Origin of the sequence: Mesorhizobium argentiipisi (SeqCode), assembly GCF_037179585.1 — a bacterium.
GTDB lineage: Bacteria > Pseudomonadota > Alphaproteobacteria > Rhizobiales > Rhizobiaceae > Mesorhizobium > Mesorhizobium argentiipisi.
In genome coordinates, this window is sequence record NZ_JAPYKO010000004.1 from 114,099 (window position 1) to 170,429 (window position 56,331).

Genomic DNA, 56,331 nt, shown 5'->3' on the forward strand with positions numbered 1-56,331 from the left:
CGCCGGCTGACCGTGGTCACCAATTCCTCCGACATCGCCCGCACGCTGGCCACGGTGAACGGCAACAAGGTCTATATGGCCGGCGGCGAGTTGCGCAGCGATTCAGGCGCGGCTTTCGGCATTTCGGCGATCGAGTTCGTCAGCCGCTTTTCGGTCGATCACGCAGTGATCTCGATCGGCGCCGTCGATGCCGCCGCCGGCTTGACCGACTACGAGCTGGAGGAGGCGGAGTTCGCCCGCATGGTGCTGTCGCGCGGCCAGCGCTCGCTGGTCGTCACCGACCATACCAAGTTCGGCCGCCAGGGTCTGGTCCGGGTCTGCGGCTTCGACGGCTTTTCCGAGCTCGTCACCGACCAGCCGCCGCCGCCCGACATAGCCGCCGCGCTGAGCCATGCCGGCGCGCGCTTGACCATTGCGACGGCCTGACCCTGCCGGGGACGGGAAGCAACTACCCGAAGACCAGCGATTGATGCGCCGCAACCCCGGCCATCGCGCCGCCGGATACCGCGAAGGCGATATTGTGCATCAGGCGCGCGGCGTCTCCGGCCGCGAAGATGCCGGGCACCGACGTCTGCTGCTTGTCGTCGACTACGATCGCCCGGCCGAGCGGACCTTCGTTGAAGGCGCAGCCAAGTTCGGCAAGCGGGCTTGCCATCACATTGCGCGGCGCGGTGAACAGCGCCCGCACGCTCGCGCTGGAATTGCCGTCGAGCCTGACGACCAGACCGCCGGACCCGTTGTCCTGCACTTCGCTCACCTTGGCGGGCTCGAACTGGATGTTGCGCTTCTCCAATATCAGCGCCTGGTCAGCGTCCGGTTCGAACAGCCCGTCGGCGAACAGCGTGACGTCGCCCCAGTCGGAGATCAGCTCTGCCTGGTGCAGCGACATCGGTCCGGTCGCCAGCACGCCGAGCGGCCCGCCGGCCACCTCGTAGCCGTGGCAATAGGGGCAATGCAGCACCGTCTTGCCCCACTGCGCGGCAAGTCCTGGAACGTCCGGCAGGATGTCCCGGACGCCGGTGGCGAGCACCAGCCGTGTCCCGCCGAAACCCTCGCCATCGTCCATGCGGACCTCGAAACCATTGCCGGCAATTGCGGCCCGCGCGGCGCGGCCCTCGATCATCCTGACGGAGGGATAGGCGAGCAGCTGTGCCCTGGCCTGGCCGAGAATGTCCGACGGCGCCCGCCCGTCCTGGCCGAAGAAGCCGTGCGAATGTTCGGCGAAGCGGTTCCGCGGCTGCCCGGCATCGATCACCAACACCTTGCGACGGCCCCGCGCCGCATACATGGCGGCGGAAAGGCCGGCAAAGCTGCCGCCGACGACGATGACATCATACTGCATGGCTGGATACTCCAATCAGGTCATAACGGCGGCGGAAATCGGCCGTCAGGTCGGCCAGCGTGATATGGCTGAGCCTTTCCGCGAGCAGCCTTTCCGCCTCCAGGCGAAAATCATCAAGCACGGCGATCACCGCCTGCTCGACCAGGCATCCGGGGCTTTCCGGCTCGGTGCTGAACGGCAACAGCGTCTTGCCGAGCGCGGCGCTGATCTCGGCCAGCGAAATCCTGTCCGGCGCGCGGCCGAGCTGCCAGCCGCCGCCATGGCCGCGCGACGAGGTGACGATGCCGGCCTCGCGCAGCCCGGCGATGGTGCGGCGCACAACCACCGGATTGGTGTGGATGAAGCCGGCAAGCTCTTCGGAGGTCAGCGCCCGGTCGGGCGCGTCGGCCATGTGGACGAGAATATGCAGGGTCGAGGACAATCGGCTGTTGCGTTTCATGTAACTTAGTTAGTTACGAATCAAAGGTCGTCAAGTTTGCACTTGCCCACTTCACAGCACCGCATTGGCCGGTGTTTAGTCCGGCCATGGCCTTCACCATCCGCCAATTGCAGTTTTTCGTCGCCGTCGCCGAGCAGGGCACCGTCTCGGGGGCCGCGCAGAACCTTTCGATTTCGCAATCCTCGGTCACCGAGGCGATCAAGGAATTGGAGAGTGACCTCGGCGTCGAGCTGTTCGAGCGCCATCCGCGCGGCCTCAACATCACCCACAAGGGCCACCAGTTCCTGCGCCACGCGACCAAGATCCTGGCCGATGTGTCGGATGCGCGCCGTTCTTTCTCGAGCGAGCAGGCCGCCGCCGGCGGGCGGCTGCAGCTCGGCGTCACATCGCTGGTCGCCGGCTATGTTCTGTCGGATCTGCTCGCCCGCTACCGCCGCGCCTATCCGGGCGTAGAGGTCTCCGCCATCGAGGACAATGGCGACTATCTCGAGCACCTTCTGGTCGGCGGCAAGCTGGACATCGCCGTCATGGTCACGTCCAACCTGCGCGACCGCACCGCGCTGCAGTCGGAAATTCTGGAAGTCTCGGCCTACAGGCTGTGGATTCCGCTCAGCCACCGGCTCGTCAGCGCCGACATCATCTCGATCGGCGATATCGCCTCCGAACCGCTGATCATGCTCACCGTCGACGAGATCGAGGAGAACACCGGCAAGCTGCTGTCGGCGATCGGCGCCCGGCCGCATGTCGCCTTCCGCACCCGCTCCGTCGAAGCGGTGCGCAGCCTGGTCGCCACCGGCGCCGGCGTGGCGCTGCTGCCCGACCTTGTCTACCGGCCCTGGTCGCTGGAAGGCGACCGCATCGAATCGCGAGACATTTCCGGTTCGCTGCCGGTCGTCCAGGTCGGCACCGTCTGGCGCCGCGGCTCCGGCCTGCCGCAGGCCGCGCGCGACTTCATCGGCCTTGCGCAGTCGCAGCGTATGGTCCGCCGCTAATATGGCCTACTCCAGGCTGACGCGGCCAGTCTTGCGCTTGCGCCTTGTTGCGGGGACCGCCTCCGCCTTGAAGGGGCCGATCGCAGTAACTTCTAAGCGGCCGGCGCCGGCCAGCCTGACGGCGCGCCGAAACGTGGGACACTCCATCGGCCGGGCGGCCGGACATCGGGCGGCGTGACGCAAAGCCTCTCGTATCGCGGTCAGGCGCTGGATGGACCGGTCCAGTTCGTCCGCTTTGGCATCCAGGCGCCGTCGATCCATTTTCGCTAGACCGTCGGGCGTCAGCATCGAGGAAATCTCGTCCAGCGCGAATCCAGCTGCGCGTCCAAGCGCGATCAGGGCGAGCCGTTCCAGGACGGCCGGGTCGAACAAGCGTCGCAGGCCGCGACGACCGATAGAGGCGATGAGGCCCTTCTCCTCGTAGTAACGAAGCGTCGAGGCGGGCATGCCGGTGCGGCGCGATGCTTCGGCAACGTCGATATCTTTCATACTTGACCTCAAGTCGGCTTGAACTCGTAGAGTGCTCGCGACGATCGGCGCGAGCAACAGAAAGCGAGGTCCGTTATGCCGCAATCCGCGCAGCCAAACACACAGCAAGCCGCTCTGTGGAACGATGCCAGCGGAAAAGCCTGGGTCGAGATGCAGCCGATCCTCGATGGGGTATTGGCGCCGTTCGAGCGCCTCGTCGTGGATGCCGGCTATCCGGGAGAAGGGCGCAATGTCCTGGACGTCGGCTGTGGCGCCGGCGCCACGACTCTGGCGATGGCGCGCCGCGTCGGCAACGACGGGTGTTGTCTTGGGCTAGACATCTCGCGGCCGCTTGTTGCTCTGGCGAGGGAGCGCGCGCGGCTGGAAGAGGTGGCAAATGCAAGTTTTGAAGTGGGCGATGCGCAGGCATATGCATTCGAATCCGGGTACTTCGACACTGTTGTCTCGCGCTTTGGTGTCATGTTCTTCGATGATCCGGTGGCCGCGTTCACGAACATAAGACAGGCTGCAAGGCGCGGGGGTAAACTCGCCTTCGTCGCTTGGCGCAGCCCGGCCGAGAACTATTTTATGACGACTGCTGCGCGAGCGGCCGCGCCTTTCCTGCTGCCCGCACCCGTGCCAGACCCTGAGGCGCCGGGGCAGTTTGCCTTTGCCGACGGCGCCAAGGTGAAACGGATACTCGAAGCGAGCCGCTGGTCGTCAATCAAAATCGAACAGGCGGACGTCCTGTGCCAGATCGCCGAAGGCGACCTGATGACATACGCCACCCGGCTAGGGCCGGTCGGTGCTGCGCTGCGCCAGGTGGACCAGGCAACGGCCGAAAAAATCACCGCGGTGCTGCCCGCTGCATTCGCGCCTTTCGTGGAGGATGGTAAGGCTCGCTTCGATGCCGCCTGCTGGCTGGTGACGGCGGTGGCTTGAAGGCGTGTGGATATCGGAAAATCCGATATCGCCTTTCTGATAAATGAATTTGCGAAACCGGAATTTTCACAGCACCTTTCGCCGGGGAACAAAGCTGCTCAGGAGCGCGGCTATCGGGGCGCTGAGAGCTCCGCCGTTCAGGTTTGCGCACGATCCTTTCCGAAAACCGGACCGGTTTTGGGGTCATGCGCCAAAATGGGAGATCGATGATGAATGCATTCCTGAAGTCGTGCACGGCGTTGACGGTTGCGCTGACCTTCTCGGGTCAGGCCATCGCCCAGGTCAAGGAGCTCGGCAAGGGCGAGGGCGAGGTCAACATCGTAGCCTGGCCGGGCTATATCGAGCGCGGCGAGACCGACAAGAACTACGACTGGGTGACGGCTTTTGAGAAGGAAAGCGGCTGCAAGGTCAACGTCAAGACCGCCAACACCTCGGACGAGATGGTCTCGCTGATGAACGAGGGCGGCTTCGACCTGGTGACGGCTTCGGGCGATGCTTCGCTGCGCCTCGTCGCCGGCAAGCGCGTGCAGCCGATCAACACCGATCTCATCCCGAGCTGGAAGACCGTCGACGACCGCCTGAAGGACGCGCCCTGGTTCACCGTCGACAAGGTGCATTACGGCGTTCCCTATCAGTGGGGCCCGAACATCCTGATGTACAACACCGACGTCTTCAAGGAAGCGCCCAAGAGCTGGAATGTCGTCTTCGAGGAGATGAAGCTGCCCGACGGCAAGTCGAACAAGGGCCGCGTCCAGGCCTATGACGGCCCAATCCACATCGCAGACGCCGCCAATTATCTGATGTTCCACAAGCCGGAGCTCGGCATCAAGGATCCTTACGAGCTCAATGAGGACCAGTACAAGGCGGCGCTCGATCTCTTGCGCACGCAGCGCACGCTGGTCGGCCGCTATTGGCACGATGCCGCGATCCAGGTCGACGACTTCCAGAACGAGGGCGTGGTCGCTTCCGGCTCATGGCCTTATCAGGTGAACACGTTGGTCGCCGCCAAGAAACCGGTCGCCTCGACCGTGCCGCAAGAGGGCGTCACCGGCTGGGCCGACACCACCATGATGGAAGCCGACGCCGCCCATCCGAACTGCGCCTATATGTGGCTCGAGCATTCGCTGTCGCCGAAGGTCCAGGGCGACGTCTCGGCCTGGTTCGGCTCGCTGCCGGTCGTGCCCGCCGCCTGCAAGGGCAACGAGCTGCTCGGCGACGAAGGCTGCAAGACCAACGGCTACGAGAATTTCGACAAGATCAAGTTCTGGAAGACGCCGGTGTCGAAATGCGCCAGCCAGAACGACCAGTGCGTGCCCTATTACCGCTGGGTGTCGGATTATATCGGCGTCATCGGCGGACGGTGAGCTCCCTTACCCTGCTCCTTGTGGGGAGGGTCGACGCGTAGCGTCGGGGTGGGGGTCAGCATGAACGTTGGCGCCAACCATCCCACCCGCGGCTTCGCCGCGACCTCCCCTATCGAGGGGGAGGTAGGGCGCCGTGCGAACTCGCCTTCGTTTAACCGGCAACTGAACTGACTGGGCCCATGACCTCCGCCGTTTCGTTCAAACAAGTCTCGCGCCATTTCGGCAGCGTGCGCGCGGTCGACGCGGTCGATCTCGACATCGCGCCTGGCGAATTCTTCGCCATGCTGGGACCATCCGGGTCCGGCAAAACGACGTGCCTCAGGCTGATCGCCGGCTTCGAGCAGCCGACGGCAGGCTCGATCTCGATCTTCGGCGAGCGCGCCGAGGGCGTTCCGCCCTATCGCCGTAACGTCAACACCGTCTTCCAGGATTATGCGCTGTTCCCGCATCTCAACGTGCTCGACAACGTCGCTTACGGCCTGATGGTCAGGGGCGTCGGCAGGACCGAGCGGCTGAAAGCTGCGGAGGAGGCGCTGTCGCTGGTGCGCCTGCCGGGCTATGGCGCGCGCCGTCCCGGCCAGCTCTCCGGCGGCCAGCGCCAGCGCGTCGCGCTCGCCCGCGCGCTGGTCAACCAGCCCAAGGTGCTTTTGCTCGACGAGCCGCTCGGCGCGCTCGACCTCAAGCTGCGCGAGAACATGCAGGAGGAATTGAAGTCGCTGCAGAAGGTGCTCGGCATCACCTTCGTCTTCGTCACCCACGACCAGGGCGAGGCGCTGTCCATGGCCGACCGCGTCGCCGTCTTCAACGACGGCAGGATCATGCAGGTCGGCACGCCGGAGGATATCTACCAGCGCCCGAACACGCGCTTCGTCGCCGATTTCGTCGGCTCGTCCAACGTGCTGCCGCCGGATTTCGTCCAGCGCTATTCCGGCCAGCACCGTTGGGGGAGCCTGCGTCCGGAGTCGATCCGCGTTTCAAGCGCGGCAAGCGGCGACGGCGTTGCCGCCCGCCTTGTCGGCACGAATTATCTCGGCGCCACGACCAGACTCGCGCTGGACGCTGATGGGGTGCGGCTGCACGCCATGGTGCCGGCGGGCACGGCGCTGCCGGCGGAAGGCGAGGCGGTGATGCTGACCTTCAATCGCGACAGCCTGCATCTGATGGACGAGCCGGCATGAGAACGGTCTGCGCGAAGGATCTCGGCCTCGCCAGTGATCCAACCGGCATGGCGGCGGCGCCATGACCATTGCCGCTGTTCAATCCAACCCCACACCCGCCATACTGCCCGGCAGCGGCGGCATGCGCGGCACGTTCTCCGACCTCTTCTGGCGCCGGCCTAAACTGCTTCTCTTCCTGATGCTGCTGCCGCCGCTTCTGTGGTTGGGCATTGTCTATATCGGATCGCTGTTTGCGCTGCTCCTGCAGAGCTTCTTCTCGATCGACGAGTTCTCCGGCCTCATCAATCGCCAGTTCACGCTGAAGACCTATGGCGACCTGTTTCAGGCCGCCAATCTCGACATCATCCTGCGCACGGTGACGATGGCGGCGCTGGTCACGCTTGCTTCGGCGATCATCGCTTTCCCCATCGCCTATTATGCTGCGCGCTATGCGCGCGGCCGCTGGAAGGCGCTGTTCTATCTCGGCGTCATGCTGCCGCTGTGGTCGAGCTACCTGGTCAAGATCTACGCCTGGAAGCTGATCCTGGCCAAGGAAGGCATCCTCACCTGGCTGCTCGCCAAGCTGAACCTTCTGTGGCTGCTCGAGGCCTGGCTGTCGCTGCCCATCGTCGGCGGCAACTCGCTGTCGGTCTCCTTCACCGGCACCTTTATCGTCTTCGTCTATGTCTGGCTGCCTTTCATGATCCTCCCCGTTCAGGCCGCGCTCGAGCGCGTGCCCGGCAATCTGGTTGAGGCTTCATCCGATCTCGGCGCCTCGCCGGGACAGACCTTCCGCAACGTGCTGTTCCCGCTGGCGCTGCCAGGCATCGTCGCCGGGTCGATCTTCACCTTCTCGCTGACGCTCGGCGACTACATCATCCCGCAGATCATCGGCACCTCGCGGCTCTTCATCGGCCAGGCCGTCTATTCGCAGCAGGGCACCGCCGGCAACATTCCTTTGGCCGCCGCCTTCACCGTGGTGCCCATCGTCATTATGGGCTTCTACCTCTGGGGCGCCAAGCGCATGGGGGCTTTCGATGCGCTCTGACCGTGGTCAATCCGCTCCGCTCGGCCTGAAGATCGCCGCCGCCTGTGGCCTGCTCTTCCTGCACCTGCCGATCCTGCTGATCTTTGTCTATGCCTTCACGACGGAAGAGAAGAGTTTCGTCTGGCCGCCGCCGGGACTGACCACGCAATGGTTCGCCGTCACCTGGAACCGGCCGGACGTATGGGATGCGCTGTCGCTGTCGGTCCGCGTCGCCGCGATCTCGACGGCGATCGCGCTGGTGCTCGGCACGCTCTGCGCCGCGGCCGTCTCGCAGACGCGCTTCTTCGGCCGCGAGGTCATCTCTTTGCTTGTCATCCTGCCGATCGCGCTGCCTGGCATCATCACCGGCATCGCCCTGCGCTCGGCCTTCGCGCTGGCCGACATCCCGTTCTCGTTCTGGACGATCGTGCTCGGTCACGCCACCTTTTGCGTGGTCGTCGTCTACAACAATGCCGTCGCCCGCTTCCGCCGAACCTCGGGCTCGATGATCGAGGCCTCGATGGACCTCGGCGCCGACGGTTTCCAGACGTTCCGGCATGTCGTGCTGCCGAACATTGCCACCGCATTGCTTGCCGGCGGCATGCTCGCCTTCGCGCTGTCCTTCGATGAGGTCATCGTCACCACCTTCACCGCCGGCCAGCAGCAGACCGTGCCGATCTGGATGCTGGAGGAGCTCATCCGCCCGCGCCAGCGCCCGGTCACCAATGTCGTGGCGATGGTCGTCGTGCTGGTGACGCTGCTGCCGATCCTTTTTGCCTATTACCTGACCCGCGACGGCGACCAGATCGCCGGGAGTGGAAAATGAAAAACAGCGAATAGGGAAGTAGCGAATGGCGAATAGCGAATAGGGAAATCGATGATCGAACCTACTTGCTATTCGCTACTCCCTATTCGCTCCTGTTAAGGGAGAACCCCGATGGACACCCAAATGCTGATCGGCTCGAAATTCGAGAAGGGCACCGAAACCGAGGAGCCGATCCTCAATCCGAAGACCGGGGCGACCATCCTCAATCTGCCGGAAGCGAGCCCGGCGCAGATCGAAGCCGCCGTCAGTGCCGCCGAACAAGCGTTCGTCAGTTGGTCGCGCACGACGCCGGCGCAGCGCTCCGGCTATCTCTTGAAGATCGCCGACCGTATCGAGGCCGAGGCGAAGGAATTCGCCGCGCTCGAGGCGCTGAATTGCGGCAAGCCGATCAATGCCGTGCTCAATGACGAGATTCCGGCGATTGTCGACTGCTACCGCTTTTTCGCCGGCGCGGTGCGCTCGATGCCCGGCCAGGTCGCGGGCGAATACCTGCCTGGCCACACCTCGATGGTGCGGCGCGACCCGATCGGCATCGTCGCCTCCATCGCGCCCTGGAATTATCCGCTGATGATGATGGCCTGGAAGCTGGCGCCGGCGATCGGCGGCGGCAACACGGTGGTCTTCAAGCCGTCGGAGCAGACGCCGCTGACGACGCTGAAACTGGCGAGGATCCTTTCCGAGATCCTGCCGGAAGGTGTCGTCAATGTCGTGCTCGGCCGCGGCGACAGCGTCGGCAACACGCTGATCAACCATGCCAAGGTCAACATGATCTCGATCACTGGCGACGTCGCTACCGGCAAGAAGGTGCTGCAGGCGGCCGCCAAGTCGGTCAAGCGCACGCATCTGGAGCTGGGCGGCAAGGCGCCGGTCATCGTCTTCGACGACGCCGACCTCGGCGCCGTGGTCAACGGCCTGCGCGCATTCGGCTACTACAATGCCGGCCAGGATTGCACCGCCGCTTGCCGCATCTATGCCGGCAAGAAGATCTACGACAGGCTGGTCGCCGACCTCTCCTCCGCCGCCTCGACCATCAAATACAACCAACCGGACGACACCGAAAACGAGATCGGGCCGCTGATCTCGCGCCGCCAGCGCGACCGCGTGTCGAGCTTCGTCGAGCGCGCATCCGAACTGAAGCACATCGAGATCACCACTGGCGGCAAGCCGGGCGAAGGCTCCGGCTTCTATTACCAGCCGACCGTCGTCGCCGGCGCGCTGCAGGAAGACGAGATCGTGCGCCGCGAGGTGTTTGGTCCGGTCGTTTCGGTCACCCGCTTCGCGGACGTTGGCGAAGCGGTGAACTGGGCGAACGACAGCGATTACGGGCTCGCCTCGTCGGTGTGGACCAAGGACGTCTCGCGCGCCATGGCGACGGCCGCACGCCTGCAATATGGCTGCACCTGGATCAACACGCACTTCATGCTGACCAACGAGATGCCGCATGGCGGATTGAAGCAGTCCGGCTACGGCAAGGACATGTCGCTCTACGCGCTGGAAGACTACACCGCCGTTCGCCACGTGATGGTGGCGCACGGCTAGGCTCTTTTACCTTCCCCTTGTGGGAGAGGTCCGACCTCCTCCTACACAGAAGAAGGAGACGGAGACAGGCATTCAACCAAGAGGGAGGAAGACAATGCAACGCCGCCAGTTTCTTGCATCAGCAGCCATCGCCGCCACGTTTTTTGCCGTGGCTCCATCCTTCGCCGCCGATACCGTGCAATCGGTGGTTGAGGCCTATGTCGCGGCCTGGAATGCGCATGACTCGGCCAAGGCCGCCGGCTACTTCGCCGATGACGTCACCTATTACGACGCCTCCGTCGGCAAGCCCGTCACGGGCAAGGAGGCCGCCAAGACCGGCGTCATCGACAATTTCCTGAAGGCCGTTCCCGATGCGGTCTGGACGATGAAGGGCAAGCCGCTCGTCGATGGCGACCGGTCTCCTTCGAATGGGAGTTCTCCGGCACCAACACCGGCGCCTGGGGCGACGGCACCGCGGCGACCGGCAAGAAATTCTCCTTCACCGGCGCCTCGATGTTTTCCATCACGCACGGAAAGATCGCGACCCAGAGCGACTATTACGACGCACTCGGCTTCTACAAACAGCTTGGCCTGATGTAGGGTGACGCTGCGCCAGCTTCTTCCGCTTGGAGAAGCTGGCTTCGGAGGCAATCCGACCTCGGCGCGACGGTCCCTGTGTCGGCAGAGGCAGCGTAAGAACTAAGCAGCCGTCCTGCCCATCTCCGATGTCGCGGGCTTGATGTTCTGGTTGACCCGGAAGACGTTGAGGGGGTCATAGGTGCGCTTCACCTGGCTCAGCCGCTCGTAATTTGCGCCATAGCTCGCTCGCACGCGTGCTTCTCCTTCGTCGTCCATCATGAAATTCACGTAGCCGCCTTCGCCGTTATGGGGATGGATGCTCGCCCAGTAATTCTTGGCCCATTTGGTGAGGTCGGCGGCTTTTCCCGGATCGGGATCGATGGCGGCGATGACCATCGACCAGGTTGCGTCGCGCGCGTTCCATGCGGTCTCGTTCTTGCCGACGCGGCGAACGGCACCGTCGATCGGGTAAAGATGCATGAGCGACAATTCGCTCGGCGCCGCGGCGGCCTGCGCGATATGGGTCGCTATGGCTTCGTCGGGAAGCGACCTGACGAAATCGCCCTTCCAATACCATTGCAGGCCTTTCGGAAACAGCGGGTCGAACAACGCCTGCAAGGCCGGGAACGGCATCACGCCCATCCAGTTGAAGATCGGCGGCGGCAGATTGTCCAGCAGTGGTGCCATGGCCTTGCGGCCATCCTCCTCGGTGCCGTTGTAGCAGGAAATGATGGCGCAGGCGCGCTTGCCCCAATATTCGCGCGGGAAGGGATCGGTCGACGGGACGGTTTTCAGGCCGACAAAGGCGCCAAGATCTTCCGGCGCCTCCGGCAGGTAGTCGCGATAGGTCCGCATGACGGCCAGGGCATCCTTGGCCTCCCAGAACACCGGGCCGCCGAAGATCATGTTCACAGGATGGGCCTGGAACAGGAAGCTGGTCACGACGCCGAAATTCCCGCCGCCACCCCGCAGCGCCCAGAACAGGTCGGGGTTCTCAGCTTTGCTGGCTGTCACTACGCTGCCGTCGGCCAGCACCAGATCGGCTTCGACCAGATTGTCGATGGTGAGACCGTATCTGCGCGTGAGATAGCCCGTCCCTCCGCCGAGTGTTAGGCCGGCAACGCCCGTGGTCGAGACGATGCCGGCCGGAACAGCTAGCCCAAAAGGATGGGTGGCATGGTCCACGTCACCCGAAGTGCAGCCGGGCGCGACCCTCACGGTACGCGTTTTCGGATCGACATGGACCCCCTTCGTCATCGACAGGTCGATGACGAGCCCGTTATCGCAAATCCCCAACCCGGCGCCGTTGTGCCCCCCGCCGCGCACGGCGATCAGCAGGTCGTTGTCGCGCGCATATTTTACGGCGGTGATCACGTCGGCGATATCGGCGCAGCGCGCAATCAGCAGCGGGCGCTTTTCGATCATGCCGTTATAGACCTTGCGGGCCTCGTCATACCCGGCATCGTCACGCAGGATCACCTCCCCGCGCAGGCTTTCACGCAGTTTTGCATGGGCTTCGTCGGTCATCGATATGCTCCCTTGATTGCGCCCACCGCCATGCGGCGTCGGCGCGACGCATCTGTTGCTTCGTTATGCCGCCTCGACGGGCGGGTGCGTTGGATGGTGCAGGAACAGCACATTGCACCAATCCGGCGCGCGCCGCTTCGCCCGAAAGGACCAGCGGGGCATGGCCCGGGTGAGCCATGAACAAGGCAGCCAGGGCCGCCGGATTGGCCGTGCCGGGATGCTCGGTCCCTGGCCTTGTCGATCTGATGATGATGACGAGCGGCCGCCCGCGTCGCGGCCACTCGCGCCTTCGTGCTCGCCGGCGGCCTCTCAGCCCCGGCTCTTCGACGGTGCAGCTATTCCACGATCCGGAAGATCTGCCACTGGCTGGTGCCCGACACCACATAGGGCTCCAATTCCTTGCCCCATTTGGCATGCGCGTCGAGTTTGGCGATCTTGGCGAAGAACGCTTCCAACTGGGCCAGGCTTTCGACCTCGTGATGGGCCTCGATCGTCGCCTCTCGCGCGCCGATTGAACCGGTCATAAGCCGGAATTTCATGTCGGCAAGCCCGACCTGAGAGCCGATCTCGCGCTCCCATTTGCGCATCAGCTCGAGCGCGGTCTGCTTGTGACCGAACTTGGCGTCGATCTGCCATCTGGCACTAAACATTTTGGTTCTCCTCCCTGATTTGCGGTTGAGCCCGCTGTTAACTATTCGTCCCAGGCCTGCACGACGGTCTGCCGCGCGATGCGGCCGTTCTTCAATTCCATCATCGCCGCGCAGAACACCTTCGTGCCGTCCGGATAGGCGCAGGCCTGGGTGAAGGCGAGGCTATCGCCCTCGGCGATGGTGGTGTCGACCTTGTGGGTCATCGCCCGGCTGCAGATGTCGTCCCAGAAGGTGCTGATCGCCGCCCGGCCGCGGATCTCGCGCGGCTTGCTCGGCGGATTGTTGCGATCGATCACGCGCACCAGCGCATCGTCGGTGTAGAAGCTCGACAGCAGCTTGCCGTCACGGCCCTCGATCGCCTTCTTGATCGCGGCGCCGTCCACGTTTCCTGTCTTGGTCAGCATGTTATCCTCCATTGTGCCCATCGTCTTGGGCGGTTGATGTGCGAAAGTGCCGCCCGGCGCTTGGTGCCGGGCAGGAATTTTCTCATTGCGACTTGGTTTTGACTGCCGCGAACAGGTCGTCGGTCTGCTTTTTGAAGGTCGCCAGATCGACCTGGCTGCCATTGAGCATCGTCGACCAGTGGCGCACGATCGCCGCCATCGCGATGGCCTCCTTGATCTCCTCGTCGCTCGCGCCGTTGGCTTTGGCCGCCAGCGTGTGGAAATAGATGCAGTACTGGCAGAGGATCTGCGAAGCGACCGCGAGCCCCATCAGCTCCTTGGTCTTGCCGTTAAGAGCGGTGTTCGGATTGAGCTGCACGCCCTTGATTTCGGCCCAGGCTCCGGCAACGGCGACGTCAGGCAATGTCTTGAACATGTCGGGCACAGAGCCGAGCGTGGCCTGAATATCCTTGTAGGCGGCGGTGGCCGAAGCGTCTTCGGCATGCGCCGGGGTGATGGCCAGCAAAGCGCCAGCGGCAAATGCCAGCAATCCGATCTTGCGACTGAGTGTCAGCATTTCATCCTCCATTTCGCAGGGCCTTTCGGCTGTATCGCCCGGCCGCATGGGGAGAATTGGTATCGCTTACAGTGCACCCGGCGCTTCCCCCGAAAGCGCCATGGCTCTCATGGCCCGTCCGGGCCAGCATGTCTGGCCGAGAATGCCGCTGCCGCCGCACGCGACGGCAGGTCGAGCTTGAGCAGTATGTTGGCGACATGGCGCTTGACCGTGTGCTCGCTGAGGCTGAGTTCGGCGGCGATCGCGGCATTGCTCTTGCCGTCGGCGATCAGGCTCACGACCTCGCTTTCGCGAGCCGTCAGCGCCGTCGGCTCGGCCGGCTTGGGCTTGGGACGGCAGGCCGGCTCCAGATGCTGTTCGGCCGTCACCTGCACCAGCGCGAGCGGCTCGTCCAACTCGTCGAGGCTGATGTGCCCGGCATCGGTGAAATGCAGCCCGGAACCCGCAGCCAGGTCTGCGACCAGTCGTGAGCAGAGGATATGGCCGCGTTCGGCGTGGGCTGCAAGCTGCATTGTCACACGCGCCGTCAGCCCCGTGGGTGGTCCGCGTACTTCGATCTCGCCGACATGCGCCCCTTGCGCGCTCGCCACGCCGATCTCCTGGGCCGCCTCGCGCAGCAGCGCCGCGCAGCGTATGGCGCGGGCCGGGCCGTCGAAGCGCGAGATCATTAGTTCGCCTTGCGTTCCGGCGACGCGCCCGCCATGGCGGCCGACCAGCAATCGCCAGTTCTCCTGGAAGCGCAGGCTGCGTTCGCTCCACAAGCGATCGCCGAGCCGCGCGGTGTCGTAGATGCGCGTGACCAGCAGCGCGGCAAGCACGCGTTCCACATCGGCCACAGCCGGTTCCCCGGTCAGGAATTCTTCGATCAGGTCGGCCACGCGGTCGACGTCGCCGGTCCAGATCGGGTGGTCGCGCCCCGAGATCTCGACCAGGCGGGCACCGGGGATCTTCCTGGCCAGGAAGCGGCTGGCGTCAGGGTTGACGCGGGCATCGTTGCGGCGATGGACCAGGAATGTCGGCACCCTGATCGTCCCGAGCATGTCGCGCACGTCGATATCGGCGTTCATGCGGGCAAGGGCTGCCGCGGAGGTCGGGCTGGCCGACAGCCGCTCGAACCGGGCCCACCACTGGGTGAAGTGGCTGTCGTCCACCCGGCCGGGCGCGAAATTCGGCAAGGTCGCACCGGTTCCCCAGGACGTTTTCGCCGTCTCGATGAAAGCTTCCAGCCGCTCCGGCGACATCACCCATCTGTGGAAATGCGCATAGCCGCCATAAAGCACCAGCGCCCGCGTCCGCTGCGGATAGGTGGCGGCAAACAGCATCGCCATCGGCGCGCCTTCCGAGGCACCGAGGATCGCCGCGCGGCCGCTGCCGGCGGCATCCATCACCGCGCGCACGTCGTCCATGCGGGTCTCGAGGCTGGGCAGGTGGCGAGTGTCGACACGGTCGGAGAGCCCGGTGCCGCGTTTGTCGAACAGGATCAGCCGCGAGAAGGCCGAGAGCCGCTTCAGCAGCCGTCTGTAGCCTTCGTCTTCCCAGTGCAGGTCGAGATTGGAGATGAAACCCGGTACGAAGACCAGATCGAACGATCCCTGGCCGACCACCTGATAGGCGATCCGCACATCCCCGCTACGGGCGTATCGCGTTTCGATCGGCCTCACGAGTTCTTCCGCCCGGCCCGACGATTTCCAATCGTCAAACATAGCAGAGCCGCGCCGATGCGGTAGCTCAAATTTTAGCAGAAAGAAATATAAGGCCGCCCGGTCGCCACGCTATTTTTGCGAAGCGGCGATATCAGCCGGGAAGGCGGTGAGCCCAAGCTTCATGTCGGCCTCCGCAGGGCTGATCGGCCGCTTGATCTTGGCCGAGGCGGCGATCACGAGTTCATCGAAATTCTCGGTGCCGGCGTCGAGCATCTCGAAGAGCTGGCGCCGCATCCGGGGCTCCCAGAATTTGTTGATATGCTCGGTAACGCCGGCAATGCCTTCCTCGCGCGGCTTCGAATGGAAGAAGGCGGCGATCTGGTTGGCCATGCGCACCAGCTTTTCCGCGGTGCTGGTGACGTGTTCTTCGTCATGCGACATGCTTGGCAACTCCAGAAGTCACCCGTTCGGGGTGGGTGAAAATATCGAATTCGTCCCCGCGCACCAGCGCCACCAGCGTCATGCCGGCAGCGTCGGCCGTGCGGATGGCGAGCGCGGTCGGCGCCGAAACCGCCATGATGATCGAGGCGCCGATGGCGGCGGTCTTCTGCACCATCTCGACCGAAACGCGCGAGGTCACCACGACCGCGCCGCTCGCGCCGTCGATGCCGGCCCTGGCCAGCGCGCCGGCGAGCTTGTCCAGCGCATTGTGGCGGCCGACATCCTCGCGCGCCATCACGATGCCCTTGCCGGGAACATAGAAACCGGCAGCGTGCACCGCGCCAGTTTCAGTGTGCAGCGGCTGCTGCTTCGACAGCAGACGGGCGGCGCTTGCTATATCTTCCGATTGAAGTGTAACTCGCGACGCACCTACGGCGTCGACCGAGCGCATCGCTTCCTCGATGGATTCGATGCCGCACAAGCCGCAGCCGACCGGCCCGGCCAGCCTGCGCCGTCGCGCCTGGAAACGCGTATTGGCCTTGTCTTTCAGCCTGATCTGGATATCGATGCCGGCGCCGAGATCCTCGACCTCGATCGCCTCTATCTCTTTTGGATCGGCGATGATGCCCTCGGTCAGCGAGAATCCGAGCGCGAAATCCTCGAAATCGGCGGGGCTTGCCATCATCACCGCATGCGTGGTGCCGGCAAAGGAGAACGCCACCGGCGTCTCTTCAGGCACCATGCGGTTCGCGGCCGCGGTGCCAGCGGCGCGATGCGCGAGGCGAGAGATCTGAGAGACAGGAGGGCGGGTCACGAGGCGTCAACCTCTGGCCTGCCGGCCATTGCGCTCAAGATATGGCGAAGGCCTCTTGCTTCAACCGCCAATTGCTCTCCAAGGCCTTCCCCCACTCCGTCGCTGCTTCGCAGCGCCACCTCTCCCCCCTCCGGAGGGAGAGGAAAGGAGCCAACTGGAATCGCCGCGCGCCTTTCCTTTCCCCCGTGGATCGGGGGAGAGATGTCGAGCGAAGCTCGACGGAGGGGGGGTCGATCAGCCGTCAAGATTGAAGCTCTTGCCTCGACATAGCTACTCCGCCGCCTGCAGCGGGGCGATGCGCCGGCTCTGCTTGGCCTGCTCGTTATAGTCCTTCTGCCAGTCGGTCGGGCCGTTGGACGGCGCCACCTGCACGGCGGTGACCTTGTATTCCGGACAATTGGTCGCCCAGTCCGAGAAGTCGGTGGTGATGACGTTGGCCTGCGTGTCGGGGTGGTGGAAGGTCGTGTAGACGACACCGGGCGAGACGCGGTCGGTGATCAGCGCGCGCAGCGTGGTTTCGCCCGAGCGGCTTGCCAGTCGCACCCAATCGCCCTCGCGCACGCCGCGGACTTCGGCGTCGTGCGGATGGATCTCCAGTCGGTCCTCGGCATGCCATGCGACGTTTTCGGTGCGCCTTGTCTGCGCGCCGACATTGTATTGCGAAAGGATACGGCCGGTGGTGAGCAGCAGCGGATAGCGCGGACCGGTCCGCTCGTCCGTCGCCACATATTCGGTGCGGATGAACTTGCCCTTGCCGCGCACGAAGCCGTCGACATGCATGATCGGCGTGCCGAGCGGCGCCTTCTCGTTGCACGGCCACTGCACCGAGCCGACGCGGTCGAGCAGCTCGAAGGAAACACCGGCGAAGCTCGGCGTCGTCTGGGCGATCTCGTCCATGATCTGCGAGGGATGGGTATAGTTCCAGTCGAGCCCGATGGCGCGGGCAAGCTCCTGCGTCGCCTCCCAGTCGGCATAGCGCGCCTTCGGCTCAATGACTTTGCGCACCATGTTGATGCGACGCTCGGCATTGGTGAAGGTGCCGTCCTTCTCGAGGAAGGTCGAGCCCGGCAGGAAGACATGCGCGTAGTTCGCCGTCTCGTTGAGGAAGAGGTCGTGCACGACCACGCATTCCATCGCGGCGAGGCCGCCGGCGACATGCTTGGTGTCGGGATCGGACTGCAGGATGTCCTCGCCCTGGATGTAGATGCCCTTGAACGAACCGTCGACGGCGGCGTCCAGCATGTTGGGGATGCGCAGGCCCGGCTCATCGTCCAGCTTCACGCCCCACAGGCTCTCATAGATGTCGCGCACCGCTTCGCCCGAGATGTGGCGGTAGCCCGGCAATTCATGCGGGAACGAGCCCATGTCGCAGGAGCCCTGCACGTTGTTCTGGCCGCGCAGCGGGTTCACACCGACGCCCGGACGGCCGATATTGCCCGTGGCCATGGCGAGGTTGGCGATGGCGATCACCGTGGTGGAGCCCTGGCTATGCTCCGTCACGCCGAGGCCGTAATAGATCGCGCCATTGCCGCCCTTGGCATACATCTGCGCGGCACCCCGAATCAGTTCCGGATCGACGCCCGAGAGCTTGCCGACTGTTTCGGGGCTGTTTTCCGGCAAGGCGACGAAGGACGCCCAGTCCTGGAACTCGGCCCAGTCGCAGCGTTCGCGGATGAAAGCCTCGTCGAACAGCCCTTCGGTGACGATGACATGCGCCAGCGCCGTCAGCACCGCCACGTTGGTGCCGGGCTTCAAGGGCAGGTGGTAGTCGGCTTCGATATGCGCCGACTTGACCATCTCGGTGCGGCGCGGATCGAGCACGATCAGCTTGGCGCCCTGGCGCAGCCGCTTCTTCAGCCGCGAGGCGAACACCGGGTGGGCGGAAGCCGGATTGGCGCCGATGATGACCGCGACATCGGTGAGGTCGACCGAATCGAAATCCTGCGTGCCGGCCGAGGTGCCGTAGGTCTGGCCGAGCCCGTAGCCGGTCGGCGAATGGCAGACGCGCGCGCAGGTGTCGACATTGTTGTTGCGGAAGCCCTGCCGCACCAGCTTCTGGACGAGATAGGTCTCCTCATTCGTGCAGCGCGAGGAGGTGATGCCGCCGATCGCCGTGCGTCCATACTGATACTGGATGCGGCGGAATTCCTTCGCCGTATGGGCGATCGCCTCTTCCCAGGTCACTTCGCGCCACGGATCGGAAATCTTGTCGCGGATCATCGGCGACAGGATGCGGTCCTTGTGCGTGGCATAGCCATAGGCGAAACGGCCCTTGACGCAGCTATGGCCGTGGTTCGCCTTGCCGTCCTTGTAGGGCATCATGCGAATGACTTCGTCGCCCTTGACCTCGGCCTTGAACGAGCAGCCGACGCCGCAATAAGCGCAAGTGGTGACGGCCGAGCGCTCCGGCATGCCCTTCTCGAGCACGGTCTTCTCGCGCAACGCGTCCGTCGGGCAGGCCTGCACGCAGGCGCCGCAGGAGACGCATTCGGAAGCGATGAAATCCTCGTGCATGCCGGCGACCATGCGCGACTCGAAGCCGCGGCCCTCGATGGTAAGCGCGAAGGTGCCCTGCACCTCTTCGCAGGCGCGCACGCAGCGCGAGCAGACGATGCACTGCGCCGGATCGTAGGTGAAATAGGGATTGGATTCGTCGCGGGCGATATAGTCGACCGCCAATGAGCCGTGGCCGGGCGCGACGCCGCCCTCTTGCTTGACATGGTTGCGGCCTTCGACGCCGTAACGGTTCTCGGTCAGGCCGACCGACTTTGCCACCGCATCGAACTCGCTGGCGCCGGTTCCGGCCTTCTCGTTCCAGCCCATCGGATGGTCGGAGACATAGAGTTCCATGACGCCGCGGCGGATGGCGTCGAGCCGATCGGACTGCGTGCGCACCACCATGCCCTCGCCGACCGGGGTCGTGCAGGAGGCCGGCGTGCCGCCGCGTCCTTCGATCTCGACCAGGCAGACGCGGCAGGAGCCGAAGGAGTCCAGCACGTCGGTGGCGCAGAGCTTCGGGATTTCGACGCCGCCTTCCATCGCCGCGCGCATGATCGAGGTGCCTTCCGGCACGGTGACGCTTTGCCCGTCGACGGTCAGGGTCACCTGCTTCGTCGCTTTCGACTCCGGCGTGCCGTAGTCGATCTCTTCGATGAGTGTCGGGAAGTCGGCCTTGATGTTCATCTGCCAGCTCCTATTCAGCAGCAACGCGCGCCGGCGCGGGCTTGAAATCCTCGGGGAAGTGCGTGATCGAGCTCATCACCGGGTAGGGCGTGAAGCCGCCCAGCGCGCAGAGCGATCCGAACTTCATCGTGTTGCAGAGGTCGGTGACCAGAGCGAGGTTCTTCTCCGCCTCGATACCCGCGGCGACCTTGTCCAGAACCTCCACGCCGCGCGTCGAGCCGATGCGGCAGGGCGTGCACTTGCCGCAGCTTTCGATGGCGCAGAACTCCATGGCGAAGCGCGCCTGCTTCAGCATGTCGGCGCTGTCGTCGAACACGGTGATGCCGGCATGGCCGATCAGCCCGTCGCGCTTGGCGAATTCCTCGTAGTCGAACGGCGTGTCGAATAGCGCGCGCGGGAAATAGGCGCCGAGCGGACCGCCGACCTGCACCGCCTTCACCGGACGCCCCGAAGCCGTGCCGCCGCCGATGTCGTCGACGATCTCGCCGAGCGTCAGGCCGAAGGCCGTCTCGAACAAGCCGCCATGCTTGACGTTGCCTGCGATCTGGATCGGGATCGTGCCGCGCGAGCGGCCCATGCCGAAATCCTTGTAGTAGGCGGCGCCCTTGTCCATGATGATAGGCACTGAGGCCAGGCTGATCACATTGTTGATCACCGTCGGCTTGCCGAACAACCCTTGGATTGCCGGTAGCGGCGGCTTGGCGCGCACCACGCCGCGCTTGCCTTCCAGGCTGTTGAGCAGCGAGGTTTCCTCGCCGCAGACATAGGCGCCGGCGCCGACGCGAATTTCCATGTCGAAGGCGTTGGGCGAGCCCAGCACGTTGACGCCGAGCACGCCCGCCTTGCGGGCGATCGCCACGGCCTTGTTCATCGTCGCCACCGCATGCGGATATTCCGAGCGGATATAGACGAAACCCTTGGTCGCGCCTGTGGCGATGCCGGCGATCGCCATGCCCTCGATCAGCACGAAGGGATCGCCTTCCATGATCATGCGGTCGGCGAAAGTGGCGCTGTCGCCCTCGTCGGCGTTGCAGACGATGTATTTCTGCGCGCCTGCCGTATCCAGCACCGTTTTCCACTTGATGCCGGTCGGGAAGCCGGCGCCGCCGCGGCCGCGCAAACCGGATTCGGTCACCTGTTTCACGATGTCCGCGGGCGCCATCGCCACTGCATTCTGCAGGCCGTTGAGGCCGCCATGCGATTTGTAGCTGTCGAGCGACAGCGGATCGATGATGCCGCAGCGCGCGAAGGTCAGCCGCGTCTGCTTGGCGAAGAAGGGGATCTTGTCGGGCGCGCCCAGCCAACGCTTGTGGTGGCCGCCCTTGAGAAAGCCGCTGTCGAACAGGCTCTTGACGTCGGATGGCTTGACCGGCCCGTAGGCGACGCGGCCCTCTGCCGTGGCCACCTCGACCATCGGCTCCAGGAAATAGGCGCCGCGCGAGCCGTTGCGCACGATCTTGGCTTCGACGCCGCGCTCCTTGAGTTCCTTCTCGATCGCCTTGGCGACCTTTTCGGCGCCGAGCGCCAGCGCGCCGGAATCTGCCGGGATATAGATGCGCGGGATCATGAACGTACCTCCGCGACGATCTCTTCGATCTTTTCGTCATCGAGCCGGCCGATGACTTCGCCGTCGAGCATCGCCGACGGCGAGCAGGCGCACAGCCCGAGGCAATAGACCGGCTCCAGTGTAACCGATCCGTCGCGCGTGGTCTCGTGGAAATCGATGCCGAGCAACTGCTTGATCTTGGCTGCGACCGCGTCCGAGCCCATCGACTGGCAGGCCTCGGCCTGGCAGAGTTTCAGCACGTGCCGGCCGGCAGGCTTGGCGCGGAAATCGTGATAGAAGCTGACCACGCCGTGCACCTCGGCCCGCGACAGGTTCAGCCCATCGGCGATCACTGGCAGCGCGTCCTTCGGAACGTGGCCGAACTCTTCCTGTATGCTGTGCAGGATCGGCAGCAACGGGCCTTCGAGGCCCTTCATCTCATCAATGATCGCCGCCGTGCGCGACGCGATCTCGGTACTTGCGGCCTGCATGCTCACGCAGCGCCCTCCCTGGTCGTGGCGGCCAATGTATGTCACCCCAGCATATAGAGCGATTTCGGGGCAACGACATGCATAGGGCGCAATATCGCTAAGTCCTTACGAAATCAGAGGAAACCTCCGAAATCAATAAAGCGCTCTCGTCGCTTGATAGAAATTTTCTATCAAGGTCCGGGGGCTCGCATTGTCTAACCTAGCGGTGGGCGCGGAAATCGTCCGCCAGCGCCATCGCCTCCCCCAGAAGCGCCTGCACCAGCGGCGTGTGCGGCTCGCGCGGCGCCGCCACCAGCCCGACCGTATGGCTGGCATCCGGCTCGACGATCGGGATCGCCCGGATGGGTTCGGAAAAGCCGAATGTTTCCGCAAGGTTGAGCGGCATGATCGACGACCATTTGCCGGTGCGGATATGCGAGAACAGCACGATCATCGAATTCGATTCCAGCGTCGGCCGCACCTGCACGCCGGCTTCCGCCAGATGCTGGTCGATGATGCGGCGGTTCTGCATATCCGGCGTCAGCAGGCAGAGCGGCAACTGGCTGATCTCCGACCATGTCACTTTGTCGCGGTCGGAATAGGGGTTTCCGACCGCGGTGATCAACTGGTAGCGCTCGTCATAGAGCGGCACGCTGGTCACGCGACCGAGCGGCTCGTTGTCGAGATAGGTGATGCCGGCATCGACGTCGAAATTACCGAGCAGCGACAGCACTTCGATCGATGTGCGCGACAGCACCGAGAAGGTGACGCCCGGATGCTTTTCACGGAATGGCGTCGTCAGCCGGGCCACCATGGCGAGCGCCGTCGGGATCGCGGCGATGCGGATGCGCCCGGACAGGCCGTGGCGCGCCGCCCGCATCTCCTCGCGCATCGTGCGTGAGTCGCCGACGATGCGGCGCGCCCAGCCCAGCACCTGCTTGCCCTCCGGCGTCAGGCCCTGGAAGCGCGAGCCGCGCAGCACCAGCATGACGCCGAGCTGCTCCTCGAGCTGCTTGATGCCGGCCGACAAGGTCGGCTGGGTGACGCCGCACACCTCCGCAGCCCGGCCGAAATGCTCCTCCTTGGCGAGAGCGATGAAAAATTCCAGCTTGTCGATCATGCCATCCGATCCGGAGCGTTCGGCCCAAGGTCGGGGAAATCGCCTCGCTTCGCAAGACACACGTGCAATCGGGTCTCGTCCACATTTTTGAGCCGGCTATCTGTTTTCCCGCGCCGCGCATGGCGCTATGTGGGGTAGGGCGGAGGCAAGGAGGGACAAGATGCTGAGCTGGTTTCGCAAGCTGTTGCCGCGAGAGGATCGCTTCTTCGATCTGTTCGAGCGGCATTCGCGCACCGTGGTCGGCGGCGCCGAGGCCCTCGAGCAGCTTTTGCAGGGCAAGGACATCGACCGCTGGTGCCAGAAGATCATCGATCTCGAAAACGAGGCCGACGGCATCACCGCCGAGGTCCTGCTTGCCGTCAGGCGCTCCTTCATCACCCCCTTCGACCGCGGTGACATCAAGGACCTGATCCAGTCGATGGATGATGCCATCGACATGATGCACAAGACCGTCAAGACGGTGAAATTGTTCGAGCTGAGGGAGTTCGATCCGTTGATGCGGGAAATGGGCGAGGTCATCGTCCAGGCCGCCCGATTGGTCGCGGAAGCGATTCCGCTGCTCAGCAAAGTGGGCGCCAACGCAGCGCGCCTCAACGCCATCGCCGAGGAGGTCATGCGCGTCGAGGGCCGCGCCGACGATCTGCACGAGCAGGGCCTTAAGGATCTGTTCAGGCATCACGGCCGCGGCGACGCCATGGCTTATCTGATCGGCTCGGAGATTTATGGTCAGCTGGAAAAGGTGGTCGACCGTTTCGAGGATGTCGCCAATGAGATCAGCGGCATCGTCATCGAGAACGTTTAGGCGATGGAAGCCACGATCGCTTTTCCCCTGCTGATCGGCCTCGTTGCCGTGGCGCTGTTCTTCGATTTCCTCAACGGCCTGCACGATGCCGCCAACTCGATCGCGACCATCGTCTCCACCCGGGTGCTCAGACCGCATTACGCGGTGTTCTGGGCCGCCTTCTTCAATTTCATCGCCTTTCTGTTCTTCGGCCTGCATGTCGCCGAGACGGTGGGAAAAGGCATCATCGACGCCAGCATCGTCACGCCGGCGGTGATTTTCTCGGCACTTGTCGGCGCCATCGTCTGGAACATCGTCACCTGGGTTGCCGGCATTCCGTCGAGCAGCTCGCATGCGCTGATCGGCGGGCTGGTCGGCGCCGGCGTCGCCAAGGCCGGAACCGGCGCCATCGTCTGGTCCGGGCTCGGCAAGACGGTCGCGGCCATCGTGCTCTCGCCGGCGACGGGATTCGTGCTGGCGCTTGTCCTCGTCCTCATCGTCTCCTGGCTGTTCGTGCGCCAGACGCCGTTCGCGGTCGACAACAGCTTTCGTGTGCTGCAGTTCTTTTCCGCCTCGCTCTATTCGCTGGGACATGGCGGCAACGACGCACAGAAGACCATGGGCATCATCGCCGTGCTGCTCTTTTCGCAAGGCGCGCTCGGCCCAACTTTCTATGTGCCGCTGTGGGTGGTGCTGACCTGCCAGTCGGCGCTGGCGCTGGGCACGCTGTTCGGCGGCTGGCGCATCGTCCACACAATGGGATCGAAGATCACGCGGCTCAATCCCATGCAGGGTTTTTGCGCCGAGACCGGCGGCGCCCTAACGCTTTTCGCCGCCACCTGGCTCGGTGTCCCGGTCTCGACGACGCACACCATCACCGGCGCCATCATCGGCGTGGGCGCCGCCCGCCGCGTCTCCGCCGTGCGCTGGGGCGTCGCCGGCAATATCGTCGTCGCCTGGGTGATCACCTTGCCGGCGACGGCGGCGATCTCGGCATTGACCTATTTCGCGACGCGATTGGCCGCATGAGACGGCGTGGATCGCGGCCGCGTCACCGTTCGCCCGCGAGGTTGAGGATATTGCCGTCGGGATCCTTGAACCAGGCGACCTTCATGCCTTGGCCGACATGGATGTCGCCCTTGAGCGACAGCCCCGGCATGTCGTAATGCTCGAAAGTGACGCCCTTCGACTTCAACGATTTGACGATTGCATCGATCCGGTCGCCGACCGCCCAGGTTACCGCCGTGGCCTTGTTGGTGCCGGCGAATTGCGAATGGTAGACGTTGATAAACGTGTCGCCGCTCTTGTAGACGACCAACTCGCCGCCCATGTCGTCTACTTGTTTGAGGCCGAGCGTTCCTTCGTAGAACGCCTTGGCCTTGTCCAGGTCCTTGACCGCGAGATTGGCTATCGCATTGCTGTTTTGGAGCATGACGGTCTCCTTCACAGATTGTCGTGATGGCAATGCAGATAGCGCGGCACGGTCGTTTGGCCACGGCTCAGGCTCGAAGCTCGATACCGGTTGGCTAACCCGACACCATCCGTCGCTTTCCGGGGCACGCCGGACGAGCCGTTGCGCCACGGCTTGGTTCTGCCGGGAAACTGCACTATCTGGAACGCCAAACGCCGAGGAAAGATCATGACCGTTACCAAGGAATCCGTCATCGAGCGCCTGAAGACGGTGAACGGGCCGGACTTCACCGGCAACATCGTCGACCTCGGAATGGTGTCGGAGATATTCATTGCCGATTCCAAGGTGTTCTTCTCGATCACCGTTCCCGCCGCGCGCGCCCAGGAACTGGAGCCGCTGCGCGCCGCCGCCGAGCGCGCGGTGAAGGCCATACCCGGCGTCGCCAGCGCCGTCGTCGCGCTGACGGCGGAGAAGAAGGGCGGCGGCATGGAAGCGCCGGTTCCGCCGCGCCCGGCTCCTCCGCGGCCCGCCGCTCCGCAGCCGGCGCCGCAGCGCCCCGCGCCGCACGCGCCTGCCTCGCAGAGCCATGGCAAGCGGGGCGTGCCCGGCATCGATGCCATCATCGCCGTCGCCTCCGGCAAGGGCGGCGTCGGCAAGTCGACCACTGCGGTCAACCTGGCGCTCGGTCTTGCCGCCAACGGGCTGAAAGTGGGCGTGCTCGATGCCGATATCTACGGCCCGTCTATGCCCAGGCTGCTCAACATCCACGGCCGGCCGCAGACCGTCGACGGCAAGGTGCTGAAGCCGATGCAGAATTACGGCCTCAAGGTGATGTCGATGGGCTTCCTCGTCGATGAGGAGACGCCGATGATCTGGCGCGGCCCGATGGTCATGTCGGCATTGACGCAGATGCTGCGCGAGGTCGAATGGGGCCCGCTCGACGTGCTGGTGGTCGACATGCCGCCCGGTACCGGGGATGCCCAGCTCACCATGGCCCAGCAGGTGCCGCTCGCCGGCGCCGTCATCGTCTCGACGCCGCAGGACCTTGCGCTGATCGACGCCCGCAAGGGCCTCAATATGTTCAAGAAGGTCGACGTGCCGCTGCTCGGCATCGTCGAGAATATGAGCTACTTCCTCGCTCCCGACACCGGCAAGCGCTACGACATTTTCGGCCATGGCGGCGCGCGGCGCGAGGCCGAGCGCCTCGGCGTCACCTTCCTCGGCGAGGTGCCGCTGGAAATGGGCATCCGCGAAAGCTCGGATGCCGGCGCCCCGGTCGTCGCCTCCAAGCCGGAGGGCGCCGAGGCGAAGATCTACCGCGACATCGCAAGCAAGGTCTGGGATCGGGTCCAGGAAGAGCGCGGCGCCGCCGAAGCCGCCGTGCCGAGCATCGTGTTCGAATAATTCTCGGTCAGGCGCCGACCTTCTCGCCGAACGCCGAGAAGAACTGCCCTGCCAATTTCTTCGATGTCGACTCGATCAGCCGGCTGCCGAGTTGCGCGATCTTGCCCCCGACCTCCGCCTTGGCGGCGTATTTGAGCACCGTCGAGTCCGCCCCGTCGGCGGTCAGCGTGACGTCGGCGCCGCCCTTGGCGAAACCGGCAACGCCGCCCTTGCCTTCGCCCTGGATGGTGTAGGAATGCGGTGGCTTGAGGTTTTTCAGCGTGACTTCGCCGTTGAAGGTCGCCTTGATCGGGCCGATTCTGAGCACCACGGTCGCCGCCATCCCGGTGTCCGAATTCTTTTCAAGGCTCTGGCAGCCGGGAATGGCTTCTTTCAGGATCTCCGGGTCGTTGAGGGCTTCCCACACTTTTCCGATAGGTGCGGCGATCCGCTCCTCGCCTTCGATCACCAAAGCCATCAAGACCTCCCGGATTGCTGATGCCGGTTGGTCGTAGCGCGCGGCCCGAAACAAGTCTATCGCACCAAAGTCCGGGTTCCGGCTGCGCCTGCCTCTTGCCTGCATGGACGCATTGTCCTATCGATTTGTCATACAAATACGGAGACCACCATGGCAGGCGCCCCCACCAAGAAGAAGAAATTTCGCTCGCAGGAGTGGTTCGACAATCCCGACAATCCGGGCATGACGGCGCTCTATCTCGAGCGCTACCTCAATTACGGCCTGACGCGCGCCGAGCTGATGTCGGGCAAGCCGCTGATCGGCATCGCGCAGACCGGTTCCGACCTTTCGCCCTGCAACCGGCATCACCTCGAGCTCGCCAAGCGTGTGCGCGAAGGCATCGTTTCCATGGGCGGCATCCCCTTCGAGTTCCCGTGCCATCCGATCCAGGAGACCGGCAAGCGCCCCACCGCCGCGCTGGACCGCAACCTTGCCTATCTCAGCCTGGTCGAGGTGCTCTACGGCTATCCGCTCGACGGCGTCGTGCTGACCATCGGTTGCGACAAGACCACGCCGGCGCTGCTGATGGCGGCGGCCACCGTCAACATTCCGGCGATCGCGCTGTCGGTCGGCCCGATGCTCAATGGCTGGCACAAGGGCAAGCGCACCGGCTCCGGCACCATCGTCTGGGAATCGCGCCAGCGCCTGTCTGCCGGCGAGATCAACTATGACGAGTTCATGGACATCGTCGCCTCCTCGGCGCCGTCGACCGGCTATTGCAACACCATGGGCACCGCCACCACGATGAACTCGCTGGCCGAGGCGCTCGGCATGCAACTGCCGGGCTCTGCCGCCATTCCCGCGCCGTACCGCGAGCGCGGCCAGATCGCCTACGAGACCGGCAAGCGCATCGTCGAGATGGTGCATGAGGACCTGAAGCCCTCCGACATCATGACGCGCGAGGCCTTCGAGAACGCCGTCGTCGTCAATTCGGCCATCGGCGGCTCCACCAACGCGCCGATCCACCTCAACGCCATCGCCCGCCATCTCGGCGTGCCGCTCGACAACGACGACTGGCAGAAGATCGGCCTCGACATCCCGCTGCTGGTCAACCTGCAGCCGACGGGCGAATATCTCGGCGAGGACTATCACCATGCCGGCGGCGTGCCGGCAGTCGTCGCCGAATTGATGAAGGCCGGGCTGCTGCCGCATCCCGGTGCGATCACCGCCAACGGCAGGACGATGGGCGACAATTGCAGGGATGCCGTCAACGAGAACTACGACGTCATCCGCAGCGCCGACAAGCCGCTCAAGGCCAATGCCGGCTTCATCAATCTCAAGGGCAATCTGTTCGATTCCGCCATCATGAAGACCAGCGGCATCTCCCCTGAATTCCGTGAGCGCTACCTCTCAAACCCGAACGATCCCGAGGCCTTCGAGGGCAACGCCATGGTCTTCGACGGGCCGGAGGACTACCACGCCCGGATCGACGATCCGGCGCAGGGCATCGACGAGCACACGATCCTGTTCATGCGCGGCGCCGGTCCGGTCGGCTATCCGGGCGGCGCCGAGGTGGTCAACATGCAGCCGCCGGCCTACCTCATCAAGAAGGGCATCCACGCCCTTGCCTGTATCGGTGACGGCCGCCAGTCCGGCACGTCGGGCTCGCCGTCCATCCTCAACGCCTCGCCGGAAGCCGCGATCGGCGGCGGCCTGGCGCTGCTCAAGAGCGGCGACCGCGTCCGCATCGACCTGAGGAAGGGCACAGCCAATATCCTCGTCAGCGACGAGGAGATCGCCAAACGGCGGGCGGCGCTGCAGGCCAATGGCGGCTATCACTATCCCCAGCACCAGACGCCGTGGCAGGAGATCCAGCGCGGCATGGTCGACCAGTTCTCGGCCGGCATGGTGCTGAAGCCGGCGGTAAAGTATCAAGACGTCGCCCATACCAGCGGCGTGCCGCGCGACAATCACTGAGTCCCTATATTCGACCAATCAAAAGGGCGGCTTGCCGACGGCGGGCCGCCCTTTTCTGTTACCCTTGTTTAATCTCCAAGGAACGCACAGATAAGCTCGACCTCGGCAGCTTCGCGAAGGGACAGATTATTGTGGCCAAGCGGCGCTCTTCCCTCGGCTTCCTCGGCATGTTCGGCCGCTCCGGCGATCTGCGCCAGCTCGACGACGCGTTGCGTGCGGCCGACCTGCATCCGGCCCTGGTAGCCGAGGGGGTGAAACTCACCATTGTCAATCTGATGAACGACCGCTGGCCCGATGAGCCGCCGGCGAGTGCCTATCAATCCGTGGCGCAGCTCTGCGGCTATTGCGTCGCCGGGCCGCAGGTGTTCGAGCAGGCCAACGGCCGCGAGCCGACATTGGAGGTGGAGCGCCGCATCGAGGCGGCGCTTGACGCCGGCGACAGCTTCGACGCGCAGATCGTGCTGATAACGCTGCACGCCAAGCTGATCAACCCAGAAGTGGTTGAGCGATACGGACTGAGCGCGGAGTGACTTGGGCAGGACGCGTTGATATTCGGCAGACCTCACCGAGATATCGACGTGTCCTAGCCGCCCATCTTGTTGCGCGGTAACTTGATCATCTCGCCGAAGCGGGCGCGCAATTTGTCGTCGAGCAGGCGCGAGACGTGGCGTGGGAAGCGCTCGGCAAGCACGCGCTTCTTCTCCGCGATCGCCCGCGACAGGATGTCGGGCCGCCCCTTCTCGTTCCATTCCTTGGGCGAGAAACGGTCGCCGACGGCGGGATAGAAATACTCGGTCTGCATCAGCTTCAATGTCTGATCGTTGCCGAGATAGTGCCCGGGACCCTTGAGGCAGACATCGGCGATCGTGTCGATGGACAGCGCGTCGTCGGTCACCTCGATGCCGCGCACGCAGCGCAGGCAGTGGCCGAGCATGTCGTTGTCGATGATCAGGCTTTCGAGGCAGAAGCCGAGCAGCGAGGCATGCATGCCCGCCGATTCATAGACCAGGTTCAGGCCGGAGAGACCCGCCATCACATTGGTGATGCCCTTCTCGTAGCCGGCCTGGATGTCGGGCAGCTTCGAGTCCGACATGCCGGCAGCCGAGCCGCCGGGCAGGTCGTAATATTGCGCCATCTGCGCGCAGGCCGCGGTCAGCACCGCTTGCTCGGCCGAGCCGCCGGACATGGCGCCGGTCCTGAGGTCGGAAACGAATGGCCAGGTGCCGAAGATCGCCGGATGTCCAGGCTTGATCGCATTGACATAGACCAGGCCCATCAGCACTTCGGCCACTGCCTGGACGACGGCGCCGGCAATCGCGGCAGGTGCCGTGGCACCCGCCTGGCCGGCCGACAGAAGCAGGATCGGAATGCCGCCTTCGACGCAGGCCTCCAGCACGCCGCAGGCGTCCTCGGCGAACTTCATCGGCGGCACCACGAAGCAGTTCGAGTTCGACACGAACGGCCGCGCCCGGAAATTCTCCTCCCCGCCGGCAATCGCATAGAGCATTTCCAGCGCCGGCTTGACGTTCTCGCGCACGGTGAACGAGGTGCCGACATGCTTGGACGTCCCCATCACGCAGGCATAGAGCGTGTTGAAGTCCATATCGAGCGGGTCGGGAATATCACGCGGCACCATGGTGCGCTGGAAGAAATGGATGTTGTCCAGTCCATCGACGAGACGGGCGGCGTCGTAGAGGTCCTGCAGCAGCGATTCGCGATATTCGCGCTTCTCGACATCCACCAGATGCACCGCCGCGCCCGCCGTGCCGTAGTGCACGCGTTTGCCCTGGATCAGCATGTCGTGCTTCGGATCCTGGCCGTAGAGGGTAAAGTTGCGCGCTGCTTGTCTGACGGTGTCCAGCACCAAGGCGCGCGGCAGCCGAACGCGGCCGTCGTCGCCATAGGTGGCGCCGACCCGGGTCAGCGCTTCGATGCAGGATGGGATGGCGTTGGCGAAGCCGACCGTCTCCAGGAGCGTCAGCACCGCTTCGTGGATGCGTTCCTTGTCGTTCTGGCTCAATGGGCCATAGGTGCCGCCTTCAAGCCCCGGCCGCACGGGACGGATGTCGTCGGCCAAGGGCGCCGCCCGCATCGCGCGGCGCGCTTCGCGCCCGCCGGACCGCCGCGAACGCTGGTCCGACGACGATTCCTGCTTCTCAAGAGCCACTGACATGGAAGCACTCCACCTTTTGTCTTTATCTGCGAGGCGAGCGCGGCGGTTGGTCCACCATCGGCCTGCCTCGTCCCCTTCTGGCTCCGACTATGCCGCCGGGATTGGCACAGCCTATGGGCCAAGCAATGCCGTCGAGTATGCCAGAATGCTAAAGCGGCAAACATGCGCCCAAACAAAAAGAGCCGGCGCAGTGCCGGCTCTTTTTCAGAAGGTCTGTGGCGATCAGGCGGCCGCGGGCCTGCGTCCGGCGGCGGTGGCAAGTTCGCGGATGCCCGGCTCGATATGCTGCAGCGAGATCGAGGAAATGCCCAAACGCATGAAACGAGAGGGCTTTTCGCTGCGATCGAAGAACCGGTCGCCGGGTTCGATGATGACGCTGCGCGACGCGGCGGCTTCCGCCAGGCCGCGTGAATCGGTACCCCGCGGCCCTTCCAGCCAGAGCGATGTGCCGCCCGCCGAGTCGGTCGAGCGCCACTCTGGCAGGAAAGCGGAAATCGCATGGACCAGACGCTTGCGCCGCTCATCGAATGCGGCGGAGAGCCTGCGCACCAGTGCCTCGTGGTGACCGAGCGACAGGAACAGCGCAACGGCGCGCTGGTTGTTCGCCGGCGGGTGCCTCAGCATGAAGCGGCGCAACGCGCGAAGCTCGGCGATCAGCCCGGCCGACGCGACGATGTAGCCAAGCCTGAGACCCGGCGCCAGCGTCTTCGACATCGAGCCGACATAGATGACACGGCCGGAACGATCGAGGCTCTTCAGCGCCTGCTGCGGCGCCTCGTCGAGCAGCTGGCTGTCATAGCCGTCCTCGATGATGATCTGGTTGTTGCGGTTGGCGCGGGCCAGAAGATCCTGCCGCCGCTCCGCCGACAAGGGCACCATGGTCGGGCAGTGGTGGCTCGGCGTGACGAAGACGAAGCCGGAATCGCTGGGGATCGACGAGGTCACGATGCCCGACTGGTCGACCGGGACCGGCTGGATATCCGCGCCGGCCAGCCGGAAGATTGAACGGGCATCGGGATAGCCCGGATCTTCCATCGCCACTTTCGAGCCCTTGGTCATCAGCAGCGTGGCGAGCATATAAAGCGCGTTCTGCGCGCCCAGCGTCACGATGATCTCGTCCGGGTTGGCGAAGATGCCGCGCCGCGGCAGAAGCCTGGCCTGGATCTGCTCGATCAGCAGCGGATCGTCGCGGTCCACCATGTCAGATGCCCAGTTGCGGATCTCCAGCACTGCCAGCGCCATGCGGTTGCACTCGCGCCATTCGGCGGTCGGAAACAGCGCCGGATCGAATTGGCCGTAGACGAACGGATAGGAGGACTTGATCCAGTTGTCGTGCTTGGCCGGCGGCGGCATGTCGCTTGCGGCGATCTGCCGGCGCGCCTTCCAGTCGATCTCGTTCTGCTGGTCGGGTGCCTTCTGGTGCGGCTTGGCGGGGGTGGCCAGCACGTCCGGATTGACGAAATGACCACGCCGCTCGCGCGCCACCAGGAAGCCCTGGTCGACCAGCTGCTGAAAGGCAAGCACCACCGTGCCGCGGGCAACCCCAAGTTTTTCCGCGAGAATTCGGCACGACGGCAGCGGCATCGAGGCGGCGATCTGTCGGTCGAGAATGGCCGCGACGATCGCCTGGCGGATCTGCGCCTGGAGGGTTTGGCCGGATTCAGCCGAGATCCGGAACAGGCCGGACCATATGGCCGTGTCATTGCGCTGTGGCATGGGAAATCTTCCTCGGACGGCCAGCTGTTTTCACTTGGCTGGACCAGCGGAGTGTATGGGTGGCATAAGGGGTTGCGCCAATCAATTTTTCTGATCGCTGGGATTTATGCCAGTGATCTATCAAGCGCGACGCGAAGCGTCGTCGCGGCGCGTTTAAGGCGCGATGCGCAGCATCGTCGCCCCTACGATGCGAAGCGTTGTCGCCCGCACCGAACAGCACCCTCGCGGCGAAATCCTCCATCCTCACCGTCCAACACTCCCTTCATTAAAGCGTGATGCAGTGCGGCAAAGCCGCGCTTGAACGAAACGGAAATCGGCTCAATAGAATGACGCGCCGACACGCGCCGGAAACATCCGGCCTGTTAAAGTGGTCTAAAAACCCGCCAGGAGCCTGCCAGTGGACCAGTCATCCTTCGACAAGCAACTTGCCGCCTTGCGCGATCAGCGCGCGGCGGCCAAGGGCTCGATGCGCGAGGCTTTCGCCGCCGATCCCAAGCGCTTCGAGACATTCTCAGCCACCGATGGCGACCTTCTGCTCGACTGGTCGAAATGCGCCGTCGATGCAGAGACGATGACGATGCTGGAAAAGCTCGCGGGTGCGGCCGACCTCGCGGGACGCCGCGCCGCCATGTTCGAAGGCAAGAAGATCAACAACACCGAGAACCGCGCCGTGCTGCACACCGCGCTGCGCAACCTGACCGGCAAGAGCGTGATCGTCGACGGCCAGGACACCAAGGCCGACGTGATCGCCGTGCTCGACGCCATGGGCGCCTTCGCCGACGCCATCCGCTCCGGCAAGGCGGTCGGCGCCACCGGCAAGAAGATAACCGACATCGTCAACATCGGCATCGGCGGCTCGGATCTCGGCCCGGCGATGGTGACGCTGGCGCTCGCGCCCTACCATGACGGACCGCGCGCGCATTACGTCTCCAATGTCGACGGCGCCCATATCCATGACACGCTGAAGGGTCTGTCTGCCGAGACGACCCTGTTCATCGTTGCCTCCAAGACCTTCACAACCGTCGAGACGATGACCAATGCCGAGACGGCGCGCGATTGGGTTCAGAAGGCATTGGGCAAGGAAGCGGTCGGCAAGCATTTCGCCGCCGTCTCGTCAGCCCTCGACCTTGTGGCGAAGTTCGGCATCGAGCAGGACCGTGTCTTCGGCTTCTGGGACTGGGTCGGCGGCCGCTATTCGGTCTGGAGCGCTATCGGTCTGCCGGTGATGATTTCCGTCGGCGCGCGCAACTTCCGCGCCTTCCTCGAGGGCGCGCATGAGATGGACGAGCATTTCCGCTCGGCGCCGATGCAAAAGAACCTTCCGGTGCTTCTCGGGCTGATCGGCTGGTGGCATCGCGTCGTCTGCAAATATCCGGCCCGCGCCGTCATCCCTTACGACCAGCGCCTGTCGCGCCTGCCGGCCTATCTGCAGCAGCTCGATATGGAATCGAACGGCAAGAGCGTCACGCTGGACGGCACCGCGGCCGCCACGCCCACCGGCCCGCTGGTCTGGGGCGAGCCCGGCACCAACGGCCAGCATGCCTTCTTCCAGCTCTTGCATCAGGGCACCGACTTCATTCCCGTCGAGTTCCTTGCTGCCGCCGTCGGTCATGAGCCCGAGCTGAAACACCAGCATGATCTCTTGCTCGCCAACTGCCTGGCGCAGTCGGAGGCCTTCATGAAGGGCCGCACGCTGGAAGAGGCGCGCGCGCAGATGCTGGCCAAGGGCATGAAGCCGGCCGATGTCGACCGCATCGCGCCGCATCGGGTCTTCTCCGGCAACCGTCCGTCGCTCACCATCCTCTACCGCAAGCTCGATCCGCGCACATTGGGCCGAATCATCGCGCTCTACGAGCATCGCGTCTTCGTCGAAGGCACGCTGTTCAACATCAATTCCTTCGATCAATGGGGCGTCGAACTCGGCAAGGAACTGGCGACGGGTCTGCTGCCTGTCGTTGAAGGCAAGGAGACTGCCGCAAAACGCGACGCCTCGACTGCCGGACTGGTGGCTCATATTCACCAATTGCGTGGCGTGGAGTAAAAGGATTGGCGGATATCAAGGGAATATTGTTCGACAAGGACGGCACGCTTGTCGACTTCAACGCAACCTGGCTCGGCATAGCCGACTTCATGGCGATGGACGCCGCCGAAGGCGACCGCTGGAAAGCCGATCGGCTGCTCGCCGCCGCCGGCTTCGACTTCGTCACGAAACGCTTCAAGCCGGATTCGATCTTCGCCTCCGGTTCGAACATGGACGTCGTCGAGCTCTGGTTCCCGCGCCTGTCCGACGAGGACCAACTGCACGCCGTTTCCCGCTTCAACGAGATCACTTCGGCGCAAGGGTCGGCCATGGCCGTGGCGCTGCCTGGCATCGTCGATTCGTTACGGACCTTGCACAACCGGTCCTATCGGATGGGCGTCGCCACCAACGATTCCACCAGCGGCGCCGAAAAGACGCTCGCCACGCTCGGTATCGCGCAGCTCTTCGATGCCGCCTTCGGATACGACGCGGTGGCCAACTCCAAGCCGGCGCCCGACACGGTCGTCGCTTTCTGCGACCTGACCGGATTGAAGGCGAGTGAGATAGCCATGGTCGGCGACAACCGCCATGACCTGGAGATGGCGCGCGCCGGCGGCTGTGGCCTGGCGGTGGGCGTGCTCTCCGGAACCGGCACGCGCGACTCACTGGCGCCGATGGCGGACGTCGTTCTGGACTCGGTCGCCGACCTGCCGGATTTCCTCGCCGCGCGGGTGAACGTGCCGGCTGGTTAGACCGGTCGCGGTCTCAGGAAAACGCCTCAATCCGGCATTCTCCGATGCGACTGCTTCTTGGCCCGATTGCCGCAGCTGTTCATCTCGCACCATCGTCGCGAACCGTTTTTCGTGCGATCTATGAAAAGCCAGCGGCAGTCGTGCGGCGGGCATTGTTTGAGACGCGATAGTTCGTCGCCGCGAAGCAAATCGAGGGCCGACCACGCGATTGCCCCGGTGATGCGGTTGGCACCTCGAAAATGCAACGACACCGGCAATCCAGCGAGCGCGGCGGTTCTGAGTGCCTCGGCTCCGTATTTTCGAATGGTGTCGAGCGCGGCAGCGGGAGGTTCGCCGCCGTGAGCGATTGCCGAGCCGGCGTCGCTTACAGCGCGGCGAAGGGCGAGAACGTCCTTGACCAAAGCCTTGTAGTCGGCCGAAGGAAGGGCGAAATCATTGTCGATCAGGCCGCTTTGCCTCGACCATGCCAGAATGTCCGCCGCCGTCGCGAGATGGTCGACCTCCCGGTCGGTGCCCCGCCGACTGATCGTGTTGGCGAGGTCAAGAGCCAGGTTGCCGGCGATGCGATGGGGAAATGACATCGGCGACGGCCTTCATTTCCTCGCCGGGTTGGCGCTGTCGCGTCCAAACAACGCCAATCCTGCCGCTACCAACAACAGCGCGGCGCCGCCAATCTCGGCCGCTCCGATCTTTTCGCCGAAGAGCCAAACGCCCACGGCCAGGGCAACGATCGGCGAGATGAAGGCATAGAGCCCGGCGCGGGCGGTGCCCCATTGTTCAAGCAGGCTCAGATAAATCGTGTAGGCTACGATGGTTCCGAGGAGGGAAAGGAACAACAGGCTGGCCACAGCCGAAGCGACGTCGATCTTTCCTGGCAGCGTCGCCGAAACCTCGCCCAAAAGAAACGCGACGACGATCAGCGCCGCGGCGCCGAGAACGGCGTGGATCGCGGTGAGCGTCAGGGGCTTGATCGGGCCGATCAGCGGCCGCGCAATAACGCTCCCCGCGCAATAGCAAGCCGTGCCGGCCACGATAGCGGCAAGCCCCAATCCGTTTCCGGATTCCTGCTCGACAAGGCGCGTCCAGAAGAGGCCAAGGAGACCTGTGCAGCCGAGCGCCAGCGCCAGGCCATGCCGCCAGGTGGGTCGCTCTTCTCCGAGCAGGACCGCCAAGCCAAACAGAAGCACCGGAACCAGCGCGAGATTGACCAAGCCGGACAGGCCGGACGTGACCGTTTGCATGCCCCAGAACAGCAGTCCGTAGGTTCCGGCATTCGTCAACAAGGCCGATATGATGACTCGCGTCGACTGGCCTTCCGCGAAGGCCGATAAGGCTCCCTGTGTCCAAAATGCCAGGATTCCCGCAGTCAGCAGATAGCGCAGCCCCGCCAGAAGGATCGGGGGAACGCCCGCATCCAGGCCGATCTTGACGGCTGCCCAGGTCAGCCCCCAAATCAGCGCCATAAGGCCGAACAGGGCGAGGTTGCTCATGACGGCGACCTCAACGCAGATCCTGATCGTCGACGAGGATGCGGTGAATCTCGATGCGCTCCGGCAGTTCGATTAGAAATTCGGCGTCGCGGTCGAGATGGTGGACTTTGGTCGGGTCGCCCTTGGTGAAAGCGGTCATCGCCTCGATGTCGGGCCAATAGGAGATGGTCGTGAACCAGGTCTCCTCTTCCAGGTCTTCCCGAAAGAGCTGGACGCCGAGCGCAACCTGCTGAAGCGGAGGAATGCCCTCTGCCTTCAAATAGGGTTCGTAGCTGTTCGCGACGTCGCGACGGGTGCGGCCGCGCCAGATGCGCGCGATGGTTGGTTTCGTCGCCATGTTTGCCTCCTTAGGTTCTGGGTTTCGCAGAGCACCGTGCTTACGGCAGCATTCGCGAGAGGAAGTCGCGCACCGGCCGCAGGGCTTCCTCGAAATGCGTTTCCAACAGCCAATGCCCGGCATCATCGAGGATGTGGAGTTCCGCATCCGGGAGGTCGCGCCGATAGGCGAGCGCCGACTGCTCGGGCATGTAGCCGTCCTGCGGCCCCCAGACGATCAGCGTCGGCGGTCGGTGCTCGCGCAGATAGGATTGGTATCGCCGGAACCATTCGATGTTCTGCTCGAGCTTTTCCATCAGCAGGACCGACACCGCCTTCCGGATCGGTGTGTTCATCAGCGGCCAATGCAGCTTCCACAGGTCCGGAGGGACGCGGCTGGCGACTTCCTCAGAGACCTCGCCGATGAACTCCTTGCGGAATCCCTCCTCGCTGACCGCCTCCTCAAGCGGACGGTGCCTCTTGAACGATTTGTCTGCCCACCAGGCTTTGATCGTGTCGTATTTCGGCCCGAGCACATCCTCGTAGATGTCGCCGTTCTGGATGATCAGGCCCGCGATCCTGTCCGGATGCGCTATCGCATGACGGAGGCCGATCTGAGAACCGTAATCGTGGAGCCAGAGCGCATAACGCTCCAAATGCAGCGCATCGGCAACATCAGCGAGAACGCCGGCATAGGCATTGAAATCATAGTCGAACTCGGCGGGATCCGGTGTGTCGCTGTAACCGAATCCAGGCCAGTCGAATGCTATTGTTCGCCAGCGATCGGCCAAGCCCGGCATCAGGCGTCTGAACTGGTAAGACGAGCACGGGTAGCCATGCGGCAAAAGAAGGACGGGAGCGTCGGGCGGTCCTGCTTCCCGCAGAAATATCGTGTGGCCGCCGATTTTCGATCGACGGTGACGTGTGTCGTGGACTTGCATGACTTCTCCGTTTTCGTTCTATCCGCTAGAACTGGTAAAACGGGTTTAGCTGGTTCCTGTTCCGAGCTTTGCTCTCGGAACCATGAATAAGAAAGTGTGAATGACCCGCGGCGCCCGATGTGAGGCGAAGGGCGATTGCTGGACTCCTTAGCCGCCCTTTATCGGGACAAAGGCGAACACCGCGCTGGACCTGGGTTCGCTGCCGCCGTTTCCGCCGACATCCGGCACGTGATATTCGCCGAGCAGGCAAAGCCGAGGTCTGGGCAGCCAGGCGCGGCCGGGATCGCCGATCAGCACATCGATGCCGGCAGCGAGGCAGCGATCGAGGAACGGCATGATCCGCTGACCGACATCCTGCGCGTAAAAGACGTCGCCAGCGAGCACCAGGTCGACTGCCGGCGGCGGGCCGTCGGCGAGGTCCTCGTCGCGTATTTCGATGGCGACGCCATTGGCTTGCGCATTGAGGCGGAGCGCCACCACGCCGTTGCGGTCGATCTCCGCCGCGATCACTGCGCACGCTCCCGCTTTTGCCGCGGCGATGCCGACCAATCCCGACCCGGCGCCGAGGTCGAGCACGCGTTTGCCGGCAACGATCGATGGCCTGTCGAGGACATAGCGCGCCAGCACGGCGCCGCCGGCCCAGGCATAGGCCCAGTAAGGCGGCTGCGGCTCGGCCGCGACCCCGCCACTGTCGTCGTCCGGTTCGAGCAGCCGGCGCAGGCCGCTGCCGGGATGCGACTGATAGAGCCGGACCTCCGGCACTGACGGAACCGGCGCCAGCCGCATGTTCGCCTTGATGAAGTCCGCCAGATCGAGCCGCTTGCCTCGCTCCCGTGCCTTGCCGGCGGAATAATCGCTCAAGCCTGCTCCCGCAGCGCGCGCCGCAGGATCTTGCCGACCGGCGTCTTCGGCAGCTCGGTGCGGAATTCGATATATCGCGGCCGCTTGTAGCCGGTCAGGTTCTCGCGGCAGTAGACCATCAGCGTCTCGACGGTGAGCGCCGGGTCCTTTTTGACCACGAACAATTTAGGCACCTCGCCGGAATGCTCGTCCGGCACGCCGATCGCCGCGACTTCCAGCACGCCGGGATGATGCGCCACCACCTCTTCCAATTCGTTCGGGTAGACGTTGAAACCGGAGACGAGGATCATGTCCTTCTTGCGGTCGACGATCTTGGTGTAGCCGCGCTCGTCCATGAGGCCCATGTCGCCGGATTTGAAGAAGCCGTCCTTGGTCATCACCTTGGCGGTCTCTTCGGGCCGGTTCCAGTAGCCGGCCATCACCTGCGGGCCGCGGATGCAGATTTCGCCGACTTCGCCGAGCGGCACGTTGTTGCCGTCATCGTCGCGGATGGCGATTTCTGTCGAAGGCAGCGGCAGGCCGATCGTGCCGGTGAAATCGGCCGAACTGAATTTGTTAGCGGTCGCCACCGGCGAGGTTTCAGACAGTCCGTAGCCTTCGCTCACCGGGCAGCCGGTCAGCGCCTTCCAGCGTTCGGCGACGCCCTTCTGCACCGCCATGCCGCCGCCCAGCGTCAGGATCAGCGGCTTGAAATCCAGCTTGCGGAAATCCTCATTGTTGAGCAGCGCGTTGAACAGCGTGTTGAGGCCGGGAAAGATATGCATCGGGTATTTCGCCAATTCCTTGACGAAGCCCGGAATGTCGCGCGGGTTGGGGATCAGCACGTTCTGCGCGCCCTGCTGCATGCCCATCAGCGCGTTCACCGTCAGCGCGAAGATGTGATAGAGCGGCAGCGCGCAGATGAAGTTGAGATGCGCCGGCTTGGGCTTCACCGTATAGGCGTCCTCCACCCACAGCGAATTCTGCGCGACGTTCGAAAGCACGTTGCGATGCAGCAGCACAGCACCCTTCGAGACGCCGGTGGTGCCGCCCGTATATTGCAGGAACGCGATGTCGTCGCCGGAGACCGTGGGCGGCTTGAAGGCGATGCTCGATCCGGTCTTGAGCACGGCGTTGAATTTGACATGGCCGGGCAGCGACCATGCCGGCACCATCTTCTTCACGCGCCGCACCACGAAGTTGACAATGGCGCCCTTGAGGCCGCCCAGCATGTCGCCCATGGCGGCGACGATGACGTGCTTCACCGGCGTCCTGGCGATCACCGTCTGCAGCGTGCCGGCGAAGTTTTCGAGGATGACGATCGCCTGCGCGCCGGAATCCTTCAACTGATGCTCCAGTTCGCGCGGCGTGTAGAGCGGATTGACGTTCACCACCGTATAGCCGGCGCGCAGTATACCCATCATCGCCACCGGATATTGCAGCACGTTCGGCATCATCAGCGCCACGCGCGCGCCCTTCTCCAGCCCTCTCGCCTGCAGATAGGCGCCGAACGCCGCCGACAGCCGTTCGACCTCGGCATAGGTGATCGACTTGCCCATGCACACGAAGGCCGGCCGCCCGGCGAATTGCTTGCAGGCGCCGACGAGGAACTCGCCGATGGACTTGTAGGGCAGGGCGCCGATCTCGACCGGCATGTTCTTCGGATAGCTTTTCAACCACGGCTTTTCCGGCAGGCCGACGGTGAGCTCGGTAATCGCTTTCGGCAAGCCCTTCGAGCCCGGCGTGGCGGTGGCCGGCCTGTCCACTTTCGCGGCTGCGGCCTTGGTCTTTGCCGCTGCGGGTTTGGCACTCGCCGGCTTTGCGGCTGCCTTCGCAGGCGCTGCCTTAGCAGCCGTCTTCCTTTTCGGCGCGGTGGCCGCTTTCACAGTTTTGGGCGCATCGCTTTCGGCGGCGGCCTTGGCCTTTGCTTTCGCCGGGGCTGTCGTCTTGGCTGCTTTTGCCACCTGTCTCTCCCTGTCGCCTTCGATCTCGGCGCCCGCTTCCAGGGAAGCGTCCTCCTCGCCGTCGCGGATTTTCCGGGAAATCCCACCCATCATCTATGTATTGCCTCTATCGGCGACCGTGCAAGCCTTGCCCCTGCGGCAATGCGGGGAAAGATTTGCCGTCGAATCCTGCGCTTTGCTCGCCTCCGCATCGTGCCTGGGCGGCGGGGCGATCCCGGGCAGGCATGCCTCGCGCCGCCATTTCGAAAGGCGGTCGATCAATAAAAAATTGCCATCGTTAACAATGTCGTGAGCAGAAAAAACTACTCGGTTTTTCTCCGATCTGAGCAAAGAATAGATTCTTTTCCTGCTTCCCATGGGGTACGCAAACGAGGTGTTCCAAAGGCGAAGAAACGGTGCTTATATGCGCCCTTCGCGAGCCTGATAGAGGGGCTTGAGAGAACATCAGGGAGTGCTCAATGAAAAAGACAATGACTTTTGCAGCCGCGTTGCTGGCTGCAAGCGTCCTCAGCGGCATGGCCAGTGCCAAGACGCTCGTTTATTGCTCGGAAGCGTCGCCGGCCAATTTCGATCCCGGTACGACGACCGGCGGTAACGACTTCGACGCGTCTTCGCGCACCGTCTATTCGCGACTGGTCGAATTCAAGCACGGTGGCACCGAGATCGAGCCCGGTCTTGCCGACAAGTGGGAAATTTCTGACGATGGCCTGGTCTATACTTTCCATCTGCATCCGGGCGTGAAGTTCCAGACCACCGACTATTTCAAGCCGACGCGCGACCTCAACGCCGATGACGTCGTCTTCTCCTTCGATCGCCAGTTCAACAAGCAGAATCCGTGGAACGGCGACAAGTATCTGCCGAACCTCACCTGGGACTATTACACCGGCATGGACATGCCGAAATATGTCGCCAAGTGGGAGAAGGTCGACGATCTCACCGTCAAGCTGACGCTGACCGAGCCGAACGCGCCGATGCTGGCCAATCTCGGCATGGACTTCGCTTCGATCGTGTCGAAGGAATATGCCGACCAACTCCAGAAGGACGGCAAGATGGCCGACTTCTCGACCAAGCCGGTCGGCACCGGTCCGTTCCAGTTCGTCGATTACCAGCTGGATTCGGTCATCCGCTATGCGGCCAACCCCGACTACTTCAAGGGCAAGGAAAAGATCGACGATCTGGTCTTCGCCATCACGCCCGACGCGACCGCCCGCATCCAGAAGGTGCTGGCCGGCGAATGCGATGTGGCTCCCTATCCGAATCCGGCCGACATCGCCACCATCAAGGCCAACAAGGACGTTACCCTGATGGATCAGGCCGGCCTGAACATCGGCTATATGAGCTACAACACCACCATCCCGCCGCTCGACAAGCCGGAAGTGCGCCATGCGCTCAACCAGGCCATTGACCGGGAGGCCTTGATCAAGTCGCTGTTCCAGGACGCCGGCGCGACGCCCGCCGAGAACCTCATCCCGCCGACCATGTGGTCGTGGGACAAGGACGTGAAGACCGACACCTACAATCCGGAAGCGGCCAAGAAGGTGCTGGCCGATGCCGGGCTGAAGGAGATCCAGCTTTGGGCTTCCGATCGCGTCCGTCCTTACAACCCGAACTTCCAGCGCGCCGCCGAGCTTATCCAGGCCGACTGGGCCAAGGTCGGCGTCAAGGCCAACATCGTCAACTATGAGTGGACGAAGTACCGCGAGGAAGGCAAGAAGAAGGACCGGCCAGGCGCCTTCCAGATCGGCTGGACCGGCGACAATGGCGATCCGGACAATTTCTTCGCCACCCTTTTCGCCTGCTCGGCCATCGGCGTCTCGAACTACTCCAGCTGGTGCGACAAGGATTTCGAGGACCTGATCCAGAAGGCCAAGAAGACCAGCGACCAGGCCGAGCGCACCAAGCTCTATGAGCAGGCGCAGGTGATCTTCGCCAAGCAAGCGCCCGCTTTCCTCCTGGCTCACAGCCAGGTCTACGCGGTCGTTCGCAACAATGTCACCGGTTTCAAGATGGACCCGCTCGGCATTCACCGTTTCGACGGCGTTGACAAGTCCGAGTAATATTGCGAACGGGGCGGCGCAACTTCCAGCGCCGCCCCATTCCATTTGATATGCTCCGATACCTTCTCAACAAAATCGCCCTCCTGATCCCGACCCTGGTCGGCATCACCATCTGCGCCTTCGCCTTTGTCCGGCTGCTGCCGGGCGATCCGATCCTCGCCATGGCCGGCGAACATGGCGTCGCCCCCGCCCGCTACGAAGAGCTCAAGGAACAGTTCGGCTACAATCTGCCGATCTGGGAGCAGTACGCGCGCTATGTCGGTGAGGTCGCCACCGGCGATTTCGGCGTTTCCATCTCGTCCAAGCGGCCGGTCCTCGAGGAGTTCAAGACGCTCTTCCCGGCGACGCTGGAACTATCCTTCTTCGCCATGGTCTTCGCCATGGTGATCGGCATTCCCGCCGGCATCTTCGCCGCCGTCAAGCGCGGCTCATGGTTCGACCAGTCGCTGATGGGCACCGCGCTTGTCGGCTATTCGATGCCGATCTTCTGGTGGGGCCTGCTGCTCATCATCTTCTTTTCCGGCTTTCTCGGCTGGACGCCGGTGTCCGGCCGCATCGGCCTGCAGTTTTTCTTCAAGCCGATCACCGGCTTCATGACCATCGATAGCCTCCTCCATGGCAAATGGGATGCGTTCCGCTCCGCGCTCAGCCACCTTGTGCTGCCTTCGATCGTGCTCGGCACCATTCCGCTGGCCGTGATCGCGCGCCAGACGCGCTCGGCCATGCTCGAGGTGCTGGGCGAGGACTATGTCCGCACCGCGCGCGCCAAGGGCCTTTCGGCGGCACGCGTCATCGGCGTGCATGCGCTGCGCAACGCGCTGATTCCCGTCGTCACCACCATTGGCCTGCAGGTCGGCACGCTGCTTGCCGGCGCCATCCTCACCGAGACCATCTTCGCCTGGCCGGGCATCGGCAAATGGATGGTCGATTCCATCTTCAAGCGCGACTATGTCGTCGTGCAGTCGGGTCTGCTTTTGATCGCGCTCATCGTCATGGCGGTGAACCTCATCGTGGATGTGCTCTATGCCGTCATCAACCCACGCATCAGGGCGGCATAAATGACCCAGACCGAAATCGCCCCGATGGCCGCCGGCAGCCCGGATCGTCTCACCGGTCTCAAGACCTTCTGGCACTATTTCTCGGTGAACCGCGGCGCCGTCATCGGCCTGTTCGTGTTCATCCTTTTGGTGCTCGCCGCGCTTTTCGCGCCGCTGCTCGCGCCCTATGCGCCCGACATCCAGGATAAGACCGCGTTCCTCAGGCCGCCTGCCTGGCAGGCCGGAGGCAGCACGCAATATCTGCTCGGCACTGATCCGGTCGGCCGCGACATCCTTTCGCGCCTGCTCTACGGCGCGCGCTTCTCGCTGCTGATCGGCGCGGTGGTGGTCACGCTGGCTCTCACCGGCGGCATCACGCTCGGCCTGCTTGCCGGCTATTTCCGCGGCTGGGTCGACGTCGCGATCATGCGCGTCATGGACTTGATCCTGGCCTTCCCGTCGCTGCTGCTCGCGCTCGTGCTTGTCACCATCCTCGGCCCTGGCCTGTTCAACGCCATGCTGGCGATCGCGCTGGTCTTGCAGCCGCATTTCGCCCGTCTGGTGCGCGCCGCCGTGATGGCCGAGAAGAGCCGCGAATATGTCGTGGCGGCGAAAGTCGCCGGCGCCGGTCATCTGCGGCTGATGCTCGCGACCATCCTGCCCAACTGCCTGGCGCCGCTCATCGTGCAGGGCACGCTGTCCTTCTCCAATGCCATCCTGGAAGCCGCAGCTCTCGGCTTCCTCGGCCTTGGCGCGCAGCCGCCGACGCCGGAATGGGGCACGATGCTTGCCTCGGCGCGCGAATTCATCCTGCGCGCCTGGTGGGTGGTGACCTTCCCGGGTCTTGCCATCCTCATCACCGTGCTTGCCATCAACCTGATCGGCGACGGCTTGCGCGACGCCCTCGATCCCAAGCTCAGGAGGTCGTGATGGCGCTGCTCGACATCCAGAACCTCGTCGTCGAATTCCAGACCGCATCCGGCCCGTTCCGCGCTGTCGACGGCGTCTCGCTTCATGTCGACGAGCGCGAAGTGCTCGCCATTGTCGGCGAATCCGGCTCCGGCAAGTCGGTGTCGATGCTGGCCGTGATGGGCCTCTTGCCCTGGACGGCCACCGTCACCGCCGACCGTATGACCTTCAACGGCCGCGATCTGTTGAAGATCAGCCCGGCCGACCGCCGCAAGATCATCGGCAAAGACATTGCCATGATCTTCCAGGAGCCGATCGCCAGCCTCAACCCGTGCTTCACCGTCGGCTTCCAGATCGAGGAAGTGCTGCGCTTCCACATGGGCATGGACAAGGCCCAGCGCCGGGCCCGCGCCATCGAGCTTTTCAAGCAGGTCGGCATCCCCGAACCGGCGGAGCGGCTCAATTCCTTCCCGCACCAAATGTCGGGTGGCCAGTGCCAGCGCGTCATGATCGCCATGGCGATCGCTTGCAATCCGAAGCTCCTGATCGCCGACGAGCCGACCACCGCGCTCGACGTGACGATCCAGAAGCAGATCCTCGATCTCCTGGTCTCGCTGCAGGCCAAATACGGTATGGGCCTGATCATGATCACCCACAATATGGGCGTGGTGGCCGAAACCGCCGACCGCGTCATCGTCCAGTACAAGGGCCGCAAGATGGAGGAGGCCGACGTGCTGTCGCTCTTTGAATCGCCGAAGAGCAACTACACGCGCGCGCTGCTCTCGGCGCTGCCGGAGAACGCCGTCGGCGACCGGCTGCCGACCGTTTCCGACATGCTGTTCGAGCCAGCGCCTTCAGGAGCCGGCGCATGACCAAGGTCGTCGAAGGCAAGGACATCAAGCGCGACTACCATGTCGGCGGCGGCCTGTTCCGCGGCGCGCGCACCGTGCATGCGGTGAAGGGCGTCTCCTTCAGCGTCGAGAAGGGCAAGACGCTGGCGATTGTCGGCGAGAGCGGCTGCGGCAAGTCCACGCTCGCCCGCATCATCACGCTGATCGATCCGGCCACCTCCGGCGAGCTCTTCATCGATGGCAACAAGGTCGATATCGCCAGGGACGGGCTCACCAAGGAAATGCGCCGCAAGGTGCAGATCGTCTTCCAGAACCCTTATGGCTCGCTCAATCCGCGCCAGAAGATCGGCGACGTGCTCGGCGAGCCGCTGCTCATCAACACCGACAAGCCGGCCGAGGAACGGCGCGACCTCGCGATGAAGATGCTGAAGAAGGTCGGCCTCGGACCAGAGCATTACAACCGCTACCCGCATATGTTCTCGGGCGGACAGCGGCAGCGCATCGCCATCGCCCGCGCGCTGATGCTGAACCCGAGCCTCTTGGTGCTGGACGAGCCGGTCTCGGCGCTCGACCTCTCCGTGCAGGCGCAGGTGCTGAACCTGCTTGCCGACCTGCAGGACGAGTTCCAGCTGACCTACGTCTTCATCAGCCACGACCTCTCGGTGGTGCGCTATATCGCCGACCACGTGATGGTGATGTATTTTGGCGAAGCGGTCGAATACGGCCCGCGCGACGAGGTCTTCTCCGACCCCAAGCACGCCTACACCAAGACGCTGTTCGCCGCGACGCCGCGCGCCGACGTCGCCAGCATCAAGTCGAGACTGGCGAAGAAGAAGGCTGCGGCCTGACCTCTGCTTCGTCCTGGTGCGGGCAAGAGCGGAGCTTCTGGGATAGGGGGATTGAGAAGGTGCCTGTGGTGCCGCGTTCCTTCACACCTCCTCTGTCCTGCCGGACAGAGGAGGGTGCTGTCCCGCCGACATTTCGCCACGAAATCAACTTACGCCAACTTCGCAATAATCGCCCGCAGCGCTTCGCCAAACCGGCGCACTTCCTCGACCGTGTTGTAGTGCACCAGCGAGGCGCGGATCGCGCCGCTGTCCATGGACAGGTTTAGCCGCTTCATCAACCTTGGCGCATACATATGGCCGTCGCGGATGCCGATCTGCATGGCGGCCATCTCCTCGACGATCCGCTGCGGCGACAGCTTGCCAATGTTGAAGCAGAAGGTCGGCACGCGCTCATGGATGCGCGCCTCGTCTGCGACGCCGTATATCGTGGCATTGCAATCCTTCAGCACCTTCAGCATCTCGCGCGCCAGCATCAACTCGTAATCGCGGATGGCGTTCATGCCGGCGACGATGTTGTCGCGGCGCGAGCGGTTGTTTTCGGGCAGGAAATTGCGGCCGACCGATTCCAGGTAGCGCACCGCCGCGTCCATGCCGGAGACATTCTCGTAGATGAAGGTGCCGGCCTCGACCTTGTAGGGCGGCTCGTCGGGAATGAAATCCTCGCGGAAGGTCGGCAGCCGCTTCAGCGTTTCGAAGCGGCCCCACAGGAAGCCCATATGCGGCGAGAAATTCTTGTAGCCGGAACAGACGAGATAGTCGCATTCCCAGGCCTGCACGTCGATCAGCCCGTGCGGCCCGTAATGCACGCAGTCCAGAAACACTTCCGCGCCGGCCGCATGCGCGATCCTCGCCACCGAAGCGACATCGACGATCGAGCCGATGGAATGCGCGGTCACCGTGCAGGCGACGAGGCGGGTGCGCTCCGACACCAGCGGCTTGAGGTCGTCGACATGCAGATTGCCGTCCTCGCGCATGCGCCACCATTTGAACTTGGCGCCATTGGATTCCAGCGCCAGCCATGTGGCGATGTTGGCGTCGTGATCCATATCGGTGACGACGATCTCGTCGCGTCCCCCATCTTCGTCTTTGGCAAGCATCTGGCCGATGCCGAGACTGACCAGGCGGATGAACGAGGTGGCGTTCATGCCGAAGCAGATTTCGGACGGGCTGTAGGCGTTGATCAGAAGCGCCACGCTTTGGCGTGCGTCGGCGACCGACTGGTCGACCGTGACGCTGCGGCCATAGCGGCCGCCGCGCTGCACATTGTGTCCCACCAGATGGTTGGTTACAGCGTCGAGCACGCTTTGCGGGATCTGCGCGCCGGCGGCGTTGTCCATGAAGATGAAGTCGCCGGCCCGCTGAAGCGCAGGGAACATGGAGCGGACTTTTTCGACTGGGAACGAGGCGGCGCCCTCCTGCGCTTTCGAAACATGGTGCTGGTTCACGAGGCGTCTCCTTCAGGTCATCGATTTCAAGTGGGATCAGTGCGCAGACCGGGCTTTGCCGCGCTCTTCGAGATAGCCGACCAGCCGCACCAGCGGCCACAGGAAGGCGAGATAGATGATCGCAGCGCCAATCAGCGGCGTCGGGTTGGCCATCAGCGCCTGCGCGTCGGTCGCCTGTTTCAAGAGGTCCGGCATCGCCACGACGGAGGCGAGCGCAGTGTCCTTGAACACCGAGACGCAATTGCTGGTCAGCGGCGGGATGACGACGCGGATCGCCTGCGGCAGCACCACCTTGCGCATGGCGACCCAGAAGGGCAGGCCGAGTGCTGCCGCCGCCTCGAACTGGCCTTTCGGGATGTTCTGGATGCCGGCGCGGCAGACTTCCGCCGTGAAGGCCGCGAGCACCAGCGACAGCGCGAGCGCGGCTGACACGAAGGACGACAGGCGGATGCCGACGAAGGGCAGGGCGTAATAGATCAGGATCAGCACCACCAGGATCGGCAGCGCGCGGAACATGTCGATATATAGCGTCGCCAGCCGTCTCAACGGCTTCGGCGCGTAGAGCCGCACCAAGCAGATCGCGAGGCCTGCAACGGTGCCGAAGACGATGGCCGCCAAGCCGAGCAGGATGGTGTTGCCCAGTCCGCGGATCAGGATCGGAAAGGATCGGACCAGGATGCCCCAGTTGAAGAAGGTGTCGATCAGTTCCATCGGCTCACCATGAAGGCAATGCCAAGCCCACCGCCTTCGCGGGCCTGAAGGGTGGAAGCGGGAGCGCCGGCCTGGCCGGCGCTCCCGCGGCGATAGTTCGCCGGCTTATTGCGGGATCGGACCGGGCGTCACGGTGCTGGTGCCGGCTTCCGGATCGACGCCGAACCACTTCTTGTGGATCGCGGCCATGGTGCCGTCCTTCTTCATCGCAGTGATCGCGTCATTCACCTTCTCGAGCAGCGGGTGGCCCTTCTTGGTCATCATCGCGAAGCGCTCGCCAGTCGGGATGCGCACCAGGATTTTCAGCGCCGGCATCTGCTTGATGGCGAACAGGAAGCCGGCGAGCTCGCCGGCGCCGCCGTCGATGCGCCCGTTCTGCACGTCGAGCAAAAGGTCCTGCTGGGCGTTGTAGCTCTTGGTCTCGGTGACGCCGAGCTTGGCGGCGTTTTCCTTCATATAGGCCTCGCCGGTCGAACCGGCGATGACGCCGATGGTCTTGCCTTTGAGGTCGTCGAGCGACTTGATGGCGGAATCCGCCTTGCCGACGATCGTGCCGTCGCTGTCGTAATAGGGCTGGGTGAAGCCCTGGTTCTGCAGCCGCTCCTTGGTGACGGAGATCGAGGACACGGCAAAGTCGATGCGGCCCGAAGCGGTCGCCGCGAACAGCGCCTGGAAGCCTAGGTCCTGGAACTCGACATCGGCGCCGATGCGCTTGGCGACGTCGTTGGCAACGTCGATCTCAAAGCCCTCGAAGCCGCCGGAATCGGTCTTGTATTCCCATGGCGGGTTGGCCGGGTAGGCGCCCACCATGATCTTGTCGGCAAAGGCGGGCGCCGCGAAGGCCACGCCCGCGGCAATCACCACCCCAATCAGTCCAAGACGTTTCAACATTGTGCTTCCCTCTGGTTCGGCCACGTCGAAAGTGACTCATTTCCTCTTCCGCTTCTTCCGGCGCCCAACTCCCAGGCGTCGCAGGCGAGGCGGTGCCTGAAATCAGGATGCGCGGCGATGCCGCGAACCGATATGCTCCTCAAGCCTCGCAATCAGCGCATCGACCGCCGCTTCCGTGGTCACCATGCCGGGCGACAGCCTGAGCGTCGTGCCGCGGGCGTCGCAGTAGAGCCGCTCGTTGCGCAGGGCTGCGATGATTTTCGCCGGTTCCACGCCTTGCGGCAGGCCGAGCATGACGCTGCCGCCGCGCTCACCGGCGTCGAGCGGCGAACGCAGCGTCCAGCCATTGTCGAGCGCCGCGCCGATGATGCGCTCGACGAGCGCGGTGTTCTGCGCGCGGATGGCGTCGATGCCGGTCTTCTCCACCCATTCCAGCCCCGGCAGCGAGGCGACGCTGGCGAGGATCGCCGGCGTGCCATGGTCGAAGCGGCGCGCATCGTCGGCATAGGCGAAGGCATCGAGATCCCAAGAGAACGGGTTCGGCTGGCTGAACCACCCGCGCAGCTCCGGCCGGCAGGTCGCAAGCAATTCCGGCGCGACCTGCAATATGCCCGCGCCGGAGGAACCGCACAGCCATTTCAGCGAAGTCGAGACGGCAAAATCGACCGGCGTTTCGGCAACCGAAAACGGCGCCACGCCGATGCCTTGCGTGACATCGACCCCGACAATGCTGCCCATGGCGCGGCCATGCGCGGCAAGCCGCCCGACATCGCAGCGATGCGAGGCCGTCGAGGTGACGAAGGTGATGAGCGCGAGCCCGACATCGTCCTGCCAGCGATCAATGAAATCCTCGTCGCGCACCCAGCTTTCGCCCGCCCGCAGCGGTACGGTATCGAGTGAGAAGCCGAAGCGCTCGGCAAGGCCGGCGAGCAGGAAATGCAAACTCGGGAAGCAATCGCCGGCGACCAGCAGCCGCTTTCCCGCGAGGCGCTCGGCCGGCAGGCCCCCGATCAGGCTGTAGAGCGCGGCCGTGACATTCTCGGCCGTTGTCAACGTGCCCTGCGGGGCCTCGATCAATCGCGTCCAGGCATCGATGAAGCGCTGGCGTGCGGCCAGCGCGGCCGGCCATTGGACGTCATTCTCTGCCGACCAGACGCCGGAAAATTCAGCCAGCGCGGCGGCCATTTGCTCGGCCTTGCCGGGGAAAGTGCCGATCGAATGATAGAGAAAATAGCCGGACATTTGCTGTCTCTCGCTCCCTTGTGATCATGTGATCACAAAATCGGGCAGGGATCAATCGGCAGCAGGGAAGAAACGCCGGACGGCGACGAAGAAGCGCGCAGCAATCTTTGGTCCACGAGACGCCGCCAGATCGCTGCGGAGATGGCCGACGCGCCCCCGGTCAGGGTGCCTTGCCGAAGGCCGCGAAATCGACTGCGCGGGGCTCGGGCACGTCAGGGCAGATCGCGCGCAAGGTTTCCCGCGTCGCCGTGATGTCGGCCACCACCTCGTCGCGCGCGCGGATGAAATCCTTGTCCTTAAGCGCGGCAATGATCGCGGCATGCCTGCCCGAAGGCTCCATGGTGCCGGCACGCATCAGCGGCGCGACATGGTTGGACAAGAGCCGCATGTAAGGGCCGAAGCGCAGCCACAGCGTCTCGATCAGCTGGAACAGCACGTCCGAGCCGGAGGCGCGATAGATGGTGAAGTGAAACTGCTGGTTCTTGGCTATCAACTCATAGATGCTGCCGTCGCGGCCGATCGCCTGCTGGTCGTCGGTGACCTTTTGCAGCGAGGCGATATCGGCCGCGGTCAGGCGCGGCCCGCCAAGCTCGGCGGCCAGCCCTTCGACGGCGAGCCGGGCCCGGCAGAGGTCGTCGAGCCGCGCCCGCGTCACCACCGGTACGCAGGCCGAGCCGTTCTGCGAGATCTCCAGCGCGTTCTCCGCCGCGAGCCTGCGCAAGGCCTCGCGCACCGGCATGTTCGAGGTCCCGAAAGCCTCGGCCAGCGAAGCAATGGTCAGCACCTGACCGGGATCGAAGCTGCCAACCATCAAGGCATGGCGAAGCTGCTGGTAGACGCCATCCTGGACCGTGATGCGTCCCGATACGGGTTCGAAGCCCAGAGCCACGCTTTTGCTTTCCTTGGGTGCCGGCAAAGTCTATGTGCGAATGCAAACCCGCCAAAGCGGGCGTGATCATCTGATCACAGATTGTGGCGGTAGCCAAGCTGTTGGGAAATGCCTCTCGCAATATGGTCGCTGAGCCAAATTAGCATCTGCTTGGGACGTGGCGCTGCCCCTCAATGCCCTGCCGGGCATTTCTCCCCGTTAACGGGAGAAAGAGGCTGGCTGCCAACGCGGCGCTTACCCTGCGCCGTTGGCAATTGGCGAAATCGGCGACAACAGCACCCTTCTCCCCCGTTTCACGGGGAGAAGATGGCGGCAGCCAGATGAGGGGCAGCGCCAGCGTCGAAAGTTGGTCGCCCAGGGCAGCGCCAGCAATTGGTCTGCTATTGGGAAATCAGGGCCGGCCGCCCCTCACTCCGGAATAACCGCCATCGCTTGTATCTCCACCTTGGCCCGGTCCTCGACCAGCGCCACCACCTGCATGGCGGCCATCGCCGGAAAATGCCGGCCGATGACGGCCCGGTAGGCCTCGCCAATCCCCTTCAGATTGGCAAGATATTCGGCCTTGTCGGTGAAATACCAGGTCATCGAGGTGATGTGCTGGGGTTCGCCGCCCGCTTCGGCCAGCACCGCGACAACGTTGGCGAGCGTCTGCCGCACCTGGCCGACAAAATCGTCGGTCTCGAACTTGCATTCGGCATTCCAGCCGACCTGGCCGCCGACGAACACCAGTCGCCCATGCGCCGCGACGCCATTGGCGTAGCCGATCGGTTTGGCCCAGCCTTCCGGCTGCAAAATGGTGTGCATGTCTAGCTTCCCCCGGTTTCAACTGCGGTCCGCAAGGGTCTCATGCCGCTCCCATGACCTGCCTGGCGATCACCACCTTCTGCACGTCCGAGGCGCCCTCATAGATGCGCAGCGCCCGGATCTCGCGATAGAGGCTCTCGACGATGTGGCCCTTGCGCACGCCGTCGCCGCCATGCAGCTGCACGGCTTTGTCGATCACCTCTTGCGCCTTGTCGGTGGCGAAGAGCTTCGCCATCGCCGCCTCGCGTGTCACCCGCGCCGCGCCCATGTCCTTGGTCCAGGCGGCGCGGTAGATGAGGAGCGCCGCGGCGTCGACATCCAGCGCCATGTCGGCGATATGGCCCTGCACCATCTGCAGCTCCGCCATCGGCGCGCCGAACAGTTTTCGCTCGGCCGCCCTTTTGACGCTTTCGTCCAGCGCCCGCCGCGCAAAGCCGAGGGCGGCCGCGCCAACGGTCGAGCGGAAGACGTCGAGCACCGACATGGCTATGCGGAAACCATCGCCAGCTTTGCCAATAAGCGCGGAACCCGGAACGCGCACATTGTCGAAGGAAAGCCGCGCCAGCGGATGCGGGGCAATCACCTCGAGCCGCTCGGCAATGCCAAGTCCCTTGGCGTCGCCCGGCACGACGAAAGCGGAAATCCCTTTCGCGCCCGGCGCCTCGCCGGTGCGGGCAAAGACGACATAGAGGTCGGCTATGCCGCCATTGGAGATCCAGGTCTTTTCGCCGGAAAGCACATAGTCGCCGCCGTCACGGACTGCCGTCATCTCCATGTTGGCGACGTCCGATCCCGAGCGCGGCTCCGACAGCGCGAAGGCCGAGATCGCCTGGCCAGCCCGCGTCTTTTCAAGCCAGCACTGCTGGTGCGGCGTGCCGAACAGCGTGATCGCGCCGGTGCCCAGCCCCTGCATGGCGAAGGCGAAGTCGGCAAGGCCATCGTGGCGGGCGAGCGTCTCGCGCGTGATGCAGAGAGTGCGCACGTCCAGCGGCCCGGGATTGGTGGGGTCGAGCGCCGTCGGATTCAGCCAGCCGTCCCGGCCAAGTTTCGCCACGAGATCGCGGCAAGCGGCATCGACATCGTGATGGTCAATGGGAAGGTTTTTCGCGCACCAGGCGTCGAGCTGCTCGGCGAGCGCGCGGTGGCGCTCTTCGAAAAAGGGCCACGAGAGGAAGGTGCGGTCAGGCATGGATTTTTCCTCCCGCGCCTCGTTCCTTCACACCCCCCTCTGGCCTGCCGGCCATCTCCCCCGCAAGGGGGGAGATTGGCAGTTCTGGCCTCGCCGTCCCTCCTGAGACTTTGGTGGTTGGCGAAAGCGTTGCGATCAACTGATCTCCCCCCTTGCCGGGGAGATGGCCGGCAGGCCAGAGGGGGGTGCCTGGGCGAAAACCGTTCATTGCTAATCCCCCTCGAACACCGGCTTTTCATTGGCGACGAACGCCTTGTATGCCCGTTCGAAATCGCCGGTCTGCATGCAGATCGCCTGCGCCTGCGCTTCCGCCTCGATCGCCTGGTCGAGGCCCATCGACCATTCCTGATTGAGTTGTGTCTTGGTGATGCCATGCGCGAAGGTCGGGCCGGAAACGATCCGCGCCGCCATGTCGAGCGCGTCCCCCTCTAGCGCCGCCGGCTCGACCAGGCGATTGTAGAACCCCCAGCGCTCGCCTTCGGCAGCACTCATGGTGCGGCCGGTGTAGAGCAGCTCGGCGGCGCGGCCCTGGCCGACGATGCGCGGCAGGATCGCGCAGGCGCCCATGTCGCAGCCGGCGAGCCCGACGCGGGTGAACAGGAAGGCGGTCTTTGCCTCCGGCGTGGCGATCCGGATATCGGAGGCCATGGCTATGATCGCGCCGGCGCCGACGGCCACGCCGTCGACGGCGGAAATGACCGGCTTGCCGCAATTGAGCATCGCCTTGACGAAGTCGCCGGTCATGCGCGTGAAGGCCAGCATCGCCTTCATGTCCATTTTGACCAGCGGCCCGATGATGTCGTGGACATCGCCGCCCGAGCAGAAATTGCCGCCATTGGGCAGGAAGACCACGGCATCGACGTCTTCGGCATAGACGAGCTCGCGAAACGTGTCGCGGAGCTCCGCATAGCTGTCGAAGGTCAGCGGGTTCTTGCGTTCCGGCCGGTCGAGCCGGATTTTCGCGACCTTGCCTTCGACCTGCCACAGGAAGTGTTTTGGCTTGAGCTTTGCCATGGCGCTCATTCGCGTCCCTCCCAATTGCTGCGGAACGATTTCAGCATGCCGGTCAACTGGCGCGCCTCGTCCTCGCTGACAGTGCCGAGCAGCTCGCCAACCCAATTCTCATGCGCGGCGGCGATCGCGGCGAAGGATTTCGAGCCTTCCTCGGTCAGACGCACCATCGAGGTGCGGCGGTCGCCATTGCGGCGCGCCCGTGTCACCAGACCTTCCGAAACCAGCCGGTCGACGATGCCCGTCACATTGCCGTTCGAGACAAGCAAGAAACGCGACAGGTCGCTCATCAGCATGCCTTCGGGCGAGCGGTAGAGCGCCGCCATCACGTCGAAGCGCGGCAGCGTGGTGTCGAATTCCTTCTTCAGCCGCTCGCGCAGCTCGGCCTCGATGGTGCGCGAGGCGCGCAGCAGGCGTATCCACAGCCGCAGCCTCTCCTTGCCCGGCCCGGTGGAGGTCGGCCCCGCTACCATGTCTCGCCCCCTGAGACCGAGATCGCCTGCCCGGTGATCGATCGTGCGGCGTCGCTGCACAGCCAAAGCACCGCCGAGGCGACCTCTTCGGGTTGGATGAACCGCCCCTGCGGATTTGTCGTTGCAAGACTTGCACGAGCGTCGTCCGCCGAGCGGCCGGTCTTCTCGACGATGCGCTGGACCGACTCCTCCAGCATGTCCGTTTCGATGAAGCCGGGGCAGACGGCGTTCACGGTCACGCCCGACTTGGCGGTCTCGGCGGCCAGTGCCCGCATCAGTCCGACGACGCCATGCTTGGCAGCAACGTAAGGCGCGACATAGGCGTAGCCCTTCAGACCGGCGGTGGAGACGACAAAAACGATGCGACCTGTCTTCCGCGCGAGCATACCGGCCAGTGGCGGCTTCACCGTCAGAAAGGCGCCGGTGAGGTTGACGTCGAGCGTGCGCTGCCAGTCGGCCAGTGCGGTCTTTTGCGCCGGCGCACTGCCGGCCATGCCGGCATTGGCGACCACGATATCGAACGGTCCGCGGGCGGCTTCCGCCGTATCGTGGAGGGCAGTCATCTCGGCTTCATTCGTAACATCCGCAGCGACAGGGAAGATCCGGTCGCTTTCCTTCGCGACCTCAGCAAGTGCTGCTTCGCGTCGCCCGCAGATGGTGACGTTCACGCCGGCTTCCGCCAGCGCCAGCGCGATGGCACGGCCGACGCCTGTACCGCCGCCGGTGACCAGCGCATGTTTGCCGGC

The 56,331-nt window shown here is 64.1% G+C and carries 55 protein-coding genes and 1 pseudogene (2 of these 56 running past the window's edge); 22 read left to right on the forward strand and 34 right to left on the reverse strand.

Going from position 1 to position 56,331, the window contains the following annotated elements:
- Positions 1 to 426: the 3' portion of a DeoR/GlpR family DNA-binding transcription regulator gene (locus O7A05_RS08520; RefSeq protein ID WP_337092548.1), read on the forward strand. It extends 339 nt beyond the left edge of the window; only the last 426 of its 765 coding nucleotides appear in the window; its start codon lies off the left edge, out of view; the stop codon is at positions 424 to 426.
- Positions 427 to 448: 22 nt separating this feature from the next.
- Here O7A05_RS08520 and O7A05_RS08525 read toward each other — a convergent pair whose 3' ends face one another.
- Both O7A05_RS08525 and O7A05_RS08530 read right to left on the reverse strand, forming a co-directional pair.
- Complete coding sequence (locus tag O7A05_RS08525) at positions 449 to 1,342, reverse strand: NAD(P)/FAD-dependent oxidoreductase (protein ID WP_337092549.1); 894 nt, start codon at positions 1,340 to 1,342, stop codon at positions 449 to 451.
- A complete protein-coding gene (locus tag O7A05_RS08530; RefSeq protein ID WP_337092550.1) occupies positions 1,332 to 1,781 on the reverse strand; it encodes an RrF2 family transcriptional regulator in 450 nt (149 codons plus the stop codon). The genes O7A05_RS08525 and O7A05_RS08530 overlap by 11 nt, the downstream gene beginning before the upstream one ends.
- 86 nt (positions 1,782 to 1,867) lie before the next feature.
- Here O7A05_RS08530 and O7A05_RS08535 point away from each other — a divergent pair, with 86 nt between their 5' ends.
- Complete coding sequence (locus tag O7A05_RS08535) at positions 1,868 to 2,773, forward strand: LysR family transcriptional regulator (RefSeq protein WP_337092551.1); 906 nt, start codon at positions 1,868 to 1,870, stop codon at positions 2,771 to 2,773.
- Between the two features lie 6 nt (positions 2,774 to 2,779).
- On the opposite strand, the gene O7A05_RS08540 is transcribed toward O7A05_RS08535, so the two are convergent.
- On the reverse strand, positions 2,780 to 3,262 hold the full coding sequence (locus tag O7A05_RS08540; protein ID WP_337092552.1) for a helix-turn-helix domain-containing protein: 483 nt from the start codon (positions 3,260 to 3,262) through the stop codon (positions 2,780 to 2,782).
- Positions 3,263 to 3,337: 75 nt separating this feature from the next.
- Between O7A05_RS08540 and O7A05_RS08545 the strand changes: the two genes are divergently transcribed.
- The 8 genes and pseudogenes from O7A05_RS08545 (at position 3,338) to O7A05_RS08580 (ending at position 10,675) form a co-directional block, all read left to right on the forward strand.
- Positions 3,338 to 4,183 carry a class I SAM-dependent methyltransferase gene (locus O7A05_RS08545; protein ID WP_337092553.1) on the forward strand — a complete coding sequence of 282 codons (846 nt, stop codon included), beginning with the start codon at positions 3,338 to 3,340 and terminating at the stop codon, positions 4,181 to 4,183.
- A 209-nt stretch (positions 4,184 to 4,392) separates the two neighbouring features.
- Entirely contained in the window at positions 4,393 to 5,547 is a 1,155-nt protein-coding gene (locus O7A05_RS08550) for an ABC transporter substrate-binding protein (protein ID WP_224514323.1), read from the forward strand.
- 179 nt (positions 5,548 to 5,726) lie between these two features.
- Positions 5,727 to 6,725 carry an ABC transporter ATP-binding protein gene (locus O7A05_RS08555; RefSeq protein WP_337092554.1) on the forward strand — a complete coding sequence of 333 codons (999 nt, stop codon included), beginning with the start codon at positions 5,727 to 5,729 and terminating at the stop codon, positions 6,723 to 6,725.
- A 61-nt stretch (positions 6,726 to 6,786) separates the two neighbouring features.
- Positions 6,787 to 7,752, forward strand: coding sequence for an ABC transporter permease (locus O7A05_RS08560; protein ID WP_415926980.1), 966 nt, complete (start codon positions 6,787 to 6,789; stop codon positions 7,750 to 7,752).
- Positions 7,742 to 8,557, forward strand: coding sequence for an ABC transporter permease (locus O7A05_RS08565; protein ID WP_337092555.1), 816 nt, complete (start codon positions 7,742 to 7,744; stop codon positions 8,555 to 8,557). The genes O7A05_RS08560 and O7A05_RS08565 overlap by 11 nt, the downstream gene beginning before the upstream one ends.
- A gap of 111 nt (positions 8,558 to 8,668) precedes the next feature.
- Entirely contained in the window at positions 8,669 to 10,096 is a 1,428-nt protein-coding gene (locus O7A05_RS08570) for a gamma-aminobutyraldehyde dehydrogenase (protein WP_337092556.1), read from the forward strand.
- Between the two features lie 94 nt (positions 10,097 to 10,190).
- Positions 10,191 to 10,433, forward strand: a pseudogene (locus tag O7A05_RS08575) (nuclear transport factor 2 family protein); the annotation flags it as partial.
- 20 nt (positions 10,434 to 10,453) lie between these two features.
- Positions 10,454 to 10,675, forward strand: coding sequence for an ester cyclase (locus tag O7A05_RS08580; protein WP_337092797.1), 222 nt, complete (start codon positions 10,454 to 10,456; stop codon positions 10,673 to 10,675).
- Between the two features lie 99 nt (positions 10,676 to 10,774).
- On the opposite strand, the gene O7A05_RS08585 is transcribed toward O7A05_RS08580, so the two are convergent.
- From O7A05_RS08585 to O7A05_RS08635, 11 genes are all read right to left on the reverse strand, one after another.
- On the reverse strand, positions 10,775 to 12,181 hold the full coding sequence (locus tag O7A05_RS08585; RefSeq protein ID WP_337092557.1) for an FAD-binding oxidoreductase: 1,407 nt from the start codon (positions 12,179 to 12,181) through the stop codon (positions 10,775 to 10,777).
- A 335-nt stretch (positions 12,182 to 12,516) separates the two neighbouring features.
- The gene (locus tag O7A05_RS08590; RefSeq protein ID WP_224586836.1) at positions 12,517 to 12,831 is read right to left on the reverse strand and encodes a hypothetical protein; all 315 of its coding nucleotides are present in this window, start codon (positions 12,829 to 12,831) and stop codon (positions 12,517 to 12,519) included.
- 41 nt (positions 12,832 to 12,872) lie between these two features.
- Complete coding sequence (locus O7A05_RS08595; RefSeq protein ID WP_337092558.1) at positions 12,873 to 13,235, reverse strand: nuclear transport factor 2 family protein; 363 nt, start codon at positions 13,233 to 13,235, stop codon at positions 12,873 to 12,875.
- Positions 13,236 to 13,317: 82 nt separating this feature from the next.
- Positions 13,318 to 13,791 carry a carboxymuconolactone decarboxylase family protein gene (locus O7A05_RS08600; protein WP_337092559.1) on the reverse strand — a complete coding sequence of 158 codons (474 nt, stop codon included), beginning with the start codon at positions 13,789 to 13,791 and terminating at the stop codon, positions 13,318 to 13,320.
- 107 nt (positions 13,792 to 13,898) lie between these two features.
- On the reverse strand, positions 13,899 to 15,452 hold the full coding sequence (locus O7A05_RS08605; RefSeq protein ID WP_337092560.1) for an alpha/beta fold hydrolase: 1,554 nt from the start codon (positions 15,450 to 15,452) through the stop codon (positions 13,899 to 13,901).
- 111 nt (positions 15,453 to 15,563) lie between these two features.
- The gene (locus tag O7A05_RS08610; protein ID WP_337092561.1) at positions 15,564 to 15,875 is read right to left on the reverse strand and encodes a formate dehydrogenase subunit delta; all 312 of its coding nucleotides are present in this window, start codon (positions 15,873 to 15,875) and stop codon (positions 15,564 to 15,566) included.
- Entirely contained in the window at positions 15,865 to 16,689 is an 825-nt protein-coding gene (fdhD, locus tag O7A05_RS08615) for a formate dehydrogenase accessory sulfurtransferase FdhD (RefSeq protein ID WP_337092562.1), read from the reverse strand. Before fdhD ends, O7A05_RS08610 begins: the two co-directional genes overlap by 11 nt.
- A gap of 270 nt (positions 16,690 to 16,959) precedes the next feature.
- A complete protein-coding gene (fdhF, locus tag O7A05_RS08620; RefSeq protein WP_337092563.1) occupies positions 16,960 to 19,872 on the reverse strand; it encodes a formate dehydrogenase subunit alpha in 2,913 nt (970 codons plus the stop codon).
- Positions 19,873 to 19,882: 10 nt separating this feature from the next.
- Entirely contained in the window at positions 19,883 to 21,439 is a 1,557-nt protein-coding gene (locus O7A05_RS08625) for a formate dehydrogenase beta subunit (RefSeq protein WP_337092564.1), read from the reverse strand.
- Positions 21,436 to 21,915, reverse strand: a complete 480-nt coding sequence (locus O7A05_RS08630) for a formate dehydrogenase subunit gamma (RefSeq protein WP_095766057.1) — start codon at positions 21,913 to 21,915, stop codon at positions 21,436 to 21,438. Before O7A05_RS08630 ends, O7A05_RS08625 begins: the two co-directional genes overlap by 4 nt.
- A 193-nt stretch (positions 21,916 to 22,108) precedes the next feature.
- Positions 22,109 to 23,008, reverse strand: coding sequence for a LysR family transcriptional regulator (locus O7A05_RS08635; protein ID WP_224586819.1), 900 nt, complete (start codon positions 23,006 to 23,008; stop codon positions 22,109 to 22,111).
- Positions 23,009 to 23,168: 160 nt separating this feature from the next.
- Between O7A05_RS08635 and O7A05_RS08640 the strand changes: the two genes are divergently transcribed.
- The gene (locus tag O7A05_RS08640) at positions 23,169 to 23,810 is read left to right on the forward strand and encodes a DUF47 domain-containing protein (protein ID WP_337092565.1); all 642 of its coding nucleotides are present in this window, start codon (positions 23,169 to 23,171) and stop codon (positions 23,808 to 23,810) included.
- Positions 23,811 to 23,813: 3 nt separating this feature from the next.
- Positions 23,814 to 24,818, forward strand: a complete 1,005-nt coding sequence (locus O7A05_RS08645; protein WP_337092566.1) for an inorganic phosphate transporter — start codon at positions 23,814 to 23,816, stop codon at positions 24,816 to 24,818.
- A gap of 22 nt (positions 24,819 to 24,840) precedes the next feature.
- Here O7A05_RS08645 and O7A05_RS08650 read toward each other — a convergent pair whose 3' ends face one another.
- On the reverse strand, positions 24,841 to 25,221 hold the full coding sequence (locus O7A05_RS08650; RefSeq protein ID WP_337092567.1) for a VOC family protein: 381 nt from the start codon (positions 25,219 to 25,221) through the stop codon (positions 24,841 to 24,843).
- A gap of 207 nt (positions 25,222 to 25,428) precedes the next feature.
- On the opposite strand from O7A05_RS08650, the gene O7A05_RS08655 reads away from it, so the two are divergent.
- Positions 25,429 to 26,604: an Mrp/NBP35 family ATP-binding protein gene (locus O7A05_RS08655; RefSeq protein WP_337092568.1), complete on the forward strand. Its 1,176-nt coding sequence runs from the start codon at positions 25,429 to 25,431 to the stop codon at positions 26,602 to 26,604.
- 7 nt (positions 26,605 to 26,611) lie between these two features.
- Here the strand turns inward: O7A05_RS08655 and O7A05_RS08660 are convergent, their stop codons facing one another.
- Positions 26,612 to 27,061, reverse strand: coding sequence for an SRPBCC family protein (locus tag O7A05_RS08660; RefSeq protein WP_337092569.1), 450 nt, complete (start codon positions 27,059 to 27,061; stop codon positions 26,612 to 26,614).
- A gap of 150 nt (positions 27,062 to 27,211) precedes the next feature.
- Between O7A05_RS08660 and O7A05_RS08665 the strand changes: the two genes are divergently transcribed.
- Both O7A05_RS08665 and O7A05_RS08670 read left to right on the forward strand, forming a co-directional pair.
- Positions 27,212 to 29,017 carry an IlvD/Edd family dehydratase gene (locus tag O7A05_RS08665; RefSeq protein WP_337092570.1) on the forward strand — a complete coding sequence of 602 codons (1,806 nt, stop codon included), beginning with the start codon at positions 27,212 to 27,214 and terminating at the stop codon, positions 29,015 to 29,017.
- A gap of 131 nt (positions 29,018 to 29,148) precedes the next feature.
- Complete coding sequence (locus O7A05_RS08670) at positions 29,149 to 29,547, forward strand: hypothetical protein (protein WP_337092571.1); 399 nt, start codon at positions 29,149 to 29,151, stop codon at positions 29,545 to 29,547.
- Positions 29,548 to 29,600: 53 nt separating this feature from the next.
- Here the strand turns inward: O7A05_RS08670 and O7A05_RS08675 are convergent, their stop codons facing one another.
- Entirely contained in the window at positions 29,601 to 31,190 is a 1,590-nt protein-coding gene (locus O7A05_RS08675; RefSeq protein ID WP_337092572.1) for a trimethylamine methyltransferase family protein, read from the reverse strand.
- A gap of 222 nt (positions 31,191 to 31,412) precedes the next feature.
- Positions 31,413 to 32,906: a MocR-like pyridoxine biosynthesis transcription factor PdxR gene (gene pdxR, locus O7A05_RS08680; protein WP_140815004.1), complete on the reverse strand. Its 1,494-nt coding sequence runs from the start codon at positions 32,904 to 32,906 to the stop codon at positions 31,413 to 31,415.
- A gap of 397 nt (positions 32,907 to 33,303) precedes the next feature.
- On the opposite strand from pdxR, the gene pgi reads away from it, so the two are divergent.
- Positions 33,304 to 34,947: a glucose-6-phosphate isomerase gene (pgi, locus tag O7A05_RS08685; protein ID WP_337092574.1), complete on the forward strand. Its 1,644-nt coding sequence runs from the start codon at positions 33,304 to 33,306 to the stop codon at positions 34,945 to 34,947.
- A 5-nt stretch (positions 34,948 to 34,952) separates the two neighbouring features.
- Positions 34,953 to 35,678 (forward strand): HAD family hydrolase, encoded by a 726-nt coding sequence (locus O7A05_RS08690; RefSeq protein WP_337092575.1) that lies wholly within the window; start codon positions 34,953 to 34,955, stop codon positions 35,676 to 35,678.
- Positions 35,679 to 35,704: 26 nt separating this feature from the next.
- Here O7A05_RS08690 and O7A05_RS08695 read toward each other — a convergent pair whose 3' ends face one another.
- The 6 genes from O7A05_RS08695 to O7A05_RS08720 form a co-directional block, all read right to left on the reverse strand.
- The gene (locus O7A05_RS08695) at positions 35,705 to 36,259 is read right to left on the reverse strand and encodes a CGNR zinc finger domain-containing protein (protein WP_337092576.1); all 555 of its coding nucleotides are present in this window, start codon (positions 36,257 to 36,259) and stop codon (positions 35,705 to 35,707) included.
- Between the two features lie 12 nt (positions 36,260 to 36,271).
- Entirely contained in the window at positions 36,272 to 37,168 is an 897-nt protein-coding gene (locus O7A05_RS08700) for a DMT family transporter (RefSeq protein ID WP_337092577.1), read from the reverse strand.
- 10 nt (positions 37,169 to 37,178) lie between these two features.
- Positions 37,179 to 37,505, reverse strand: coding sequence for an antibiotic biosynthesis monooxygenase family protein (locus O7A05_RS08705; protein WP_337092578.1), 327 nt, complete (start codon positions 37,503 to 37,505; stop codon positions 37,179 to 37,181).
- A gap of 40 nt (positions 37,506 to 37,545) precedes the next feature.
- Positions 37,546 to 38,424: an alpha/beta fold hydrolase gene (locus tag O7A05_RS08710; protein WP_337092579.1), complete on the reverse strand. Its 879-nt coding sequence runs from the start codon at positions 38,422 to 38,424 to the stop codon at positions 37,546 to 37,548.
- A gap of 147 nt (positions 38,425 to 38,571) precedes the next feature.
- Entirely contained in the window at positions 38,572 to 39,210 is a 639-nt protein-coding gene (locus O7A05_RS08715) for a class I SAM-dependent methyltransferase (protein WP_337092798.1), read from the reverse strand.
- 71 nt (positions 39,211 to 39,281) lie between these two features.
- Entirely contained in the window at positions 39,282 to 41,228 is a 1,947-nt protein-coding gene (locus O7A05_RS08720) for a long-chain fatty acid--CoA ligase (RefSeq protein WP_337092799.1), read from the reverse strand.
- Positions 41,229 to 41,686: 458 nt separating this feature from the next.
- On the opposite strand from O7A05_RS08720, the gene O7A05_RS08725 reads away from it, so the two are divergent.
- Genes O7A05_RS08725 through O7A05_RS08745 form a run of 5 tightly spaced genes read left to right on the forward strand, consistent with a single transcriptional unit; the run spans position 41,687 to position 46,930 of the window.
- Positions 41,687 to 43,285, forward strand: coding sequence for an ABC transporter substrate-binding protein (locus O7A05_RS08725; RefSeq protein ID WP_337092580.1), 1,599 nt, complete (start codon positions 41,687 to 41,689; stop codon positions 43,283 to 43,285).
- A 50-nt stretch (positions 43,286 to 43,335) separates the two neighbouring features.
- Complete coding sequence (locus tag O7A05_RS08730) at positions 43,336 to 44,343, forward strand: ABC transporter permease subunit (RefSeq protein ID WP_337092581.1); 1,008 nt, start codon at positions 43,336 to 43,338, stop codon at positions 44,341 to 44,343.
- Entirely contained in the window at positions 44,344 to 45,252 is a 909-nt protein-coding gene (locus O7A05_RS08735; RefSeq protein WP_127249826.1) for an ABC transporter permease subunit, read from the forward strand. It abuts the gene before it with no gap.
- Positions 45,252 to 46,103, forward strand: coding sequence for an ABC transporter ATP-binding protein (locus tag O7A05_RS08740; protein ID WP_337092584.1), 852 nt, complete (start codon positions 45,252 to 45,254; stop codon positions 46,101 to 46,103). Before O7A05_RS08735 ends, O7A05_RS08740 begins: the two co-directional genes overlap by 1 nt.
- A complete protein-coding gene (locus O7A05_RS08745; RefSeq protein WP_337092585.1) occupies positions 46,100 to 46,930 on the forward strand; it encodes a dipeptide ABC transporter ATP-binding protein in 831 nt (276 codons plus the stop codon). The genes O7A05_RS08740 and O7A05_RS08745 overlap by 4 nt, the downstream gene beginning before the upstream one ends.
- A gap of 149 nt (positions 46,931 to 47,079) precedes the next feature.
- Here the strand turns inward: O7A05_RS08745 and O7A05_RS08750 are convergent, their stop codons facing one another.
- The 10 genes from O7A05_RS08750 to O7A05_RS08795 all read right to left on the reverse strand — a co-directional run.
- Positions 47,080 to 48,375: a cysteine desulfurase-like protein gene (locus O7A05_RS08750; RefSeq protein ID WP_337092586.1), complete on the reverse strand. Its 1,296-nt coding sequence runs from the start codon at positions 48,373 to 48,375 to the stop codon at positions 47,080 to 47,082.
- A 36-nt stretch (positions 48,376 to 48,411) separates the two neighbouring features.
- Positions 48,412 to 49,086 carry an amino acid ABC transporter permease gene (locus O7A05_RS08755; protein WP_337092587.1) on the reverse strand — a complete coding sequence of 225 codons (675 nt, stop codon included), beginning with the start codon at positions 49,084 to 49,086 and terminating at the stop codon, positions 48,412 to 48,414.
- Between the two features lie 105 nt (positions 49,087 to 49,191).
- The gene (locus O7A05_RS08760; protein WP_337092588.1) at positions 49,192 to 49,977 is read right to left on the reverse strand and encodes a substrate-binding periplasmic protein; all 786 of its coding nucleotides are present in this window, start codon (positions 49,975 to 49,977) and stop codon (positions 49,192 to 49,194) included.
- 102 nt (positions 49,978 to 50,079) lie between these two features.
- Positions 50,080 to 51,219 (reverse strand): aminotransferase class V-fold PLP-dependent enzyme, encoded by a 1,140-nt coding sequence (locus O7A05_RS08765; RefSeq protein WP_337092589.1) that lies wholly within the window; start codon positions 51,217 to 51,219, stop codon positions 50,080 to 50,082.
- Positions 51,220 to 51,379: 160 nt separating this feature from the next.
- Positions 51,380 to 52,108, reverse strand: coding sequence for a GntR family transcriptional regulator (locus O7A05_RS08770; protein WP_337092590.1), 729 nt, complete (start codon positions 52,106 to 52,108; stop codon positions 51,380 to 51,382).
- 408 nt (positions 52,109 to 52,516) lie between these two features.
- Complete coding sequence (locus O7A05_RS08775) at positions 52,517 to 52,912, reverse strand: RidA family protein (protein ID WP_337092592.1); 396 nt, start codon at positions 52,910 to 52,912, stop codon at positions 52,517 to 52,519.
- Between the two features lie 40 nt (positions 52,913 to 52,952).
- Positions 52,953 to 54,101, reverse strand: coding sequence for an acyl-CoA dehydrogenase family protein (locus tag O7A05_RS08780; RefSeq protein ID WP_337092594.1), 1,149 nt, complete (start codon positions 54,099 to 54,101; stop codon positions 52,953 to 52,955).
- A 210-nt stretch (positions 54,102 to 54,311) separates the two neighbouring features.
- Positions 54,312 to 55,124: an enoyl-CoA hydratase family protein gene (locus tag O7A05_RS08785; protein WP_337092595.1), complete on the reverse strand. Its 813-nt coding sequence runs from the start codon at positions 55,122 to 55,124 to the stop codon at positions 54,312 to 54,314.
- On the reverse strand, positions 55,121 to 55,585 hold the full coding sequence (locus O7A05_RS08790; protein WP_337092596.1) for a MarR family winged helix-turn-helix transcriptional regulator: 465 nt from the start codon (positions 55,583 to 55,585) through the stop codon (positions 55,121 to 55,123). The genes O7A05_RS08785 and O7A05_RS08790 overlap by 4 nt, the downstream gene beginning before the upstream one ends.
- Positions 55,579 to 56,331, reverse strand: the 3' portion of a protein-coding gene (locus O7A05_RS08795; RefSeq protein WP_337092597.1) for an SDR family NAD(P)-dependent oxidoreductase. The gene runs 21 nt beyond the window's last position; only the last 753 of its 774 coding nucleotides appear in the window; its start codon lies beyond the right edge, outside the window — the gene reads right to left on this strand; it ends in the stop codon at positions 55,579 to 55,581. The genes O7A05_RS08790 and O7A05_RS08795 overlap by 7 nt, the downstream gene beginning before the upstream one ends.

Bases quoted from the DNA above. Each gene is read 5' to 3' on its own strand.
- O7A05_RS08525 (WP_337092549.1), bottom strand. From the start codon at position 1,342: ATGCAGTATGATGTCATCGTCGTCGGCGGCAGCTTTGCCGGCCTTTCC.
- O7A05_RS08530 (WP_337092550.1), bottom strand. From the start codon at position 1,781: ATGAAACGCAACAGCCGATTGTCCTCGACCCTGCATATTCTCGTCCAC.
- O7A05_RS08535 (WP_337092551.1), top strand. From the start codon at position 1,868: ATGGCCTTCACCATCCGCCAATTGCAGTTTTTCGTCGCCGTCGCCGAG.
- O7A05_RS08540 (WP_337092552.1), bottom strand. From the start codon at position 3,262: ATGAAAGATATCGACGTTGCCGAAGCATCGCGCCGCACCGGCATGCCC.
- O7A05_RS08545 (WP_337092553.1), top strand. From the start codon at position 3,338: ATGCCGCAATCCGCGCAGCCAAACACACAGCAAGCCGCTCTGTGGAAC.
- O7A05_RS08550 (WP_224514323.1), top strand. From the start codon at position 4,393: ATGAATGCATTCCTGAAGTCGTGCACGGCGTTGACGGTTGCGCTGACC.
- O7A05_RS08555 (WP_337092554.1), top strand. From the start codon at position 5,727: ATGACCTCCGCCGTTTCGTTCAAACAAGTCTCGCGCCATTTCGGCAGC.
- O7A05_RS08560 (WP_415926980.1), top strand. From the start codon at position 6,787: ATGACCATTGCCGCTGTTCAATCCAACCCCACACCCGCCATACTGCCC.
- O7A05_RS08565 (WP_337092555.1), top strand. From the start codon at position 7,742: ATGCGCTCTGACCGTGGTCAATCCGCTCCGCTCGGCCTGAAGATCGCC.
- O7A05_RS08570 (WP_337092556.1), top strand. From the start codon at position 8,669: ATGGACACCCAAATGCTGATCGGCTCGAAATTCGAGAAGGGCACCGAA.
- O7A05_RS08585 (WP_337092557.1), bottom strand. From the start codon at position 12,181: ATGACCGACGAAGCCCATGCAAAACTGCGTGAAAGCCTGCGCGGGGAG.
- O7A05_RS08590 (WP_224586836.1), bottom strand. From the start codon at position 12,831: ATGTTTAGTGCCAGATGGCAGATCGACGCCAAGTTCGGTCACAAGCAG.
- O7A05_RS08595 (WP_337092558.1), bottom strand. From the start codon at position 13,235: ATGCTGACCAAGACAGGAAACGTGGACGGCGCCGCGATCAAGAAGGCG.
- O7A05_RS08600 (WP_337092559.1), bottom strand. From the start codon at position 13,791: ATGCTGACACTCAGTCGCAAGATCGGATTGCTGGCATTTGCCGCTGGC.
- O7A05_RS08610 (WP_337092561.1), bottom strand. From the start codon at position 15,875: ATGTCGCATGACGAAGAACACGTCACCAGCACCGCGGAAAAGCTGGTG.
- fdhF (WP_337092563.1), bottom strand. From the start codon at position 19,872: ATGAACATCAAGGCCGACTTCCCGACACTCATCGAAGAGATCGACTAC.
- O7A05_RS08625 (WP_337092564.1), bottom strand. From the start codon at position 21,439: ATGATCCCGCGCATCTATATCCCGGCAGATTCCGGCGCGCTGGCGCTC.
- O7A05_RS08635 (WP_224586819.1), bottom strand. From the start codon at position 23,008: ATGATCGACAAGCTGGAATTTTTCATCGCTCTCGCCAAGGAGGAGCAT.
- O7A05_RS08640 (WP_337092565.1), top strand. From the start codon at position 23,169: ATGCTGAGCTGGTTTCGCAAGCTGTTGCCGCGAGAGGATCGCTTCTTC.
- O7A05_RS08645 (WP_337092566.1), top strand. From the start codon at position 23,814: ATGGAAGCCACGATCGCTTTTCCCCTGCTGATCGGCCTCGTTGCCGTG.
- O7A05_RS08650 (WP_337092567.1), bottom strand. From the start codon at position 25,221: ATGCTCCAAAACAGCAATGCGATAGCCAATCTCGCGGTCAAGGACCTG.
- O7A05_RS08655 (WP_337092568.1), top strand. From the start codon at position 25,429: ATGACCGTTACCAAGGAATCCGTCATCGAGCGCCTGAAGACGGTGAAC.
- O7A05_RS08660 (WP_337092569.1), bottom strand. From the start codon at position 27,061: ATGGCTTTGGTGATCGAAGGCGAGGAGCGGATCGCCGCACCTATCGGA.
- O7A05_RS08665 (WP_337092570.1), top strand. From the start codon at position 27,212: ATGGCAGGCGCCCCCACCAAGAAGAAGAAATTTCGCTCGCAGGAGTGG.
- O7A05_RS08675 (WP_337092572.1), bottom strand. From the start codon at position 31,190: ATGTCAGTGGCTCTTGAGAAGCAGGAATCGTCGTCGGACCAGCGTTCG.
- pdxR (WP_140815004.1), bottom strand. From the start codon at position 32,906: ATGCCACAGCGCAATGACACGGCCATATGGTCCGGCCTGTTCCGGATC.
- O7A05_RS08695 (WP_337092576.1), bottom strand. From the start codon at position 36,259: ATGTCATTTCCCCATCGCATCGCCGGCAACCTGGCTCTTGACCTCGCC.
- O7A05_RS08700 (WP_337092577.1), bottom strand. From the start codon at position 37,168: ATGAGCAACCTCGCCCTGTTCGGCCTTATGGCGCTGATTTGGGGGCTG.
- O7A05_RS08705 (WP_337092578.1), bottom strand. From the start codon at position 37,505: ATGGCGACGAAACCAACCATCGCGCGCATCTGGCGCGGCCGCACCCGT.
- O7A05_RS08710 (WP_337092579.1), bottom strand. From the start codon at position 38,424: ATGCAAGTCCACGACACACGTCACCGTCGATCGAAAATCGGCGGCCAC.
- O7A05_RS08715 (WP_337092798.1), bottom strand. From the start codon at position 39,210: ATGCGGCTGGCGCCGGTTCCGTCAGTGCCGGAGGTCCGGCTCTATCAG.
- O7A05_RS08725 (WP_337092580.1), top strand. From the start codon at position 41,687: ATGAAAAAGACAATGACTTTTGCAGCCGCGTTGCTGGCTGCAAGCGTC.
- O7A05_RS08730 (WP_337092581.1), top strand. From the start codon at position 43,336: ATGCTCCGATACCTTCTCAACAAAATCGCCCTCCTGATCCCGACCCTG.
- O7A05_RS08735 (WP_127249826.1), top strand. From the start codon at position 44,344: ATGACCCAGACCGAAATCGCCCCGATGGCCGCCGGCAGCCCGGATCGT.
- O7A05_RS08740 (WP_337092584.1), top strand. From the start codon at position 45,252: ATGGCGCTGCTCGACATCCAGAACCTCGTCGTCGAATTCCAGACCGCA.
- O7A05_RS08745 (WP_337092585.1), top strand. From the start codon at position 46,100: ATGACCAAGGTCGTCGAAGGCAAGGACATCAAGCGCGACTACCATGTC.
- O7A05_RS08755 (WP_337092587.1), bottom strand. From the start codon at position 49,086: ATGGAACTGATCGACACCTTCTTCAACTGGGGCATCCTGGTCCGATCC.
- O7A05_RS08760 (WP_337092588.1), bottom strand. From the start codon at position 49,977: ATGTTGAAACGTCTTGGACTGATTGGGGTGGTGATTGCCGCGGGCGTG.
- O7A05_RS08765 (WP_337092589.1), bottom strand. From the start codon at position 51,219: ATGTCCGGCTATTTTCTCTATCATTCGATCGGCACTTTCCCCGGCAAG.
- O7A05_RS08775 (WP_337092592.1), bottom strand. From the start codon at position 52,912: ATGCACACCATTTTGCAGCCGGAAGGCTGGGCCAAACCGATCGGCTAC.
- O7A05_RS08780 (WP_337092594.1), bottom strand. From the start codon at position 54,101: ATGCCTGACCGCACCTTCCTCTCGTGGCCCTTTTTCGAAGAGCGCCAC.
- O7A05_RS08785 (WP_337092595.1), bottom strand. From the start codon at position 55,124: ATGAGCGCCATGGCAAAGCTCAAGCCAAAACACTTCCTGTGGCAGGTC.
- O7A05_RS08790 (WP_337092596.1), bottom strand. From the start codon at position 55,585: ATGGTAGCGGGGCCGACCTCCACCGGGCCGGGCAAGGAGAGGCTGCGG.